Source organism: Tessaracoccus coleopterorum (genome assembly GCF_011174705.1).
In the GTDB taxonomy this organism is placed as follows: Bacteria; Actinomycetota; Actinomycetes; order Propionibacteriales; family Propionibacteriaceae; genus Arachnia; species Arachnia coleopterorum.
Genome location: NZ_JAANIJ010000001.1, coordinates 499,881 through 552,932 on the forward strand (window position 1 = coordinate 499,881; position 53,052 = coordinate 552,932).

At 70.7% G+C, this 53,052-nt stretch carries 65 protein-coding genes and 19 pseudogenes (2 of these 84 running past the window's edge); 43 read left to right on the plus strand and 41 right to left on the minus strand.

Annotated features, from left to right (window positions below; all coding sequences use genetic code 11):
- The 5 genes and pseudogenes from G7085_RS03140 to G7085_RS03160 form a co-directional block, all read left to right on the plus strand.
- Positions 1-212: the 3' portion of a hypothetical protein gene (locus tag G7085_RS03140; RefSeq protein ID WP_197509937.1), read on the plus strand. Its footprint begins 130 nt before the window's first position; the window shows 212 of its 342 coding nt (coding positions 131-342); its start codon lies off the left edge, out of view; the stop codon is at positions 210-212.
- A complete protein-coding gene (locus G7085_RS03145) occupies positions 209-376 on the plus strand; it encodes a hypothetical protein (RefSeq protein WP_197509938.1) in 168 nt (55 codons plus the stop codon). Before G7085_RS03140 ends, G7085_RS03145 begins: the two co-directional genes overlap by 4 nt.
- A 76-nt stretch (positions 377-452) precedes the next feature.
- Positions 453-1,076 (plus strand): annotated as a pseudogene (locus G7085_RS03150) (DUF3488 domain-containing protein); the annotation flags it as partial.
- A 50-nt stretch (positions 1,077-1,126) separates the two neighbouring features.
- Positions 1,127-2,046 (plus strand): annotated as a pseudogene (locus tag G7085_RS03155) (transglutaminase-like domain-containing protein).
- A 43-nt stretch (positions 2,047-2,089) separates the two neighbouring features.
- Positions 2,090-2,482: a DUF3040 domain-containing protein gene (locus G7085_RS03160; RefSeq protein WP_197509941.1), complete on the plus strand. Its 393-nt coding sequence runs from the start codon at positions 2,090-2,092 to the stop codon at positions 2,480-2,482.
- A 669-nt stretch (positions 2,483-3,151) separates the two neighbouring features.
- Here G7085_RS03160 and G7085_RS23685 read toward each other — a convergent pair.
- From G7085_RS23685 to G7085_RS03195, 9 genes and pseudogenes are all read right to left on the minus strand, one after another.
- Complete coding sequence (locus tag G7085_RS23685; RefSeq protein ID WP_408647170.1) at positions 3,152-3,709, minus strand: DNA polymerase Y family protein; 558 nt, start codon at positions 3,707-3,709, stop codon at positions 3,152-3,154.
- Positions 3,601-4,278, minus strand: coding sequence for a Y-family DNA polymerase (locus G7085_RS23690; protein ID WP_231979174.1), 678 nt, complete (start codon positions 4,276-4,278; stop codon positions 3,601-3,603). The genes G7085_RS23685 and G7085_RS23690 overlap by 109 nt, the downstream gene beginning before the upstream one ends.
- A 29-nt stretch (positions 4,279-4,307) precedes the next feature.
- Positions 4,308-4,664 carry a hypothetical protein gene (locus tag G7085_RS03170; RefSeq protein ID WP_197509942.1) on the minus strand — a complete coding sequence of 119 codons (357 nt, stop codon included), beginning with the start codon at positions 4,662-4,664 and terminating at the stop codon, positions 4,308-4,310.
- An 89-nt stretch (positions 4,665-4,753) separates the two neighbouring features.
- Positions 4,754-4,999 (minus strand): annotated as a pseudogene (locus tag G7085_RS33955) (hypothetical protein); the annotation flags it as partial.
- Positions 4,900-5,856: a helix-hairpin-helix domain-containing protein gene (locus G7085_RS03175; protein ID WP_197509943.1), complete on the minus strand. Its 957-nt coding sequence runs from the start codon at positions 5,854-5,856 to the stop codon at positions 4,900-4,902. The gene G7085_RS03175 and the pseudogene G7085_RS33955, both read right to left, overlap by 100 nt.
- Positions 5,763-7,094, minus strand: coding sequence for a DNA polymerase III subunit alpha (locus G7085_RS03180; RefSeq protein WP_197509944.1), 1,332 nt, complete (start codon positions 7,092-7,094; stop codon positions 5,763-5,765). Before G7085_RS03180 ends, G7085_RS03175 begins: the two co-directional genes overlap by 94 nt.
- A complete protein-coding gene (locus tag G7085_RS33960) occupies positions 7,061-8,116 on the minus strand; it encodes a PHP domain-containing protein (protein WP_197509945.1) in 1,056 nt (351 codons plus the stop codon). The genes G7085_RS03180 and G7085_RS33960 overlap by 34 nt, the downstream gene beginning before the upstream one ends.
- Entirely contained in the window at positions 8,116-8,532 is a 417-nt protein-coding gene (locus G7085_RS03190; protein WP_197509946.1) for an SAV_6107 family HEPN domain-containing protein, read from the minus strand. The genes G7085_RS33960 and G7085_RS03190 overlap by 1 nt, the downstream gene beginning before the upstream one ends.
- A complete protein-coding gene (locus G7085_RS03195) occupies positions 8,474-8,773 on the minus strand; it encodes a DUF6504 family protein (RefSeq protein ID WP_197509947.1) in 300 nt (99 codons plus the stop codon). The genes G7085_RS03190 and G7085_RS03195 overlap by 59 nt, the downstream gene beginning before the upstream one ends.
- A 305-nt stretch (positions 8,774-9,078) precedes the next feature.
- On the opposite strand from G7085_RS03195, the gene G7085_RS03200 reads away from it, so the two are divergent.
- Positions 9,079-9,426, plus strand: coding sequence for a hypothetical protein (locus tag G7085_RS03200; RefSeq protein WP_197509948.1), 348 nt, complete (start codon positions 9,079-9,081; stop codon positions 9,424-9,426).
- A 28-nt stretch (positions 9,427-9,454) separates the two neighbouring features.
- On the opposite strand, the gene G7085_RS03205 is transcribed toward G7085_RS03200, so the two are convergent.
- Positions 9,455-9,667 (minus strand): hypothetical protein, encoded by a 213-nt coding sequence (locus G7085_RS03205; protein ID WP_197509949.1) that lies wholly within the window; start codon positions 9,665-9,667, stop codon positions 9,455-9,457.
- A gap of 59 nt (positions 9,668-9,726) precedes the next feature.
- Between G7085_RS03205 and G7085_RS03210 the strand changes: the two genes are divergently transcribed.
- On the plus strand, positions 9,727-10,020 hold the full coding sequence (locus G7085_RS03210; RefSeq protein ID WP_197513028.1) for a hypothetical protein: 294 nt from the start codon (positions 9,727-9,729) through the stop codon (positions 10,018-10,020).
- 2 nt (positions 10,021-10,022) lie between these two features.
- Here G7085_RS03210 and G7085_RS29290 read toward each other — a convergent pair whose 3' ends face one another.
- The 5 genes from G7085_RS29290 to G7085_RS29300 are packed head-to-tail and all read right to left on the minus strand — an operon-like array spanning position 10,023 to position 11,475.
- Positions 10,023-10,487: a hypothetical protein gene (locus G7085_RS29290; protein WP_269452007.1), complete on the minus strand. Its 465-nt coding sequence runs from the start codon at positions 10,485-10,487 to the stop codon at positions 10,023-10,025.
- Positions 10,469-10,711: a hypothetical protein gene (locus G7085_RS29295; protein WP_456300420.1), complete on the minus strand. Its 243-nt coding sequence runs from the start codon at positions 10,709-10,711 to the stop codon at positions 10,469-10,471. Before G7085_RS29295 ends, G7085_RS29290 begins: the two co-directional genes overlap by 19 nt.
- Positions 10,669-10,875 (minus strand): hypothetical protein, encoded by a 207-nt coding sequence (locus G7085_RS36170; protein WP_456300421.1) that lies wholly within the window; start codon positions 10,873-10,875, stop codon positions 10,669-10,671. The genes G7085_RS29295 and G7085_RS36170 overlap by 43 nt, the downstream gene beginning before the upstream one ends.
- Positions 10,875-11,330 carry a DsbA family protein gene (locus G7085_RS03220; RefSeq protein WP_197509951.1) on the minus strand — a complete coding sequence of 152 codons (456 nt, stop codon included), beginning with the start codon at positions 11,328-11,330 and terminating at the stop codon, positions 10,875-10,877. The genes G7085_RS36170 and G7085_RS03220 overlap by 1 nt, the downstream gene beginning before the upstream one ends.
- Positions 11,331-11,352: 22 nt before the next feature.
- Entirely contained in the window at positions 11,353-11,475 is a 123-nt protein-coding gene (locus tag G7085_RS29300) for a hypothetical protein (RefSeq protein ID WP_269451756.1), read from the minus strand.
- 366 nt (positions 11,476-11,841) lie between these two features.
- Here G7085_RS29300 and G7085_RS03225 point away from each other — a divergent pair.
- Positions 11,842-14,082: pseudogene (locus G7085_RS03225) on the plus strand (HelD family protein).
- On the opposite strand, the gene G7085_RS03230 reads toward G7085_RS03225, so the two are convergent.
- Together G7085_RS03230 and G7085_RS33965 are read right to left on the minus strand one after the other, a co-directional pair.
- Entirely contained in the window at positions 14,028-14,468 is a 441-nt protein-coding gene (locus G7085_RS03230; RefSeq protein WP_197509952.1) for a hypothetical protein, read from the minus strand. The pseudogene G7085_RS03225 and the gene G7085_RS03230 sit on opposite strands and share 55 nt — an antisense overlap.
- A gap of 348 nt (positions 14,469-14,816) precedes the next feature.
- Positions 14,817-15,772, minus strand: a pseudogene (locus G7085_RS33965) (methylenetetrahydrofolate reductase).
- Between the two features lie 150 nt (positions 15,773-15,922).
- Here G7085_RS33965 and G7085_RS03240 point away from each other — a divergent pair.
- The 5 genes from G7085_RS03240 to G7085_RS23715 are packed head-to-tail and all read left to right on the plus strand — an operon-like array spanning position 15,923 to position 19,306.
- On the plus strand, positions 15,923-16,900 hold the full coding sequence (locus G7085_RS03240; protein WP_197509953.1) for a polyprenyl synthetase family protein: 978 nt from the start codon (positions 15,923-15,925) through the stop codon (positions 16,898-16,900).
- Complete coding sequence (locus G7085_RS03245; protein WP_197509954.1) at positions 16,890-17,270, plus strand: hypothetical protein; 381 nt, start codon at positions 16,890-16,892, stop codon at positions 17,268-17,270. The genes G7085_RS03240 and G7085_RS03245 overlap by 11 nt, the downstream gene beginning before the upstream one ends.
- 43 nt (positions 17,271-17,313) lie before the next feature.
- Complete coding sequence (locus G7085_RS03250) at positions 17,314-17,814, plus strand: P-type ATPase (protein WP_197509955.1); 501 nt, start codon at positions 17,314-17,316, stop codon at positions 17,812-17,814.
- Positions 17,790-18,482: an HAD family hydrolase gene (locus G7085_RS23710; RefSeq protein WP_231979175.1), complete on the plus strand. Its 693-nt coding sequence runs from the start codon at positions 17,790-17,792 to the stop codon at positions 18,480-18,482. The genes G7085_RS03250 and G7085_RS23710 overlap by 25 nt, the downstream gene beginning before the upstream one ends.
- Positions 18,404-19,306 (plus strand): HAD-IC family P-type ATPase, encoded by a 903-nt coding sequence (locus G7085_RS23715; protein ID WP_331715441.1) that lies wholly within the window; start codon positions 18,404-18,406, stop codon positions 19,304-19,306. Before G7085_RS23710 ends, G7085_RS23715 begins: the two co-directional genes overlap by 79 nt.
- Here the strand turns inward: G7085_RS23715 and G7085_RS03260 are convergent.
- Entirely contained in the window at positions 19,242-19,400 is a 159-nt protein-coding gene (locus G7085_RS03260) for a hypothetical protein (protein WP_197509956.1), read from the minus strand. The genes G7085_RS23715 and G7085_RS03260 overlap by 65 nt on opposite strands.
- Before the next feature lie 775 nt (positions 19,401-20,175).
- On the opposite strand from G7085_RS03260, the gene G7085_RS03265 reads away from it, so the two are divergent.
- The 6 genes from G7085_RS03265 to G7085_RS03290 are packed head-to-tail and all read left to right on the plus strand — an operon-like array spanning position 20,176 to position 23,409.
- Positions 20,176-21,243, plus strand: a complete 1,068-nt coding sequence (locus G7085_RS03265) for a protein kinase domain-containing protein (protein WP_197509957.1) — start codon at positions 20,176-20,178, stop codon at positions 21,241-21,243.
- A 4-nt stretch (positions 21,244-21,247) separates the two neighbouring features.
- The gene (locus G7085_RS03270) at positions 21,248-21,673 is read left to right on the plus strand and encodes a PASTA domain-containing protein (RefSeq protein ID WP_197509958.1); all 426 of its coding nucleotides are present in this window, start codon (positions 21,248-21,250) and stop codon (positions 21,671-21,673) included.
- On the plus strand, positions 21,565-22,137 hold the full coding sequence (locus tag G7085_RS03275) for a PASTA domain-containing protein (RefSeq protein WP_197509959.1): 573 nt from the start codon (positions 21,565-21,567) through the stop codon (positions 22,135-22,137). The genes G7085_RS03270 and G7085_RS03275 overlap by 109 nt, the downstream gene beginning before the upstream one ends.
- Positions 22,138-22,152: 15 nt before the next feature.
- Positions 22,153-22,437, plus strand: a complete 285-nt coding sequence (locus G7085_RS03280) for a hypothetical protein (protein ID WP_197509960.1) — start codon at positions 22,153-22,155, stop codon at positions 22,435-22,437.
- A 58-nt stretch (positions 22,438-22,495) separates the two neighbouring features.
- Positions 22,496-22,714 (plus strand): hypothetical protein, encoded by a 219-nt coding sequence (locus G7085_RS03285; RefSeq protein WP_197509961.1) that lies wholly within the window; start codon positions 22,496-22,498, stop codon positions 22,712-22,714.
- Between the two features lie 47 nt (positions 22,715-22,761).
- Entirely contained in the window at positions 22,762-23,409 is a 648-nt protein-coding gene (locus tag G7085_RS03290; protein ID WP_197509962.1) for a hypothetical protein, read from the plus strand.
- 51 nt (positions 23,410-23,460) lie between these two features.
- On the opposite strand, the pseudogene G7085_RS33970 reads toward G7085_RS03290, so the two are convergent.
- The 4 genes and pseudogenes from G7085_RS33970 to G7085_RS03310 form a co-directional block, all read right to left on the minus strand.
- Positions 23,461-24,212, minus strand: a pseudogene (locus tag G7085_RS33970) (threonine aldolase family protein).
- Positions 24,213-24,341: 129 nt separating this feature from the next.
- Positions 24,342-25,747 (minus strand): annotated as a pseudogene (locus tag G7085_RS03300) (class II 3-deoxy-7-phosphoheptulonate synthase).
- Between the two features lie 38 nt (positions 25,748-25,785).
- On the minus strand, positions 25,786-26,448 hold the full coding sequence (locus tag G7085_RS03305; RefSeq protein ID WP_197509963.1) for a response regulator: 663 nt from the start codon (positions 26,446-26,448) through the stop codon (positions 25,786-25,788).
- A gap of 70 nt (positions 26,449-26,518) precedes the next feature.
- On the minus strand, positions 26,519-26,851 hold the full coding sequence (locus G7085_RS03310; RefSeq protein WP_197509964.1) for an ATP-binding protein: 333 nt from the start codon (positions 26,849-26,851) through the stop codon (positions 26,519-26,521).
- 155 nt (positions 26,852-27,006) lie between these two features.
- Between G7085_RS03310 and G7085_RS03315 the strand changes: the two genes are divergently transcribed.
- Positions 27,007-27,201 (plus strand): hypothetical protein, encoded by a 195-nt coding sequence (locus G7085_RS03315; protein ID WP_197509965.1) that lies wholly within the window; start codon positions 27,007-27,009, stop codon positions 27,199-27,201.
- Here G7085_RS03315 and G7085_RS23730 read toward each other — a convergent pair whose 3' ends face one another.
- From G7085_RS23730 to G7085_RS03330, 4 genes are read right to left on the minus strand one after another with little or no spacing between them, the layout of a single operon-like run.
- Entirely contained in the window at positions 27,202-27,345 is a 144-nt protein-coding gene (locus tag G7085_RS23730; protein WP_231979176.1) for a hypothetical protein, read from the minus strand. It abuts the gene before it with no gap.
- Entirely contained in the window at positions 27,342-27,638 is a 297-nt protein-coding gene (locus G7085_RS03320; RefSeq protein ID WP_197509966.1) for a hypothetical protein, read from the minus strand. Before G7085_RS03320 ends, G7085_RS23730 begins: the two co-directional genes overlap by 4 nt.
- Positions 27,625-27,816: a hypothetical protein gene (locus G7085_RS03325; protein WP_197509967.1), complete on the minus strand. Its 192-nt coding sequence runs from the start codon at positions 27,814-27,816 to the stop codon at positions 27,625-27,627. The genes G7085_RS03320 and G7085_RS03325 overlap by 14 nt, the downstream gene beginning before the upstream one ends.
- Positions 27,817-27,868: 52 nt before the next feature.
- Positions 27,869-28,390 carry a lysophospholipid acyltransferase family protein gene (locus G7085_RS03330; RefSeq protein ID WP_197509968.1) on the minus strand — a complete coding sequence of 174 codons (522 nt, stop codon included), beginning with the start codon at positions 28,388-28,390 and terminating at the stop codon, positions 27,869-27,871.
- Positions 28,391-28,673: 283 nt separating this feature from the next.
- Between G7085_RS03330 and G7085_RS23735 the strand changes: the two genes are divergently transcribed.
- A complete protein-coding gene (locus tag G7085_RS23735) occupies positions 28,674-29,207 on the plus strand; it encodes an alpha/beta hydrolase (protein WP_231979177.1) in 534 nt (177 codons plus the stop codon).
- Positions 29,208-29,219: 12 nt separating this feature from the next.
- On the opposite strand, the pseudogene G7085_RS23740 reads toward G7085_RS23735, so the two are convergent.
- Positions 29,220-30,031, minus strand: a pseudogene (locus tag G7085_RS23740) (C40 family peptidase).
- Positions 30,032-30,397: 366 nt separating this feature from the next.
- Positions 30,398-30,538 carry a hypothetical protein gene (locus G7085_RS03350; RefSeq protein WP_231979178.1) on the minus strand — a complete coding sequence of 47 codons (141 nt, stop codon included), beginning with the start codon at positions 30,536-30,538 and terminating at the stop codon, positions 30,398-30,400.
- 139 nt (positions 30,539-30,677) lie between these two features.
- On the opposite strand from G7085_RS03350, the pseudogene G7085_RS23745 reads away from it, so the two are divergent.
- From G7085_RS23745 to G7085_RS23755, 3 genes and pseudogenes are all read left to right on the plus strand, one after another.
- A pseudogene (locus tag G7085_RS23745) lies at positions 30,678-30,986 on the plus strand (exonuclease domain-containing protein); the annotation flags it as partial.
- Between the two features lie 410 nt (positions 30,987-31,396).
- The gene (locus tag G7085_RS31930; protein ID WP_331715443.1) at positions 31,397-31,624 is read left to right on the plus strand and encodes a GIY-YIG nuclease family protein; all 228 of its coding nucleotides are present in this window, start codon (positions 31,397-31,399) and stop codon (positions 31,622-31,624) included.
- Positions 31,625-32,090: 466 nt separating this feature from the next.
- Positions 32,091-32,285: a hypothetical protein gene (locus G7085_RS23755; protein ID WP_231979179.1), complete on the plus strand. Its 195-nt coding sequence runs from the start codon at positions 32,091-32,093 to the stop codon at positions 32,283-32,285.
- Between the two features lie 87 nt (positions 32,286-32,372).
- On the opposite strand, the pseudogene G7085_RS03360 reads toward G7085_RS23755, so the two are convergent.
- Positions 32,373-32,904: pseudogene (locus G7085_RS03360) on the minus strand (peptidylprolyl isomerase).
- Between the two features lie 107 nt (positions 32,905-33,011).
- Between G7085_RS03360 and G7085_RS03365 the strand changes: the two are divergent.
- From G7085_RS03365 to G7085_RS23760, 3 genes and pseudogenes are all read left to right on the plus strand, one after another.
- Positions 33,012-33,416 carry a hypothetical protein gene (locus G7085_RS03365; RefSeq protein ID WP_197509972.1) on the plus strand — a complete coding sequence of 135 codons (405 nt, stop codon included), beginning with the start codon at positions 33,012-33,014 and terminating at the stop codon, positions 33,414-33,416.
- On the plus strand, positions 33,404-33,748 hold the full coding sequence (locus G7085_RS03370; RefSeq protein WP_197509973.1) for a hypothetical protein: 345 nt from the start codon (positions 33,404-33,406) through the stop codon (positions 33,746-33,748). Before G7085_RS03365 ends, G7085_RS03370 begins: the two co-directional genes overlap by 13 nt.
- 16 nt (positions 33,749-33,764) lie before the next feature.
- Positions 33,765-33,965 (plus strand): annotated as a pseudogene (locus G7085_RS23760) (sunset domain-containing protein); the annotation flags it as partial.
- Between the two features lie 283 nt (positions 33,966-34,248).
- On the opposite strand, the pseudogene G7085_RS03375 reads toward G7085_RS23760, so the two are convergent.
- A pseudogene (locus tag G7085_RS03375) lies at positions 34,249-35,260 on the minus strand (winged helix-turn-helix domain-containing protein); the annotation flags it as partial.
- A gap of 30 nt (positions 35,261-35,290) precedes the next feature.
- Between G7085_RS03375 and G7085_RS03380 the strand changes: the two are divergent.
- Positions 35,291-36,037 carry an A24 family peptidase gene (locus G7085_RS03380; RefSeq protein ID WP_197509975.1) on the plus strand — a complete coding sequence of 249 codons (747 nt, stop codon included), beginning with the start codon at positions 35,291-35,293 and terminating at the stop codon, positions 36,035-36,037.
- Between the two features lie 51 nt (positions 36,038-36,088).
- On the opposite strand, the gene trpD is transcribed toward G7085_RS03380, so the two are convergent.
- A complete protein-coding gene (gene trpD, locus G7085_RS03385; protein ID WP_331715444.1) occupies positions 36,089-36,970 on the minus strand; it encodes an anthranilate phosphoribosyltransferase in 882 nt (293 codons plus the stop codon).
- Positions 36,970-37,377: a response regulator gene (locus G7085_RS03390; RefSeq protein ID WP_197509976.1), complete on the minus strand. Its 408-nt coding sequence runs from the start codon at positions 37,375-37,377 to the stop codon at positions 36,970-36,972. The genes trpD and G7085_RS03390 overlap by 1 nt, the downstream gene beginning before the upstream one ends.
- Positions 37,378-37,675: 298 nt before the next feature.
- Between G7085_RS03390 and G7085_RS36175 the strand changes: the two genes are divergently transcribed.
- From G7085_RS36175 to G7085_RS03440, 12 genes and pseudogenes are all read left to right on the plus strand, one after another.
- On the plus strand, positions 37,676-38,017 hold the full coding sequence (locus G7085_RS36175; RefSeq protein WP_456300388.1) for a hypothetical protein: 342 nt from the start codon (positions 37,676-37,678) through the stop codon (positions 38,015-38,017).
- Positions 37,996-38,199 (plus strand): hypothetical protein, encoded by a 204-nt coding sequence (locus tag G7085_RS36180; RefSeq protein ID WP_456300422.1) that lies wholly within the window; start codon positions 37,996-37,998, stop codon positions 38,197-38,199. The genes G7085_RS36175 and G7085_RS36180 overlap by 22 nt, the downstream gene beginning before the upstream one ends.
- Positions 38,115-38,336, plus strand: coding sequence for a hypothetical protein (locus G7085_RS36185; protein WP_456300409.1), 222 nt, complete (start codon positions 38,115-38,117; stop codon positions 38,334-38,336). The genes G7085_RS36180 and G7085_RS36185 overlap by 85 nt, the downstream gene beginning before the upstream one ends.
- Positions 38,333-38,461, plus strand: a complete 129-nt coding sequence (locus G7085_RS33975; protein WP_408647031.1) for a hypothetical protein — start codon at positions 38,333-38,335, stop codon at positions 38,459-38,461. Before G7085_RS36185 ends, G7085_RS33975 begins: the two co-directional genes overlap by 4 nt.
- Positions 38,458-39,087, plus strand: a complete 630-nt coding sequence (gene qcrC, locus G7085_RS36190) for a cytochrome bc1 complex diheme cytochrome c subunit (protein WP_456300389.1) — start codon at positions 38,458-38,460, stop codon at positions 39,085-39,087. The genes G7085_RS33975 and qcrC overlap by 4 nt, the downstream gene beginning before the upstream one ends.
- Positions 39,088-39,123: 36 nt before the next feature.
- Positions 39,124-40,183, plus strand: a pseudogene (qcrA, locus tag G7085_RS03405) (cytochrome bc1 complex Rieske iron-sulfur subunit).
- Positions 40,183-41,980, plus strand: a pseudogene (gene qcrB, locus G7085_RS03410) (cytochrome bc1 complex cytochrome b subunit). The pseudogenes qcrA and qcrB overlap by 1 nt, the downstream one beginning before the upstream one ends.
- A 60-nt stretch (positions 41,981-42,040) precedes the next feature.
- Positions 42,041-43,442: pseudogene (locus G7085_RS03415) on the plus strand (GuaB1 family IMP dehydrogenase-related protein).
- A gap of 90 nt (positions 43,443-43,532) precedes the next feature.
- Positions 43,533-44,413: pseudogene (locus G7085_RS03425) on the plus strand (ABC transporter ATP-binding protein).
- Positions 44,410-44,658: a hypothetical protein gene (locus G7085_RS03430; protein WP_197509979.1), complete on the plus strand. Its 249-nt coding sequence runs from the start codon at positions 44,410-44,412 to the stop codon at positions 44,656-44,658. The pseudogene G7085_RS03425 and the gene G7085_RS03430 overlap by 4 nt, the downstream one beginning before the upstream one ends.
- Positions 44,655-45,050: a hypothetical protein gene (locus tag G7085_RS03435; protein ID WP_197509980.1), complete on the plus strand. Its 396-nt coding sequence runs from the start codon at positions 44,655-44,657 to the stop codon at positions 45,048-45,050. Before G7085_RS03430 ends, G7085_RS03435 begins: the two co-directional genes overlap by 4 nt.
- Positions 44,939-45,562, plus strand: coding sequence for an ABC transporter permease (locus G7085_RS03440; RefSeq protein ID WP_197509981.1), 624 nt, complete (start codon positions 44,939-44,941; stop codon positions 45,560-45,562). The genes G7085_RS03435 and G7085_RS03440 overlap by 112 nt, the downstream gene beginning before the upstream one ends.
- A 68-nt stretch (positions 45,563-45,630) precedes the next feature.
- On the opposite strand, the pseudogene ctaF reads toward G7085_RS03440, so the two are convergent.
- The 8 genes and pseudogenes from ctaF to G7085_RS03480 form a co-directional block, all read right to left on the minus strand.
- A pseudogene (gene ctaF, locus G7085_RS31935) lies at positions 45,631-46,028 on the minus strand (aa3-type cytochrome oxidase subunit IV).
- Positions 46,025-47,747, minus strand: a pseudogene (gene ctaD / locus G7085_RS03450) (aa3-type cytochrome oxidase subunit I). The pseudogenes ctaF and ctaD overlap by 4 nt, the downstream one beginning before the upstream one ends.
- Entirely contained in the window at positions 47,747-48,412 is a 666-nt protein-coding gene (ctaC, locus tag G7085_RS03455; RefSeq protein WP_331715445.1) for an aa3-type cytochrome oxidase subunit II, read from the minus strand. The pseudogene ctaD and the gene ctaC overlap by 1 nt, the downstream one beginning before the upstream one ends.
- 349 nt (positions 48,413-48,761) lie before the next feature.
- Positions 48,762-49,117 (minus strand): annotated as a pseudogene (locus G7085_RS03460) (HesB/IscA family protein).
- Between the two features lie 171 nt (positions 49,118-49,288).
- Entirely contained in the window at positions 49,289-49,645 is a 357-nt protein-coding gene (locus G7085_RS03465; RefSeq protein WP_197509982.1) for a glycerate kinase, read from the minus strand.
- A 69-nt stretch (positions 49,646-49,714) separates the two neighbouring features.
- Positions 49,715-50,086 (minus strand): hypothetical protein, encoded by a 372-nt coding sequence (locus G7085_RS03470; RefSeq protein WP_197509983.1) that lies wholly within the window; start codon positions 50,084-50,086, stop codon positions 49,715-49,717.
- Positions 50,083-50,364 carry a PspA-associated protein PspAA gene (pspAA, locus tag G7085_RS03475; RefSeq protein ID WP_197509984.1) on the minus strand — a complete coding sequence of 94 codons (282 nt, stop codon included), beginning with the start codon at positions 50,362-50,364 and terminating at the stop codon, positions 50,083-50,085. The genes G7085_RS03470 and pspAA overlap by 4 nt, the downstream gene beginning before the upstream one ends.
- The gene (locus G7085_RS03480) at positions 50,345-51,229 is read right to left on the minus strand and encodes a PspA/IM30 family protein (RefSeq protein WP_197509985.1); all 885 of its coding nucleotides are present in this window, start codon (positions 51,227-51,229) and stop codon (positions 50,345-50,347) included. The genes pspAA and G7085_RS03480 overlap by 20 nt, the downstream gene beginning before the upstream one ends.
- Positions 51,230-51,553: 324 nt before the next feature.
- Here G7085_RS03480 and G7085_RS29305 point away from each other — a divergent pair, with 324 nt between their 5' ends.
- Complete coding sequence (locus G7085_RS29305; protein ID WP_197509986.1) at positions 51,554-51,793, plus strand: DUF3043 domain-containing protein; 240 nt, start codon at positions 51,554-51,556, stop codon at positions 51,791-51,793.
- Entirely contained in the window at positions 51,754-52,248 is a 495-nt protein-coding gene (locus G7085_RS03490; RefSeq protein ID WP_197509987.1) for a DUF3043 domain-containing protein, read from the plus strand. The genes G7085_RS29305 and G7085_RS03490 overlap by 40 nt, the downstream gene beginning before the upstream one ends.
- Here the strand turns inward: G7085_RS03490 and G7085_RS03495 are convergent.
- Positions 52,238-52,468: a hypothetical protein gene (locus tag G7085_RS03495; RefSeq protein ID WP_197509988.1), complete on the minus strand. Its 231-nt coding sequence runs from the start codon at positions 52,466-52,468 to the stop codon at positions 52,238-52,240. The two genes, G7085_RS03490 and G7085_RS03495, sit on opposite strands and share 11 nt — an antisense overlap.
- Positions 52,469-52,767: 299 nt before the next feature.
- Between G7085_RS03495 and G7085_RS23775 the strand changes: the two genes are divergently transcribed.
- A protein-coding gene (locus G7085_RS23775; protein ID WP_231979930.1) for a M17 family peptidase N-terminal domain-containing protein crosses the window boundary here: on the plus strand, positions 52,768-53,052 show its 5' portion. The gene runs 111 nt beyond the window's last position; only the first 285 of its 396 coding nucleotides appear in the window; the start codon lies at positions 52,768-52,770; the stop codon falls past the right edge of the window.

Below are 53,052 nucleotides of genomic sequence, written 5' to 3' on the forward strand. Positions count from 1 at the left end.
CCGCCGTGGTCGGCCTGGGGCTCGCGCTGCTGCGGGCGCCGCGGCCCGCCACGCTGCTCGCGCAACTGGCCGCCGTGCTCGGCGTCCTCGTGTGGCGCGGCCTCGCGCTCGCCGGGCCCGGCGACCCCGTCACCTCCGTGATCGCGCTGACCCGCGACGGCATGGAGATCGTCCGCACCCTACCCCGCCACTCCCGCCCGCCCCCGCGATGATCTGGCTGCTTCTCCTGCTCACCGCCGTCCTGCTACTGGTCCTCGAACTGCTCGTCGACGGGCTCGAGCAGCCCGGCTGGGCCATCGCGCCGCTCTCGCTGGTGTTCGTGATGACGGCGCTCATCGTCACCGAGGACCTGCCCGTAACCGACCTGATCCCGTGATCGGCGGCTACCTGCTCGTACTGCTCAGCGCTTCGGGCCCGGCGCCGTCACGGGCAAGGCGTCGCGGCGCGGACCGTTCCACGCCTCCAGGGCGGGCACCGCGGTCGCCCTGACGTCGGTGGTCCTGATCGGGTCGCTCCTGATCGCCCCGCTGATCCCGATGGGACAGAAGCAGCCGTGGAACACCGGCCAGGACGGCCCCATCCAACTGAGCGACCCCACCGTCCGGCTCACCGAGGACCTGCGCCGCCCGGCCGACCAGCCTGTGCTCACCTACCGCAGCAACGACGACGGCCCCGTCTACCTGCGCACGGTCGCCCTGTCGAGCCTCACCTCCAGCGGAGCGCGGCTCGTGCCGATGCGGCTCAGCCGGTTCGGCCTCGGCGGCGCCTACGACTTCCCCGGCACCCGGATCAGCGTCGGCGTGCAGATGGCCGATATGCCTTCCGAGTACCTGCCCGCACCGTTCGCCGTCGACGGGTTCGACGCGGCGGGCACCTGGTCGTACGACCCGGCCACCCTCACCATCGTCGCCGCTGGCCCGGAGCGGATGGATCAGACGCGCAACCTCGCCTACACCGTCGAGGCCGTGCAACCCGACCCCGGGCGCGAGGACATCCTGACCGCGGCCGCCGGAGGCGGGCTCGACCCGGTGCTCACCGAGATCCCGGAGGGACTCTCCCCGAGGTCGCCGCGCTGACCGACGAGATCGTCTCCGACACCACCACCGCGGGTGCGGCCGCGCTGGCGATCCAGGCGTTTCTGCGCTCCGAGGCGTTCACCTACTCACTGTCCGCGCCGAGCGCGTCGGGAAGCGACGCCATCAGCGCGTTCCTGCTGGAGGACCGCTCCGGCTACTGCATCCACTTCACCGCCGCCATGATCACCATGGCCCGCCTGCAGGGCATCCCGCCCGGATGGCGGTCGGCTTCGCGCCGGGTGAGCAGCAGAGCGACGGCACCTACGAGGTGAGCACCCACGACGCGCACTCGTGGCCCGAACTGTACTTCGACGGCCTCGGCTGGGTGCCGTTCGAGCCGACCCCCGCCTACGCGGGCGACCCGGACAACACCGACCCGGCGCATCAGCCGTCGGCCAACCCCTCGTCCGAGCCGTCGGGCACGCCGTCGGCGACCGGGTCGGCCGAGCCGACGCTCGCCCCGCCCACGCCCACCGCCCCGCCCACCCAGGCACCCGACGCCTCCGGCGGCGGCGGCGTCGGCGCCGGGCTGCTCCTCGGCCTCGGCCTCCTCATCCTGGCGCTGCTGGCGGCGCCCGCGCTGGTGCGGCTCGTGCAGCGTCGGCTCCGGCTCCGCTCCGGGCAGGCCGACGCGGCCCGCGCCGACGGCGCATGGGCCGAGGTGCGCGCCACCATCCGCGACTTCGGCCTCCCGTGGGCCGACGGGTCACCCGGTCCGGTCGCACGCTCGCTCGCGGGCGGCCTGCCCCAACAGGGGGCCGCGGCGCTGCTCGCGATCGCCCGCACCGTCGAGATCAGCAGGTACTCCCGGGAGGGTGCCGCCACGGACGGGCTGCCCGCGCTGGTGAGGTCGCTCCGGACGTCGGTTTCGCGCGCCGCGGAGCCCGGCAGGCGGGTTCGGGCAGCGCTGTTGCCCACTTCGCTGCTGCCATCAGCGCGTCGCCGACCCCGGCCCGACTCCGGCGATTGACTGGGCGCCTAGAATGAAGACAACGAGACCCGAGGGAGATGACATGGCCCTATCCGAGCAGGAGCGGAAGCTGTTGGAACAGCTTGAGGCGTCCTTGATGGCGGAAGACCCCAGGCTCGCCGACAGGCTCAGTGGCACGGCCGAGGTGCGCGTCCATAGGAGGCGCGCGGCATTGGCAGGGCTGGGCCTCGTCCTCGGGATCGTGGTGCTCATCGCTGGCGTGTCGGTGCATCCGGCCGTCAGCGTGGTCGGCTTCGTGATCATGCTGGTCTCCGTGCTGGTGGGCGTGAACTCCTGGCAGCACGTCGGAGACGACGGCCAGCCGAGCAGGCCCAAGCCGGCACCGCCGAAGAACGACCCGCCCACCACATCGGGCAGCGACTTCATGGAGAAGTTGGAGGAGCGCTGGAGGCGTCGCCAGGAGGGCGATTCCTGACGGCGGCTCCCGCGAGACCATGAGAGGCCTTCCGGCCGGGCGGCACGCCCACGGAAGGCCTCTTTCTCATCTGTCCGATGCGTCTCCCAGGGGGCCGTCCGGAAAAATCGGCCAGTAGCCCATTCTGATCGGTCCCGCTGAAAATATGGGCCACCATCCCACCCCGGCGACCCGACCCGGACGGCGCCGTCCAGAAAAATCGGCCAGTAGCCCATTCTGATCGGTCCCGCTGAAGACATGGGCCACCATCCCACCCCGGCCACCCGACCCCGGACGGCGCCGTCCGGAAAAATCGGCCAGTAGCCCATTCTGATCGGTCCCGCTGAAAACATGGGCCACCATCCCACCCCGGCGACCCGACCCCGGTTCCCAGCCACAGCGCCGACGACACCACCGCCGTCGGGCTTCCACCACCGTCCCCGGGCCCGGTCCACCATTTTCCCGCCAAGGGATGGAAGGATCAGTCAGTGGCCGATTCTCGCTGCAGGACCGACCAGAACCGGCTACTGGCCGTTTTTTACGGGGTCGGGTGGGGTCGGACCGGCACCTCCCAGTTCGGTCAGTGGCCGATTCTCACGGCAAGACCGACCAGAACCGGCTACTGGCCGTTTTTTACGGGTCGGGTGGGGCCCCGTCAGCCTGCGGCCCCGAGCGTCTCGGCCCTCCTCGTCAGCCGGGCCCGCTGCACCGCCTTCGGCCCGAACCGGAGCACAGCCGAGTCGATCGCCTCCTCGGCCTCCTCCCATCCCCGGCCGGTTCGTCGAGCGCCGGCTGCTGGTACGTCTCCCCCTTCGGCACCAACGCCTCGACCCTCACCCCGACCCGCCGGATCCTCGCCCGCTGCAGCCCCAACTTCTCGAACAGCCGCAGCGCCTCCGCGTAGATGTCGTTCGTGCGGTCGGTGTAGGCCTTCAGCGTGCCGCTGCGGGTGATGGTGGTGAAGTCGGCGAACCGCACCGACAGCGACACCGTCCGCCCCACCATCTGCTGGGCGCGCATCCGGCCCGCGGTGCGGTCGGCCATCCGCAGGATCTCGGTGACCACCAGCGCCGGGTCGTCGGTGTCGCGGCCGAACGTCTCCTGCGACCCGACGCTGTGCTCGGCCGGCTCCCGCGCGATCACCGACCGGTCGTCACGCCCCCACGCCAGGTCGAACAGCAGCGCGCCCTGCCCGTCGCCGAGCGCCCGCTGCAGGGTGGCCCGCGGCGTGTTGGCCAGGTCGCGCACCGTGTCGAGGCCGAGGCGGTGCAGCTTTCCCGCGGTGGCCTCCCCCACCCCCAGATCGCCTCGACCGGCAGCGGGTGGAGGAACGCGATGGTGTCGGCGGGCAGCACCCTGACGAGGCCGTCGGGTTTTGCCTGCTTGGAGGCGAGCTTCGCGATGAACTTGCTCGGCCCGATCCCCACCGAGCAGGCGATGCCCTGCTCGTCCATCACCTGGGCGCGGAGCCGCTCCCCGATGGCAACCGGGTCGCCGCCGAGGCGCCGCAGCGCGGTGGTGAGGTCGATGAACGCCTCGTCGATGGAGACCATCTCCACCCGGTCGGTGAGCGTGTCGAAGATCTCGGAGACGCCGTCGGAGACGGCCGAGTAGTGGTCGAAGTCGGGATGCACCACCGCCACCTGCGGGCACAACCGCCTGGCCCGGCTCGACGGCATGCCCGCGCCGATGCCGAACCGCCTCGCCGGATAGTTCGCCGACAGCACCACACCCCGGGTGGAGCCACCGACGAACATCGGCACGTCCCGCAGCGCGGGATGCCGCGCCATCTCGACCGACGCATAGAACGCGTCCATGTCCACGTGTGCGACTACCCGCATTCCCCTCACCTTCCTGAACTTCCCGGGCTGGAGTGCCACAGCTTGCGTGGCGCCTCCGCCGCCCCGGTGCCCGCCGGCTTGATGTCCGAGTAGGGCGACTGCTTGAACCCGCTCGCATGCACCAGCACCCTGCGCTGCCCCATGCCACCCGCACGGCCGCGTTGCGGGTCGGGCGGCGGCTCGAAGCCCTCCGGTGCCGGCTCCGCGGGATCGACCCCGGCGTCTGCGGTCGGCGGCCGCGGTGCGGGTCGCTCCTGCCAGGTGCCGACCAGCGAGTACCCCTCGGGCACCTCGTCGAGGATGGCCGTGACGGCGGCGATCGCCTCCTCCTCGGTGGCACCACGGTTGAGGGCCCCCGCCACGCCTCGTCGAGCGTGCCGAGATCCCACGCCCCGGTGGCGCGGATCGAGATGCCGCGCGGGCCGGTGCGCCGGATCCGCCCGCGCACCAGCAGCATCCAGGACGAGAACACGGTCGACGCGTACGGGCCCTGCACGTCCTCGAAGAACGTGGTGTCGACGGGCCCCGTCGAGTCGTCGAGGGTGAGGAAGATGACGCGCCGCCCCGAGCGCACCGGCGGCGTCTGCGTCGCCACCTTCACCCCGGCCACCAGCACCTCGTCGCGGTTGCGGTGCCCAAGCAGAACGCGCGAACTGGACGCCCCGATCGCCCGCAGCAGCGGCAGGTAGCGCCCCATGATGTGCCGGCTGGCGTCCAGCCCGAGGATCTCGAGTTCGGCCTTGAGTCGTTCCTCGTCGTCCATCTCGGGCAGCCCGGTGGCGACGACGTCGCCGGTGGGGTCATCGCCGCCCTCGCCGAAGTCGAGGGCCCCTGCACCGCCTGCCCTGCCCGGTCGGACTGCACCCGCTGCAGCCGCGCCAGCTCGGCCGGGTCGTCGGTCAGTGCCTGCCGCCGCCTGCCCTTCGACCTGGCCGCCGTCCGCTCGTCGGCCCTACGGGAGCGGTGCAGGTCGGCGAGCGCGAGCAGCAGGTCGCGGCGGGTCACGCGGCCGTGCCGGGCCACCGCGGCGCTGCGGCCGATGTCGTAGATCCGGTCGAACGCGCCCGCGAGGATGAGCCGCTCGACGACGGGTTCGCTGGCCCGTGCCCTCGCCCAGAAGTCACTGAGCGACACGAACGGCGCGCCCGCGACGATGCGGGCGATCTCGTCCTCGGAGATCCCCTTGACGTCGGCGAGCGAGAGCCGGATCCCCCAGCCGGTGACCTGCGGCAGCCCGTCCTCGGTGCGGGGCGCGCCCATCGCGAAGTGCTCAGGCAGCTCGAGGGCCTCCTCGCCGGCCTCCAGCCGCTCGGCGCGGTAGGCGCCTGTGCTGCGGTTCACGTCGAGCCCGAGGATGGCGATGTTCATCCGCCGCGCCTCCTCCAGCAGCAGCCGCTTGGGATACATGCCGGGGTCGTGGGTGAGGACGCCGGAGAGGAAGTGCGCCGGGTAGTGCCGCTTCAGCCAGGCCGACTGGTAGGTGGGCAGCGCGAACGCCGCCGCGTGGGCCTTGCAGAACCCGAACGACGCGAACGACGCCAGGATGAACCACACCTGCTCGATGACGGGCCCTCGTAGCCGCGCTCCACCGCCTTGCGGGTGAACCACTCACGCACCCGCTCCTGCCCCTCCCTGTCGCCCAGCGCGCGGCGGATCTCGTCGCCCTGCGCGAGGCTGCAGCCGGTGACCGCCGCGATGATCTCGATGAGTTGCTCGTGGAAGACGACGACGCCGTAGGTCTGCTCCAGCGCGGGGATGAGGCTCTCGTGCAGGTACTCCGGCTCGGTCCATCCCTGCCTGGCCTCCAGGAACGGCGTGACCATGTCGGATTTCACCGGCCCCGGCCGGAAGAGGGAGATGTCGACGATCAGGTCGTGGAACGTCTCGGGCCCGAACTTGCCCACCAGTTCCCGCTGCCCGGGCGACTCGATCTGGAAACAGCCGAGTGTGGCCCGGTGGGCGATCATGTCGTAGACGTCGGCGTCGTCGAACGGGGCGAGGCCGTCGAGGTCGGGCGTCGGGCCGTCGGCGCCGGTGCGGCCGATCTCCACCAGCGCGTGCGCCATCGCCGACTGCATCCGGATGCCGAGCACGTCCAGCTTGAGCAGCCCCAGATCCTCGACGTCGTCCTTGTCGAACTGGCTCATCGGGTACCCGCCGTAGCTCGCCTCCATGGGCGTGCGCTGCCCGAGCGACGAGTCGCTCAGGATGACGCCGCACGGGTGCAGCGCGATGTGACGGGGTAGCCCGTCGAGCGACTCGACGAGCCCGAACAGCAGGTCGAGGCGCTGCTCCCCCAGCCCGGCGGCGCGCAGTTCGGGCAGGTCGCGCAGTGCCGCGCGGGCGTCGCGCGCCCTGACATGCGGGAACGCCTTCGCGATGGCGTCGATCTCGACGGGCGGCAGACTGAGCGCCGCCCCGACGTCGCGCACCGCGTGCCGGACCCGGTAGGTCTCGATCATGGCGACGCACGCCACCCGGCGCCCGCCGAAGGCGGCGAGGATCGCGTCGTAGATCTCGGTGCGGCGGGCCGACTCGACATCGAGGTCAATGTCGGGCAGCGCCTGCCTGAGCGGTGAGAGGAACCGCTCCATCAGCAGCCCGTACCGGATGGGATCGACCCCGGAGACGCCGAGCGCGTAATTGACGAGGCTGCCCGCCCCGGAGCCGCGGGCCGCGCAGCGGATCCCCAGCCCGCGGACCAGGTCGACGACGTCGGCGACGGTGAGGAAGTACGACTCGAACCCGAGCTTCCCGATCACCGCGAGCTCGTCGTCGAGGCGGTCGAACACCTCCCTGCCGGGGTCGGCGTAGCGCCCGACGAGGCCCGCCTCGCAGCGCGCCCGCAGCGCCGAAGGCGCCTCCTCCCGCGTGGTGCCGAGCGTCTCGAACTCGGGCAGCCGGATCTCCCGAGCCCGACGTCGCCGATCGGGTCGAGGCGGCAGACCTCGCCGAGGAGCCGGGTGTCCCGCAGGAGCGACCCGGGGTCGGCACGTCCCCGATCCGGGCCGCCTCCGCGGCGGCGGACGCCATGGCGTCGGTGGGCTTGAGGTAGCCCTCGGCGTTGCGCCTGTCGATGTTGCGCACGTCGAGCGGCACGAGTCGCCGGGCCGCGTCGAGCACGTCGACGGTGGCGGCCTGGTGGCGGCGCGCCATCCGCACCATGTTGGTCAGCACCACGGGCACCCGCTGCTCGTCGGCGAGGTGGATGATCCCGCCCGCCTGGTGCGCGGAGCCGACGCCGCGGCCGCCGGTCTGGTGGTTGGTGGCCGCCAGCACGAGGCCGTCGCCCAGCTCGGTGCGCCACCGGGCGATGGCGTGGCGCGCGTCGTCGGGTCTGCCCGCGGAGAGGAGGGCCCCGACCTCGGAGTCGGCCCCGAGCAGCACGAACGCGTCGCGACCCGCGCAGTGCTGCGCGATCGTCTCGCGCGAGACGACGGGGTCGGAGCGGTCGCCGGTGAGCTGCGCTGCGGTGATCAGGGAGCAGAGGGCGGCCCAGCCCGCCCGCGAGGAGGCCAGCACGACGGCGCGCGGCAGCCGTTCGTCGCGCAGCTGCCCGCCGCGGGCCGCGGTGGGACGGTGGGCGGCGCTCCAGCCGTCGGGTCGCACCGCGAGGTCGACGCCGACGATGGGGCGACCCCGCCTGCAGACAGGCCTTCGCGAACCGGACGGCGCCGTACAGGCCGCCGCGGTCGGTGACGGCCAGCGCGTCCATGCCGTGCCGGACGGCCTCGGCCACCAGCTCACCCGGGTGGGAGGCGCCGTACTGGAAGGAATAGCCGGAGGCCACCCGCAGGTGCGTGAAGCTCTCCATCACCCGGCCTCCGCGACGACCCGTTCCCGCCTGCGCAGCCAGCGAGCGGCGTCGCCGAGGAACCGCTGCGCGTCGCGCACCAGGTCGGCCGAGGTGCGCTCGCTGACGGCGGCGCCGTCGCGCGCGGCCGCGGCGAGCGGCGCGAGCGAGGAGAAGAACCCGGCCCACTCGGCCAGCTCGGGGCCGCGGCGGCGAGCAGGGCCACACCCCGGAGCGACCCCGGATGCGGCCGGGGCGGCGGCCACCACCGCGGCCGCGACCTGCTCGGCGCCGTGGTAGGCGCCGGCGAAGCGCTGGCCATGGGAGGGGCGAGGTCGGCCAGGGCGATCAGGCGCTGGGCGTTGCCGAGATCGATCATCAGTCGAGCACCGCCTGCAGCACCCAGTCCTCGGCGTCGACGGTGCGGGCCAGCTCATACACCCCGCGGTGCCTGCCGTTGCCCGCCTCGACGCGCCACACCTCCCGCTCGGCCATCGGGTCGGCCGCGCCGTCGACCGACTCGCCACGCAGAGCCCGGGCCTGTCGCCCTGACCACCACGGGGTGGCGCGGCTCCACCGGCCCTGCACCTCCTTCACCAGCAGCAGCCGGTCGCGCCAGATGAACTGGCGGGGCTCCTCCGCGAAGAGCACGTGGATGGGTTCGTCGTAGGTGCGCATGGCCTTTCCTCCCGGGATCGTTGAATGGTGACGATGTGATTCGACCCGGGAACCCCGGACCGGCGCGGGGGTCGAATCCACGCCGGGCCGGGGCGGCCCATGTCCTTTCACGCCTGTCCACACCAGAGCTTCCCCGAACTAATTAGAACAGGCGTTCGGACAGTTCCCACTATAGGCTCCCCTCCGACAAGACGTCAACCCCGGCGGGTCGGGGTGATCGACGGCCCGGCCGCGTGTCGTGGCCGGGCATGGAAGGGGCGGTCGGCGCCCTCGGACACCGCGGCCGGGCCGCTAGGGTTGGCGCCATGCTGATCATCCGGGGCGCCACCCTCGCGGGCCTTGCGGCGGCCGCGCGGCTCGCCCGGCTCGGCCATGAGGTGACCGTCGTCACCGACGGTGGGCCCCTCGGCGGCGCCACCGCGCCGCCCGACGTCGTCACCGTCCCGGCCGCCTGGCGCGACCTGTTCAAGAAGTCGGGCGGGCACCTGCTCGCCGAGCTCAACCGGGCCCGCGTCGAACTGGTCGAGGCCCCACCCCGGCAACACCCGCTCCCCGACGGGTCGACGCTCACGCTGCCCGACGAACGGGGCCCGCAGTACCGCGCCGTCGTCGCCCGCTTCGGCGAGGCCGAGGCGGAAGGTGGCGCGGCCTGATCGACGACCTCGACGACCTCTGGCAGGCCTACCGCCGGCACGCGCTGGAGGGCGTCACGCCGGTGACGACAGCGACGGAGCGCTCCGCGCTGTGGCTCGATGTCACCGTCGGCGACCTGGCCTCACGCGTCTCGGACGACCTCGCGGGCATCGTGCTCGAGGCGGGCGGCGGCTCGCCCGACGCGCCCGCCGTCGAGGCACTGTCGCTCAGCGCGGAACGCCAGTTCGGGCGCTGGATCATCGTCGGGAGGACGGCTCACGCCGCCCCGGGCGCTCCTCGGCGACCTGCTCGTCGAGCGGGTGGCCGAACGCGGCGTCACGTTCGTCGAGCGGAGCGATCTGGCCGTCGACCTCGACGCCACGCCCCGCCGGGTCGCCCCTGCGCGCGACCAGCGCCGACGACTGGCTGGCCCGGCCCGCCGTGATCGCCCCGGACGGGTCGCTCCGGGCGTCGACGGCGTCGCCCGCGGGCCGGAGCCGTGGGCCGAACTCGGCAGCGCGGCGCTCGCGGTCTACGCGCTGCACGAGCGGTTGACCGGCGAGGACTGCCGCCCCACCAACCGCGCCTTCACGCTGCCGCGGCTGCGCCCCTGACCTCAGCCCTCGTCGTCGGCGACGGCGTCGGCGACCGCGTCAGGATCCGTCTGCCTCGCCGGGCCGCGGGACGCCCAGCGCCAGGAGGCGAGGCCCACCAGGACGGCGACCACCGCGAGCACCGCACTGTCGGGCACGGCGGCGCCGATCTCCCGGAGCCGGGTCTCGAGCTCGAACTGCCGGGTCGCGTCGAGGATCCCGCCCAGCGACGACGTCGCGTCGGTGAACAGGAACAGCAGGCCGACGGCGACGAAGAGGGCGCCGGAGACGATGCCGACCACCGACGTGGTGAACGGGCCGACCTCCAACGGCCGCGGCCGCAGCCGCTCCCCCAGCGAGAAGCGGTCCCACAGCAGGGCGAGCACCACGAGCGGGACGACCATCCCGGCCGCGAATGCCGCGAGCAGCAGGCCGCCGTAGAGCGCGCTGCCCCCGGTGGCCGCCACCGTCAGGACGGCGCCCAGCAGCGGGCCGGTGCAGGCACCCGCGAGGCCGTAGGTCGCTCCGAGGAGGACGGCCCCAGCGCGGAGCGCGGGTCGCCGCGCTGCTTCAGGCCGGGAATCGGGATCCTGATGCCGAGCGCCGTGATCAGGCCGAAGACGATCAGGACGATGCCGCCGACGATGGAGAGCGTGTCCCGGTGCACCGTCAGGAGCGACCCGAGCGCGCCCGCGCCGAGGCCGAGCGGCACCAGGGTGAGCAGCAGGCCCAGGTAGAACAGGGCGGTGCGGCCGAGCAGCCGGGCCCGGTCGCCGCCGAACGCGTAGGCGAAGAACGCAGGCAGCAGCAGCGCCGCGCACGGGCTGAGGATCGCAGCGACGCCGCCGAGGAAGGCCCCGCGTAACCGATCAGCATCAGCCGAGCTGGGCTGCCTGCTGCTCGATGAGCTGCTGGAAGACCTCGAGCGGCTGCGCGCCGGAGACGAACTGCGAGCCGACCACGAAGGCGGGCGTCCCGCTGACCCCGAGGCTCTGCGCCTCCTGCGAGTCGCGGGCGACGGCCTCAGCGTGCGCCGGGTTCGCCCAGTCGGCCTTGAACCGTTCGAGGTCGAGGCCGAGGTCGGTGACGATGCCGAACACCAGCTCGTCGGGGATGTCGGGGTGCCCCTCGTTGGGCAGCGCCGCGAACAGTTCGTGGGCGAACTCGAAGTAGGCGCCCTGCCCGCCCGCGGCGCGGGCGGCGGTGGCCGCCTTGACCGACTCGTCACCGAACAGCGCCAGGTCGCGGAACTCGATGCGCAGCGTGCCGTCGTCGAGGTAGCGCTGCAGCTGCGGGAGGGTCTGCTCGGCGAACACGGAGCAGAAGGGCACCGGTAGTCGGCCCACTCGGTCATCACGACCGCGGCGTCGACCCGGCCCATCGCGAGGGGTCGCCCTCCTGACGGCGCGGCAGGTCCTCCAGCAGGAACCGCTCCAGCTCGATCTGCTCGGCCGTCCTGCCCGCGGACGTCTCCACGGTCACGGGGCGCTCTCCCCGCGGACGGCTGCGCGCCAACCGGTGCGCTGGGCTGCGGGGCGGCGACCGAGCTGCCGCGCTGCATCTGGGCGATGATCCCGACCAGCGCCACGATCACCACCAGGAGGGCGGCGATGATGTACCTGTTGCGGTTGGATGCGGTGCTCTCCGGCGCGGAGGTCATGGAGGATCAGCTCATTTACTGCTAGACGGTAATCCCGATCTACTGTGCCCTATCGCTCAGGCCGACCGCCAACCGGGGTGCCCGCCGGGGCGTCGCGATGCGGAAGACAAGGCCGGACGGTAGTAAGGTTGACTGTCTGTCCCAACCGAGGATGAGTGGTTTTGAGTACTTCGCGCGCCGACCTGAATCGCGAGATCGCCCTGGAGCAGGCCCACGTCGACCGGGTCTACGAGAATCTCACCGCCGCCACGGCAAGCGCAAAGTCGCTCGCCGAGGCCGGCCGAGACATCTACACCTCCGACCGCACCGGCTGGACCCGGGAGGAGGACGGCACCGCCCTCTTCGAGCGCGACGCCTTCGCCTATCAGGCGGCGCGCCGCCTCGCCGTCCTCGACGCGGAGCACGAGGGCCTCGTGTTCGGCCGCGTCGACCTGACCACGGAGGAGGCCCGCTACATCGGCCGCATCGGCGTGCGCGACGAGGAGTACGAGCCGCTGGTGATCGACTGGCGGGCGCCGGCCGCCGAGCCGTTCTACCGCGCCACCCCCGCCGCGCCGATGGGCGTGATCCGGCGCCGCGTGCTGCGCTGCCGCGACGACAAGGTGATCGGTCTGGAGGACGACCTGCTCGACTCGTCTGTCGCCTCGAGCCTCCCGATCATCGGCGAGGGCGCCCTGATGGCCGCCCTCAGCCGCGCCCGCGGCCGCACGATGCGCGACATCGTCTCCACCATCCAGGCCGAGCAGGACGAGGCGATCCGCGCCCCCTACCAGGGCGTCACGATCATCGCCGGCGGCCCGGGCACCGGCAAGACGGTGGTGGCGCTGCACCGCGCCGCCTACCTGCTGTACACCAACCGCGCGCGCCTCGAGCGTGGCGGCGTCCTCGTCGTCGGGCCTTCCTCGGTGTTCATGAACTACATCGAGCGGGTACTGCCGAGCCTGGGCGAGGACTCCGTCACGTTGAAGGCCATCGGAAGCGTCGCGAGCGACGTGCTCGGCATGTCGAGCGAGCGGGTCGACGGCGCGGAGGCCGCCACCGTCAAGGGCAGCCTCGCGATGGTCGCGCTGCTCAACCGCCTGGTGCGCACCCCGCTGGACCGCGACGCGGGTGAGCAGCGCGTCCGGGTCACCGTCAAGGGCGAGGTCCTCGGCCTCGATGCGGCGGCCCTCGACCGGATCCGCGACCAGGTGCTGCGCCAGACGAAGCTGAACCGCGGCCGCGACCTCGCGTTCAACCTGGTCGTCGCTGCTTTGAAGGCGAAGCTGCCCTCCGAGATCGACATCTCCCCGCAGGAGTTGGACGAGCAGGTGCGCGACCACCCGAGCCTCACCCGCTTCATGGGCACCTGGTGGCCACCGCTCAGCGCGACCCGTGTGCTGGCCCGGCTGGCCGACCCGGAGCTGACCGACCGGCTCGCCGTCCACCTCCGTCCGACAGAGCGCCGGATCCTCTCCGACTCGTACGCCTGGCTGCGGGGCTCGGAGTCCAACGCCGACGCGGGCAACGGCTGGTCGATCGCCGACATGGCCCTGCTCGACGAGCTGGTCGCGGTGCTGGGCCCGGTGCCCGAGGACCGAGACGCCGAGTTCGATCTGTTCGCGGAGGCGGGCGTCGAGGTGGCCGAGGTGCTCACCACCGCCGACCTGCTGCGCCGCGAGCGCACCGAGGATCCGGACGACGACCCCCAGTCCACCTACGCGCACATCCTGGTCGACGAGGGCCAGGACGTCACGCCCATGCAGTGGCGGATGCTGCGCCGCCGCGGCCCGCAGTCGTCGTGGACAATCGTCGGCGACCCGGCGCAGAGCTCGTACCCCTATCCGGACGAGACGGCGCGGGCGTTGGACGACCTGGTGGGCCGGGCCCGGCGCCGCACGTTCACCCTCTCGACGAACTACCGCTCCCCAGTGAGGTGTTCGATCTGGCGGCGCGCGTGATCACGAAGGTGGTACCCGACGCGGAGTTGCCGCGGGCGGTGCGCTCCACCGGCATCGAGCCGCTGCTCGCCTCGACCGGCCCTGACGGCCTCGCAGACGGCCTGCGCGACGTGCTGCTCAACCTGGCGGGCCAGGTGGGCGGCACCATCGGCATCGTCTGTCCGCCGTCGCGGCTGCGCGACGTGCAGCTGCTGGTGATGGGCGACGAGCGGCTCGCCCCGTTCGAGGACAGGCTGATCGTGGTGACGGCACTGCAGGCGAAGGGCCTCGAGTACGACGGCGTCGTGGTGGTCTCGCCCGACGAGATCGTGGCCGAGGCGCCCGGCGGTGTCCGCGTGCTGTACGTGGCGCTCACCAGGGCGACCCAGCGGATGGTGACCCTCGACGTCGGCTCCGCCGACTGGAGGGCCCTGCTGGCCTGAGGCCGGTCAGCCGCCCGTGCGGTGGTGCGGCGTGTCCGGGTGGAGCGCGTGCTCCGAGTGATGGACGATGTTGCGCACGGGCGCGGCCACATGCTCATCGGGCTGGCTGTATGAACACGGTCGTGCCCTCACGGCGGGCCACCACGAGCCCTCCCGCGCCCGCAGCTTCGCGAGATGCTGCGAGACGACGGGCAGGTCGCTGCGCTCCGTGTTCCTCCGAGTGATCCTTCCCACGGGCGCCTCGACCGCCGACCAGCCGATCCAGACCAGCAGCCACAGGACGAGGATGGAGGCGATCCCGACCACGGACGCTCCGGCGCCGGTCGCCACCGGCACCGGCGCGAGGGCGGCCGGGAGCACCGATGCACGGGCGACGACCCGTACCTCGCTGCCGCCCGGCTCAGCCGACTGCCACTGGCCGACCTCGACGAGACCCGGCGCAAGCATCCCCACCACAGCCTGGGGTAGGAGCGATGGTTGAGATCCTGCCCATCGTCCGGAGTGGCTTCGACACGGGCGACGACTCGTTCCTCGCCGCCGGCCCGGCTCAACCGACTACTACTGGCCGACCCCGACGATCACCGTGGCCCGGTGCAGGAACCCCACCACAGCCTGGGGTAGGAGCGATGGTCGAGTACCAGCCCATCGACCGGAGTGGCTTCGACACGGGCGACGACCCGTACCCGGCTCAACCGACTGCCACCGGCCGACCCCGACGAACAACCCCGACCCAGCGCGGAGACCCCACCACAGCCTGGGTAGAAGCGATGGATATCGGTCGTCCACGACGGGCGGTCAGGGTGCCGGCGCGACCTCCGCGAACCGATCCAGCCGACCCGCCTCACGCGCGGCGTCCATCTCGTCCTTCAGCCGCGCGAGCACCTCGCGGGTTGCCTTCGACCGGTTCTGCGTGAAGAACTGCAGCCCTGGCGCGCCCGCGGCCAGCAGGTCGCGGCACAGCTGCAGCGCCGCGCCCAGCCCGACCTCGCGGACCTCCTCCTTCGAGCCCGCGGCCCGCAGCCGCCCGACGAGGGCCTCAGGGAGCGGACGCCCCGACAGGTCGGCGAACCGTTCGATCTGCGTGATGACGGTCAGCGGCATGATGCCCGGGATGATCGGCACCGCACAGCCGAGCGCCCGCATCCGGGCCACCAGTTCGATGTAGCGGTCGGCGTCGAAGAACAGCTGCGTGATGGCGAACTCGGCCCCGGCCTCCACCTTCTCCTGCAGGATCCTTGCGTCAAGGTCAGCGTCGTTGCTCGTCTCGTGGGGTTGGGGAACGCGGCGACGCCGACGCAGAAGTCGCCCTGCTCACGGATGAACCGCACGAGTTCGGTGGCGTTGGTGAGGCCGTCGGGGTGTGCGCTCCACTCGCCGCCGCCGGGCATGTCGCCGCGGATGGCCAGGATGTTCGTGACACCCGCCTCGCGGTAGGCGGCGAGCGCCTCGGCGATGTCGGCCTTCGACTGGTCGACGCACGTCAGATGCCCCACCGTCAGCGGTCCACCCGAGCCGGCGATGCGCCGGGTGGCGCGGATTGTGCGGTCACGTCGGGACCCGTTCGCCCCGTAGGTCACAGACACGAAATCGGGACTGAGCGGTGACAGGGCATCGACCGCCCGCCAGAGGATCGGCTCCTCTTCCTCGGACCTGGGTGGGAAGAACTCGAACGAGAACAGGGGCCGCGGGCGGAGGCGAGCAGGGCGCCGACCGTCCCCGGTCGTGACGTGGTCAGAGGCATGCCCCCACAATAGGAGAGCCTTGCGGCCACTCGACTAAGCTGCCCACGTGAGACGCACGCTTGTTCCCGCCTCCCCGCTCAACGAGGGTTCCTGTCCGCGGTCGGCGAAACCATCGACCGGTTCCTCGCCTCCCAGCGCCCCCTCATCGACGAGGTCGGGGTGCCGGAGCTCCTGCGGGTGGCCCACCTCGCCACGGACGGAGGCAAGCGGCTGCGGCCCGCCTTCTGCTACTGGAGCCATGTCGCGGCGGCCGGCTTCCCCGAGGACGACGCGCCGCTGCTCGCGGTGGCCTCCTCCCTGGACCTGCTGCACGTCAGCGCCCTTGTCCACGACGACCTGATCGACGACGCCGACACCCGCCGCGGCCAGCCCGCCGCGCACAAGCGGTTCGAGGCATTCCACGCCGCGGAGGGTGGCGTCGGCGACGCGTCCGCCTTCGGCGTGTCCACCGCGATCCTGCTCGGCGACCTGCTGCTGATGTGGAGCCTCGAGCTGGCCGATTCGTCGCTCGCGCCGGGCCTCGAGCGCACCCGGCCGCTGCTCTCCGCGATGCGCAGCGAGGTGACGGCAGGGCAGTTCCTCGACGTCAGCGCACAGTACCGGGTGACCGGGGCGGCGACCTTCGCCGACGAGCTCGCCGTGGCGCGGCGCGTCCTCGAGTTCAAGTCGGCCCGCTACTCCATCCGCCGGCCCGCGCAGATCGGCGCGTCGCTCGGAGGCGCCGACGACGTCCTGCTGGGCGCGCTCGGCGAGTTCGGCTCCGTGATCGGGCGCGCCTTCCAGCTGCGCGACGACGTGCTCGGCGTCTACGGCGACCCGGCGGTCACCGGGAAGCCCTACGGCGGCGACATCCACGAGGGCAAGCGCACCGTGCTCGTGCTGACGGCGCTCGCCGACGGTTCGCCCGCCGCGGCCGCCGAGCTGACCGATCTGCTCGGGGCGGAGCGCCTGACTGACGGCGACATCGACCGCGCCGCCACCCTCATCGAGGCCACCGGCGCGAAGGCGGGCGTCGAGCGCATCATCGAGGAGAACCTGCGCCACGCCGAGCGGATCCTCTCCACCACCCCGATGACCGAGGAGGGTCGGACCGCGCTGGCAGCACTGGCGGACAAGAGCGTCAACCGTGCCAGCTGACCCTGCCACCACGCTCGGCACCACCGGGCTCAGCGCCGCCGAGGTCGCCGGGCGGATCGCCGCCGGGCAGGTCAACACGCTGCCGTCGCGCTCGGGTCGCTCCACGCTCGACATCGTGCGGGCCAATGTCCTGACCCGCGTCAACGCCATCCTCTTCGCCCTGTTCGTGTGCGTCGCCATCACCGGCCACCTCATCCAGGGCCTGTTCGGCATGCTGATCATCGCCAACTCGGTCATCGGCATCATCCAGGAGCTGCGCGCCAAGCACACCCTCGACAAGCTCGCGGTCGTCGGGAGGCCCACCCCACCGTCATCCGCGACGGGCGGCCGCGACAGATCGTGCGCGACGGCGTCGTGCTGGACGACCTGATCGCGGTGGCCCCGGCGAGCAGATCGTCGTCGACGGCAGCGTCGTGGGCTCCGACTACCTGGAGATCGACGAGTCGCTGCTCACCGGCGAGGCCGACCCGCTGCCGAAGAGCCCGGGCGACCCGGTGCTGTCGGGCTCGTTCGTGGTGTCGGGCACCGGCACCTACCGCGCCGAGAAGGTGGGCGCCGACGCCTACGCCGCCCAACTGACCGCGCAGGCCGCGAAGTTCACCCTCGTATCCTCCGAGCTGCGGCAGGGCATCAACAAGATCCTGAAGTACGTCACCTGGCTGCTGATCCCGGTGGGCATCCTCAACATCGCCGTCCAGTTCTCACAGCCGGACACCACGTGGCAGGAGGCAGTCCTGCGGATGACGGCGGCGCTGGTGCCGATGGTGCCCGAGGGCCTCGTGCTGCTGACGTCGATGGCCTTCGCGATCGGCGTGATCCGGCTGGGCCGCCGCAACGCACTGGTGCAGGAACTGCCCGCCATCGAGGGCCTCGCCCGGGTGAGCGTGGTGTGCGTCGACAAGACGGGACGCTGACCGAGCACGCCCTGACGCTCGGCGAGATCATCCCGCTGACCGACCGCGACGTGACCGCCGCGCTGACCCAACTGGTGGCCTCGGACCCCACCCCCAACGCATCCATGCAGGCGATCGACGCGGTGGTGCCCTCCGCCGCGGAGCCGTGGCCACTGCTGGTGCGGGCCCCGTTCTCCTCGGCGAAGAAGTGGTCGGGGGCGACCTTCGACGGCCACGGCAGCTGGCTGCTCGGCGCCGCCGACGTGCTGGCCGACGGCGAGGTCGCGGCCCGGGCGGAGGCCATCGGCGCCTCCGGCAGGCGCGTCCTGCTGCTCGCCACCTCCGATGTCGCGGTGGACTCCCCCGCCGCGCCCGGCACCGTCACCCCGCAGGCCCTGCTGGTGCTCGACCAGGTGACCCGCGCCGACGCGGCGGACACGCTGCGCTACTTCCGGGAGCAGGACGTCGCCGTGAAGGTGATCTCGGGCGACAACGCGGCCTCGGTCGGCGCGGTCACCCGCTCGCTCGGCGTCGCCATCGGCGAGGTCGTCGACGCCCGCACCCTCCCGCACCCGGCCCCGGGTTCATCGACGCCGTCAACGACGGCGACGTGTTCGGCCGCGTCACGCCCGAACAGAAGCGCCAGATGGTCGACGCGCTGCAGGCCCGCGGCCACTCCGTCGCCATGACCGGCGACGGCGTCAACGACGTGCTGGCCCTGAAGGACGCCGACCTCGGCGTCGCGATGGGCTCCGGGTCGTCGGCCACCCGTGCCGTCGCCCAGGTCGTGCTGCTGGACGACCGGTTCGAGTCGCTCCCGCACGTGGTGGCCGAGGGCCGGCGCGTCATCGGCAACATCGAGCGGGTCGCGAAACTGTTCCTCACCAAGACCATCTACTCGGTACTGCTCGCGCTCACCGTCGGCATCCTCGGGCTGCCCAACCCGTTCCTGCCGCTGCAGATCACGGTGGTGGGCTGGTTCACGATCGGCATCCCCGCCTTCCTGCTCAGCCTCGCCCCGAACCGGGAGCGCGCGCGGCCGGGCTTCGTGCGCCGCACCCTGGCCGTTGCCATCCCCGGCGGGGCGATCGTGGCAGCGGCGACGCTGACCACCTACCTCGTCACCCGCGGCCTCGGTGAGGTCAGCGACGCGGTGCAGGCGCAGGCCTCCACCGCCACGCTGATCACGCTCATCATGACCGCCACCTGGGTGCTGAGCATCGTGGCCCGCCCCTACGTGTGGTGGCGCGCGACGCTCGTGCTGTTCGCCTACGGCTTCTACTTCACCATGTTCGTGCTGCCGTTCGCCCAGCACTGGCTCGGCCTCGACGTGACGAGCCTGCCCGCCGTCACGTTCGGCGTGCTCGCCGGCCTCTTCGGCATGGTGGGCGTCGAGGTGCTGTGGTGGGTCACCGTCATCGTCCGCGGCGAGACGCCCCGGCTGTGGGTCAGGTCGCGAACGAGTCCGTCACGTAGGCCTCGGAGTCGGCGTCGGCCCGCCAGGCCGCCTTGACCGCCTCCGCGATGACGCGGACCTCGGCGAACGGGTCCTCCGCACGGAATACGGAGTTCGACACCGTCACCCTCCTGGCCCCCGCGTGCAGCACCGCCGTCACGTTGTGGCTGCCGATGCCGCCCGCGGCGAACCAGACAGGTCGCGCGGGAGGGCGAGGGTGGAAGGGCGGCCGCCATCTCCGCGATCACCGGGGAGACGTCGTCCCCGACGACCGCGGGCCCGAGGAAGCCGAACGCGAACGGGTCGCCGTCGATCTTGTCCGCGTCACCCGCATCGTCGATCGAGCGGCCGAAGAGGGTGAAGTCGTGCGGCCTCGGGAAGCCGAACGGCCGCCAGCCTGGGCGCTTGAGGAACACGACGTCGGCGCCGATCTCCATCGCCACGGCAAGGTCGTCGACCGCGACGAGGGCGGGGAGCCCGAACAGGCGGTTCCTGGCCACCTTGATCGCCCCGGCCGCCTCCTCGGTGCTGCGGTTTCCCTTCGAAAACACCAGCAGATCGGCACCGTGCGCGGCGAAGTCGGCGGCCTCGGGTCCGGACACCTCCGGTGGCAGGACGAGCGCCACCTGCGAGGTGCGGAGACGGGTTGTCAGCGGCACGAGAGCAGTCACGGTGCCCCTTTCCTGCGTTGGGTCTCGGCCACACTCTATTGGGTCCGACCCCTAGTCCGCAGGCAGGTCGGTGAGACCCGTCCGGCGCGGCGTCGGGCACCCCGCTGGGAGGGTGCATACAATCGAGGGCGGTCGGTGATACCGGCACGCTTTCCCCTAGCGTTCCTGGAGTGGCATGAGCAGCACTTTCGACCCGTTGGTCGGCCAGGTGCTCGACGGGCGCTACGAGATCGTGGCCAGGGTGGCCCGTGGGGCATGGCCACCGTCTACCGGGCCCGCGACCAGCGACTGTCGCGCGTGGTGGCGGTCAAGGTGATGCGCAGCGACCTCGGTGAGGACGACGAGTTCGCGGCCAAGTTCGACCGCGAGGCCCGCTCCGCCGCCGTGCTGAGCCACCCCAACGTCGTCAGCATCTTCGACCAGGGCAGCTCGCACGGCCAGCCCTACATCGTGATGGAGTTCATCGACGGCGAAACCCTCCGCCGGCTGATCTCCCGGGAGGCGCCGCTGCCCCCGGCGCTGGCGCTCGAGCTGTTCGAGCAGGTGGCGGCCGCGCTCGCGGCAGCCCACGAGGCGGGCGTCGTGCACCGCGACATCAAGCCGGAAAACGTGATGCTCACCGACCGCGGTCGGGTGAAGGTGGCCGACTTCGGGCTGGCCCGCCAGGTGGGCTCCCCGCAGATGACCGCCACCGGTGTGCTGCTCGGCACCGCGAGCTACCTCCCGCCCGAACTGGTTACCCACGCGCGCCCCGATCACCGCAGCGACATCTATTCGGCGGGCGTCGTGCTGTTCGAGATGCTGACCGGCGCAAAGCCGCACACGGGCGAGAACAACTACCAGATCGCCTACCGGCACGTCAATGTCGACATCGAGAAGCCGTCGGAGCGACTCGCCGAGCTCGGAATGGGCGGGCAGCATCCGCTGCCCGACTACCTCGACACGCTCGTGCTCGCCGCCACCAGGCGCGACCCGAGGGCCCGGATCCCCGACGGTCAGGAGCTGCTGGCCGCGGTGCGGAAGGTGCGCCAGGAGATGGCCCGCGACGGCTCCGACAACCCCGAACTCGCGGCCTCCCTGCTGCCCGAGAGCCCCGACGAGGGCGTCACCGAGCGACTCCGGCCCGCCAACGGCCGAGGCCGTCGTCCGCGCCGACCCCGGACACCGTCGTGGTGGGTCGCTCCGAGTGGAGGGCCGCCGAATCCGCGGCATCGACCCCGATCCCGCCGCCCGACCGGCAGCCGGTCGTTCCCGAATCCTCGCTGGCCCATTCCCGCGCAGCCAGCGCACGCCGGTCTTCCCGCCGCTGCACATCTCGCATGACCCGGTGCACAAGCGCAGGCGCGGGGTCATCGCGCTGCTGCTCGTGCTGCTGCTCACGGCCGGCGCGGGCGTCGGTTCGTGGTGGGCCATGTCGGGCCGCTTCACCACCGTCCCCGCCGTGGCGGGCATGAACCAGACCACGGCGACCGAGGCGGCCAAGGCCAACGACCTGGGCGTCACCGTCACCGAGGAGCACTCGGAGACCGTGCCCGTCGGAATGGTGATCCGCACGGATCCCACCTCCGGGGAGCGGCTGGTCCGCGGCTCCGAGTTCACGCTCGTCATGTCGCTCGGGCCCGAGCGCTACCCCGCCCCAGGCTGGTGGGGCTCACCCGCGAGGAGGCCGAGAAGGCGCTCACCGACGGCAGGCTTGCCGTCGGGAAGGTCACCGAGGCCTGGTCGGAGGACAAGGCCGCGGGCACCGTGCTGAAGGCATCCGTCGAGGAGGGCGCTGAGCTCAAGCGCGACACGCCTGTCGACCTGACCGTCTCCAAGGGCCGCGAACCCATCCGGGTGCCCGACCTGGTCGGTTCGTCCGCCGCGAACGCTGAGAAGGAACTGGACGACCTCGGCTTCAGGGTGAGCGTCAAGGAGGAGAACTCCGCGACGGTCGAGAAGGGCAACGTGATCCGGCAGGACCCCCGCAGCGGCAACCTGTACCGCGGCGACACCGTGACGATCGTCAGGTCGCTCGGGCCGCAGATGGTCACCATCCCCGGCGTGTGGGGCAAGAACGCGGACGACGCGAAGAAGATCCTCGAGGATCTCGACCTGAAGGTGGAGATCCAGAACGACTCGGGATTCGGGCTGCCCCTGAACCTGGCAAAGTCGACCGACCCGGCCGAGGGCAGCAAGGTGCCGGTAGGCAGTACCGTGAAGCTGATCATCGTCTGATCGGAGGCTGACACCATGGATCTCGGTCCCCTGCTGATCGTGCTCGTCGTCGCCGTGGCCATCGGCCTCGGCCTCTGGGCATGGCTGCACCACCGCTACGTGAAGTCGTTCGAGTCGCGTGGCTGGACGTACCTCGGGTCGCCGTCCATCGCGATCGCGCACGGCCTGAACGTGCCGCCCTTCGGCGAGGGCTTCGAACGCAGCGTGAAGAAGCAGGTGACCGGCGCCGCCCCGACGGCACGCCGTTTTCCGCCTTCCACTACGACTCGACCAGCTACGGCAGGGCGGGTTTCGTCCTGACGATGCCGCTGCCCCACTCCATGCCGCTGGCGATCGTGCCGCGGGGCAGGCCGCAGTGGTGACCGGCGACCCCCGGTACGCCTCCGAGCTCGCCTCGGCGCTCGCTCCCGCCCGCGCCAACGACCTGACCGTCGACCACGACCGGCTGGTGCTGCTCGGTGTTGAGGACGACGCGGCCGCGCTCGGCGTCGCCGTCGAGGCGCTGGCCGCCGCCCGCTCGGCGCTGCTCACCGGCCCCGCCGCCGACCTGGTCGGCCCCACACCGCCGCAGGGCTGAGCTTCAGCAACCACCCCGACTGGACCTACCGCGACCGCGACGACTCCATGCTCGACATGGTCGACGTCACCCGGGTCGGCTCCCGCCACGAGGCCCACGACGTCATCGTGGCAGGCAACGCGAACCTGCCGTTCATCCGGCTGCGGCACACCTGGCAGACGACGAGCACCAGCACCGACTCCGAGGGTCGCACCCACACCACTACCCACAACCACACGGAGACGGTGTGCGAGTTCCGCACCGCGTTCCCGTTCATCGACCTCGGCGTCAACTGGGGCCTGATGGGGCGGAGCCAGCGCTTCGAGTGGGAGGCGTTCAACAAGGCGTTCCGGATCGAGAGCGACTCCGAGCGGATCGCCCACGCCGTGATCCACCAGCGTCAGATGGAGTACCTGATGGCGACGCGGCCGCCGAAGTTCCGGATCGGGCACCGGGCCGGATCCGGCTCGCGGTCGACTCCGACTGGCTGCCTGAGGACATCGAGGGGCCGACGCGTTCCTGCGCGGCTTCTTCGCACGCGTGCCAGACCACGTGTGGCAGGAGCTCGGCGCGTGGCCGCGGCCGATCCCCGAACTGGAGGTCGGCCCGTCGACCGAACGCGAGGGCGCGCTCGACTGACGCCCGTCAGCCCAGGAGCGACCCGATCGTCGCCCCGGCCGAGGCGCAGGCGTCCGCGGTCACGTCCAGGTGCGTGACGGCCCGCAGCGCGTCGGGGCCGAGCACGCTGATCAGCACGCCCCGCTCCCTCAGCCGTGCGGCCACCGCGGGTGCGTCCGGGTGGGGATCAGCACGATGTTCGTCGACGGATCGTCGACGGCGCCGGGCCGCACCGCGTTGATGGCGTCGGCCAGCGTCCGTGCGGAGGCGTGGTCCTCGGAGACCCGGGCCAGGTTGTGGCGCAGCGCATACGAGCCGGCCGCGGCGAGCATGCCCGCCTGCCGCCAGCCGGCACCGAGCCGCTTGCGCTGCACCCGGGCGCGGGCGATGTCGTCGGCCGTGCCGACCAGCACGGAACCGACGGGCGCGCCGAGGCCCTTGGACAGGCACAGGCTGACGGTGTCGAACAGGGCCCGTATGCGCTGAGCGGGCGGCCGGTGACGGCCACCGCGTTGGCCAGCCGTGCGCCGTCGAGGTGGGTCTTCACACCTGCCGCGTGCGCGCCCGCGGTGACGGCCACCAGTTCAGCGTGATCCTGCACCGTGCCGCCGCCGAAGTTGTGGGTGTCCTCCACTGCGAGGCAGGCGGTCTCGACGAGGTAGGGTCCGCAGTCGACGGCGAGCATCTTCAGCGCATCGGCGGCCACGAGAGCGCCCCGTTCGGAGGTCCAGGTGCGCATGGTGACGCCGTGCAGCGCCCCGTGGGCACCCATCTCGGCGCGCGCGATGTGGGCGTACCCGTCGCACAGCACCTCGGAGCCCACCGGGGTGTGGAGCCAGACGCCGAGCAGGTTCGACAGTGAACCGGTCGCGCAGAACAGGCCCGCCTCCTTGCCGAACAGTGCCGCGGTCTCCGCCTCGAGCGCGGCGACGCTGGGTCCTCCGCGTAGACGTCGTCACCGACGGGGCCGCGAGCATCGCCTCGACCATCCCGGCGGACGGCCGGGTGACGGTGTCGCTGCGGAGGTCGATCACAGTTCCTTGGCCTTGAACCGCTGCACCGGGTTGTCGTGGTTCATGCGGCCGTTGCGCAGCCTGCGGGCCACGGTGAACGCCAGTTCCAGCGACTGGTTGCGGTTCAGCCGCGGGTCGCACACCGTCTCGTAGCGGCTCTCCAGATCGGATTCGCTGAGGTTGGCGACGCCGCCGACGCACTCGGTGACGTCGTCACCCGTGAGCTCGACGTGCAGGCCGCCCGGCCAGGTGCCGAGCTGCTCGTGGACGTCGAAGAAGCCGTTGACCTCGTCGGCGACGTCGGCGAACGAGCGCGTCTTGTAGCCGTTGGCCGCCTCGAACGTGTTGCCGTGCATCGGGTCGCACACCCAGGCGACCTTGCGGCCGGTGGCCTCGACGCCCGCGATGACGGAGGGGAGCACCTCGCGCACCTTGCCCGCACCCATCCGGGTGATGAACGTGAGCCGGCCGGGGATCCGGTCGGGGTCGAGGGCGTCGGCGAGCGCGATGGCCTGTTCGGCCGTCGTGGTGGGGCCCAGCTTCACGCCGAGCGGGTTGCGCACGCGGCTCAGCAGTTCGACGTGCGCGCCGTCGAGCTGACGGGTGCGCTCGCCGATCCACAGCATGTGGCCGGAGCAGCCGTACAGGTCCTCGGAGCGGGAGTCGACGCGGGTGAGGGCCCGCTCGTACTCGAGGAGCAGCGCCTCATGCGAGGCGTAGAAGTCGACGGTGCTGAGCGACTCGTCGTGGACGCCGCAGGCGACCATGAAGGCCAGCGCGCGGTCGATCTCGGAGGCGAGCTCCTCGTACTCCTGCTCCACCTCGGAGTCGGCGACGAACTGGGCGTTCCAGCTGTGCACGCCGCGGAGGTTGGCGAAGCCGCCCTTCACGAACGCGCGCACCAGGTTCAGCGTCGCCGCCGAGGAGTTGTAGACGTCCAGCAGCCGCTGGGGGTCGTGGGCGCGGGATGCGGGGTCGAACTCGAAGCCGTTGATGGCGTCACCGCGGTAGGCGGGCAGCGTCACGTCGCCGCGCGTCTCGGTGTCCTTGGAGCGGGGCTTGGCATACTGGCCGGCGATCCGGCCCACCTTCACGACGGGCACCTGCGCGGCGTAGGTCATCACGACGGCCATCGACAGCTGCACGAGCAGCTTGCGCTTGATGTTGTCGGCCGTGACGGCATCGAAGGTCTCGGCGCAGTCACCGCCCTGCAGCAGGAACGCGCGACCCTCGGCCACGTCGGCGAGCTTGGCGCGCAGATCGTCGCACTCGCCGGCGAACACGAGGGTGGGAGCCGCTCCAACTGGTCGATGGTGCGGTCAAGGGCCGCCTGGTCCGGGTAGCTGGGCTGCTGGACGAAGGGCAGCGCGCGCAGTTCTTCCCGGGAGATGATGCTCGACATGGGCGTCAGATTACCCACCACCCCACGGCGACCCTCCGCGTCGGACGCCCGTGGACGGCTCAGGAATCGGGGTCGTGGAGGCCGTTGTCGATGGCGTAGAGGGTCAGCTCGACGCGGTTGTGCAACTGCAGTTTCCGCAGCACGTTCTGCACGTGGTTCTGCACGGTGCGGTGCGAGACGAACAACTCGTCCGCGATCTCCCGGTAGGCCATCCCCTTCGCCACGCGGCGCAGCACCTCGATCTCACGCGTGGTCAGAACGGGTCCCTCCTCGTTGTGCGACCGGGCCACGTTGACCATCCTGCGGAACTCGCCGAGCACGAGGCCCGCCAGGCCGGGCGTGAAGACGGCGTCGCCGACGGCCGTGCGCTGCACGCCCTCGATCAGCTCCTCCTTGGACGCCGACTTCACCAGGTAGCCCTTCGCACCCGCCTTCATCGCCCGCAGCACGTCGTCGCGTTCGCCGCTGGCTGACATCACCAGCACGTGCATGTCGGGGAACTCGCCGAGCAGGATCTCGATGCAGGTCGCCCCGTCCGGTTCGGGGATCTGCAGGTCCATCACGACGATCTCGGGCCTCGTGGCCCGTGCCCTGGCAAGGCACTCGGTGCCGTTCTTGGCCACCGCCACGATCTCGAACCCCACCTCGGTCAGGTCCTCGCTCAGGGCATCGATCCACATCGGGTGGTCGTCGACAAGCATCACGCGCCTGCGTCCGGTCATCAGTCCTCCATGTCATCCGACTCGATCGGGAACCGCAGCTCCCATTCCGTACCCGCACCGGGCGACGACTTCAGGATCGCGGATCCCCCAGGTCGTCCATCCGCCCGACGATCGAGTCCCGGATCCCGAGGCGGCCCTTGTCGGTCGCCTCCTGAAGCTGCGCGGCGCTCATGCCGTGCCCATTGTCGCGGACCCACAGGATCACCTCGTCGTCGAGTTCCTGGTCGAGCAGGATCCAGACCTTCGCGTCGGGCCCGGCGTGCTTCTCGACATTCATCAGGATCTCCGCGAGGGTGCGTTCCACCTCGTCGACCAGGCGGCGGGGCGCCATGACCAGGCTCGCCATCGTCGAGACGGTGACGCGCGCCGAGGCGTACTTGTCCAGTGCGGCCGCGAGGTCCACCGTCCCGCCGTGCTCGATGTCGCGGATCTCCCTGTCCTGCAGCAGGATCCGCAGTTGCGCCTCCGATTCGCGTGCCAGGGCCGCCAGCCGGATGCCACGGGGCCGAGCGACGGGCCCTCGCGCTCCACCAGCGCGAGCACCTGCAGGGCGCCGTCGTGGACGATCCGCGAGAGTCGCTCCCGCTCGGCGAGCGCCGCGCTGCGGAGCCGTTCCTGCTCCTGCTCCCCAGCGTCGCCCGGAACTGCGTCACCAGGCTGCCGAGGCAGGCGGTCAGCAGGATGGTCATGAAGGCGGCGCCGACCCGCTCCATGGCGAAGTGGCCGGGTGGGCGAGCAGCGCGGCCGACGTGATCAGCGCGAACGCGGTGCCCCAGCGGTAACTGAGGAAGATCGCGGCGTAGGCGGCGCAACCGCCGGCCCAGTAGCCGGCCAGCGACAGCGGCGCCCGCCGGGCGGCACAGTCACGATGGTGGTCAGGATGATGACCACGGTCACCGCAAGGTCGGCGACGAACGCCCGCCTGGTGCGCCTGCCGGGTCTGCGCATCCGCAGGGAGATGAACACCTGCCAGAACGCGAGCGCGAGCGACGCTGCGAGCACCCCACCGGGGAGGTGGCGCGGGGCGCCACGATCAACAGGTTCACCGTGATGGCGTGGACCGCGAGGATGCTGCGCGCCACCTCGCACACCGCGTAGACGCGGCCGAGGGTGTCTGTCGGGTCACGGAACCAGAGGACGTGGCGCCGGAGCCAGCCCAGCAGCCGCGTCGTCGGGTCAGGCTTCGGCACGCGGCGCCCGTGGTTCGATGACGGGGGCTCGCCGCCCCGGGCCGCTCGAGGACGAACCCGTCCGCCTGCTCGGGGTGAGATCGCCCGACTTCACCCGCAACGCGTAGACGTCGACGTACTCCTGGCCCGTCAGGCTCTGGATGGCGGCCATCGCCTCGTCCGTGACGTAGCGCAGCACCTTGCTGTTGCCGGGCGTGTCGTAGAACTCGGAGAAGTCGAGGGCCTGCCGATCACCACCACGGGCGGCGCGCCCACGGGAGCCCGAACGGGCCCTTGACCGACTTGGTGCCCGCGACGCCGACGGGGATCACGGGGACGCGGTTGTTGAGCGCCATCCGGGCCATCCCCGTCTTTCCCTTGTAGAGGCGCCCATCGGGTGAGCGGGTGCCCTCCGGATAGATGGCGACGACCTGGCCCTCGGCGAGCACCGCAGAGATCGCCTCGAGCGCGTTGGCCGACGCCCGGCCCCCGCTGCGGTCCATCGGCACCATCTTGATGATCTTCAGGAACCACGCGACGATCCTGTTACCGACGCCACCCTTGCCGCTGAACAGCTCCGCCTTCGCCGGGAAGGTGATGGGCCGCGGCATCATCGCGGGCACCACCAGCGAGTCGAGCGCCCCGATGTGATTGGAGGCCAGGATCGCGCCGCCCTCCTTGGGGAAGTGCTCCTCCCCGTAGACAAGGGTTCCGTAGCTGTACTTCACCATCGGCCTGACGATCGTGAACTTGAAGAAGCGGTACCAGAACATGGGCGGCATTCTATCCCGACCCGCGCCGACGCCCTTATCCTGCAGCCATGGCATCCATGCACCGCAGGCCACCGGAGATCTGGCCCGAGGCACGCACCCTGAGGGTCGGGGAGGGACGGATCGGTGTCGTGATGAGCCACGGCTTCACCGGATCGGTCCAGTCGATCGCGCCGTGGGCCCGCGCGCTCGCCACCCCGTCGGAGGGTTGGGAGGGCGCCCGCGTCATCGCGCCACGGCTGCCCGGCCACGGCACCACCTGGCGCGACCTGGCCCGGACCCGCTGGTGGGACTGGTACGCCGCCGTCGAGGAGGCATACCTCGAGCTGGCCGGGCCGACCGGACCCGTCTTCGTGGCCGGCCTGTCGATGGGAGGGCCCTCGCCCTGCGGCTCGCGGAGCAGCGGAAGGTGGCGGGCATCCTGCTCGTCAATCCCGCCATCGCGACCCGCGACAGGCGCATCCCGCCCGCGGCCCTCCTGCACCGGGTGCTCCCCTCCCAGAAGGGCATCGCCTCCGACATCGCGAAGCCGGGCATCGAGGAGCGCGGCTACCCGAGGTTCTCCGTGACGAGCCTGTCGACCATGACGGGGCTGTGGAGCGACGCGCGGCGCGGGTTGGGCGACATCACCGCCCCGGTGCTGCTGATGCGTTCGGCCGAGGACCACGTGGTCGACGACCTGAGCGGGGAGCTGATCGGCAGGCGGGTCGCCGACGTGACGTCGGTGACGCTGCAGCGCAGCTTCCATGTGGCAACGCTCGACCACGACGCCGACGTGATCGTCGAAGAGTCGCGGCGGTTCATCACCCGCCACGCCTGAGGGCGGCGGGCGTCAGCCGAGAACGCGGCGGGCGCCGGTGAACGGCATCGAGTTCAGGCTGGTCACGCGGACACCGGAGCGCGGGTTGGCCGCGTCGACGATCTTGCCGTTGCCGATGTAGAGGCCCACGTGGCTGACGGGGCTGTAGTAGAACACGAGGTCGCCGGGCGGAGCTGCGACTTCGAGACCTTGGTACCCACCGAGCTGTACTGGCCGCGCGACGATCGGGTGATGTTGATGCCCACCTGCCGGTACGCCCAGCTGGTGAGACCGGAGCAGTCGAACGTGTTCTCGCCGGAGGTACCCCAGACGTAGCGGCTGCCGACCTTGCTGAGGGCGGCGTCGACGACGCGCTGGGCGCGGTCGGAGCCACCGGTCGACGGCGCGGGTTCCGAGGCCGACTCCTTGTCGGAGGAAGCCTGCGGGGCGGGCGACGCGATGCTGCCCGCGGCCTGGGTGCGGCTCGCGGCCTCCGCGGCGGCCTGCTCGGCCTCCGCGGCACGGATCCGCTCGGCCTCGATCGCGGCCAGGCGCTGCCGCTCCTGCTCGGAGAGGCGGTCGTAGACGGCCTGCGCCTCGGACTCCAACGCGTCGTAGTCGGAGGCGAGCGCGACCTTCGCTGCGGCGTCGGTCTCGAGCTGCCCCTGCGTGACGGCGACGTCCTCCTCGAGGGCGGTGAGCCGGGCCTGGTCGACCTGGAGCTGCTGGATGCCCGCGTTGGACCGGTCGACCTCGACCTGCAGCACGCCGAGGCCGCTCAGGAAGTTGCCCGCGTCGCTGCTCGTGAGGAGCTGGGCGGCGAGCGAGACCGAGTCGGTGTGCATCTGGACGGCGCCGACGTCACCCAGCTGGGCCGCGAGCCGGTCGACGGAGGCGCGCTGCGTGGCGACGTCCTCCCCGAGCCGCTTCAGCTTCACCTGGTTCTCGTCGACCCGCTCGTGGGCCTCGATGATCTGCTGATCGATCGCAGACGCCTCCTGGTGGATGCGCGCGAGGTCGGCGCGCGCCCGCTCGACCGCATCGGGATCGGCGTGGGCAACAAGCGACCCACCGACGACCGATGAGATGGCCACGACAGCGGCCAGGACGATTCGGGCACGGTTCACAGAAAACTCCAGGGGCGACGGACAAGTCTGAGAGAAAGCTTAAGGGTCGGCCACGCCTTTCTCAAACGGTTCACCCCAGATGGATCATCCGACCCGCCGTGCCCCGTCGCCGGGCCCCAGCAACCGCAGCGGCGGGAGGAGTCCGCCGTCCGAGAGCACCTCGAGGGCGCGGCGCTCCGGGGCGGCGAGGTCCACCAGTTGCGGCCCGAGCAGGGCGGAGATCACACAGTCCCGCAGGCGGGCCCGCGGGCCCGGCAGGAGTGGCAGTCGACATGGATCGTGGTCATGTTCCCGATCCAAGCCGGCGCCTCCGACACTTCCGCCGATGTCGGAACTGTCGGGGCGCTGGCGTAGCGTCACGCCCATGTCGACCGCCTCCGCCCTCCAGCCGAGCTTCGACGACCTCGGGGTACCGCTGCCCGACGTCGTCTTCGTGGTCGTCGACCTCGAGACCACCGGAGGAGCGGCCGACGCCGAGATCACCGAGGTGGGCGCCGTGAAGGTCCGGGGTGGCCGGGTGCTCGGCGAGTTCCAGACCCTGGTGCGACCCTCGGCCCCGATCCCGCCGATGATCCAGGTGCTCACCGGCATCACCAACCAGATGGTCGCCTCGGCACCGCCGGTCGACGAGGTGCTCCCCGCGTTCGCCGAGTTCGCCGCCGGTGCCGTGCTGGTCGCGCACAACGCCCGGTTCGACGCGGGCTTCCTGCGCCGCGGTTACGAGGCGATCGGGCTCACCTGGCCGCGCCCACGGTTGTCGACACCGTCGCGCTGGCCCGCTGCGCCCTGCTGCGCGACGAGGTGCCCAACTGCAAGCTCGCCACCCTGGCCCGCCACTTCCGGGCGGGCACCGAGCCCAACCACCGCGCCCTCAGCGACGCGCGGGCCACCGTCGACGTCCTGCACGCGCTGCTGGAGCGGGTCGGCAACCTCGGCGTGCACACGTTGGAGGACCTCGCCGAGTTCACCCTGCAGGTCTCCCCGACCGGCGCGCCAAGCGGGTCTGGGCCGCGGCCGCTCCGAGGCTGCGGGCGTCTACTACTTCGTCTCCGACACCGACGGCCCGACGGGCCCCGGAGGGAGGTGCTCTACGTCGGCAAGTCGAACAACCTGCGGCGCCGGGTTCGCTCCTACTTCTCCGCCGCGGAGAAGCGGGGCCGGATCCATGAGATGGTCCGGGTCGCGACGGGTGTGGAGTTCATCGAATGCGCCACCGACCTGGAGGCGGAGGTGCGCGAGTTGCGGATGATCGAATCCCTCTCCCCAGGTACAACCGGCGCTCGAAGAACCAGCGCAGACTGTGGTGGCTGAAGCTCACCGACGAGGCCTTCCCACGCCTGTCTGTGGTATCGAAGGTGGGCGACGCCCCTGCTTCTTCGGGCCGTTCCGCAACCGCGACGAGGCTGCCGAGGCGGCGCTGACGCTGTACGACGCCTTCCGGGTGCGGCGCTGCACCACCCGTCTGTCCCACGGAAGGCCAGCGCACCGTGCGCGCTCGGGAGATGGGCGCTGCCCGCCCCGTGCCAACTGGGCGCGGGTGCCGAGGCGTACCCCGCGATCGCGCAGGAGGTCTCAGACAGCTGGGCCGGCGACGTGCGCCCTGTGCTGCGCAGCGTGCGGGCAGGATGCGCAAGCTGATCGGGCAGGAGCGGTTCGAGGAGGCGGGCGAGTTGTCCGGGCGGCTGTCGGCCTACTACTCGACCTCGCTGCGGTTCCACCGGATCACCTCGCTCGCGGCCTGCCGCCAGCTGGTGGCCGCGGTCCCGTCGTCGCGCGGGTGGACATCCACGTCATCCGGCACGGCCGGCTCGCCGCGTCGACCGCGGCCCCCAGCCACCGGGCCAGGGCCGCCTCGGAGGAGGCGACGGCGCGCGCCGAGACCGTCCTGGCGGAACCCAACGGCCTGCCCGCGGCGAGCATCGAGGAGACGGAACGGATCGCCGCCTGGCTCGAACAGCCGGGGTGCGGCTGATCGAGACAGACGGCGACTGGGCATGGCCCATGCATGTGGGCCTTCCCGAAGGGGCGCTCCCCTCAGAGGTGCTCGGTCCGGAGCCGCTCAGGCAAGCGTGACGGACTCGATGACGACCGGGTCCTTGGGCGGTCCCGGTTGTCGGTCGGGGTGGTGGCGATGGCGTCCACGACGGCCTTGCTCGCGGGGTCCTTGACCTCACCGAAGATGGTGTGGCGACGGTTCAGGTGCGGCGTCGGGCCGACGGTGATGAAGAACTGCGAGCCGTTGGTGGCGGGCCCGCGGTTGGCCATCGCCAGCAGGTAGGGGCGGTCGAACGACAGCTCGGGGTGGAACTCGTCGGCGAAGGTGTAGCCCGGCTCGCCGGTGCCGTCGCCGCGCTTGTCGCCGCCCTGGATCATGAAGCCGTCGATGACGCGGTGGAACACCACGCCGTCATAGAACTTGCCGGTGGTCTGTTCGCCGGAGACCGGGTCGCGGTACTCCTTGGTGCCGCCGGCGAGGCCGACGAAGTTCTCCACGGTCTTGGGGCGTGGTCGGCGAACAGCTCGATGACGATGTCGCCACGGTTGGTGTGCAGGGTCGCAGTGCTCACTGCTGGTCCTTTCCTCAGGTTCATCCCAAGTGTGGCAGACGCGGCCACGGAACCCATCGCACCGGGAGGGCACCAGGGGTCAATCCTCGCGATGTCGCTTGATGGGAGCCCACAAACCGGTAGCTTGGAAGGTGCTCGATTACGAGCCACGACCACGGGAGGAACTTGTGAAGAAGTCACAAGAGCTGAAGAAGGCCGCCGCGGAGACCGCATCCGCCGCCGCCGAGTACTCGACAACCGCGCTGAAGGACGGCCTCGACAAGGCCCAGGAACTGCTGGCGGAGGCCTCGAAGACGGCCGCCCCCATCATCCGCGACGCGAAGGTCCGCACCGCCGACCTCGCTTCCCGCACGCTCGACGACCTCGAGCCCCACATCAAGGACGCACTCGACAAGGTGTCGCCGGCCGTTGACGCCGCCCGCGACAAGGTCACTGACGACCTCCTGCCCAAGCTGCAGGACGCGCTGCACCAGGCCGCGAGCATCCCGCCGTCGCCGAGGCGACCAGGCGCGGCACCGCGGCCGTGCAGGCACTGAAGGGCGAAGTGGAGCCGGTGAAGAAGAAGAGCAGGCTCAGGAAGGTCGGCAAGTTCCTCGCCATCGGAGCCGTCGTCGCCGGCGCGGTCGCCGCCGTGCGCCACTTCCTGGCCCCGAAGGACGATGGCTGGACCGCGCACGAGCCCTCCAAGGCCTACGTGAACAACAACGACACGTTCTCCAACGCCGCCAAGTTCGCCTCGGACATGGACGCCGCCACCGACGACGAAGTGGTCGCTCCCGATGACGAGGTCGTCGCCCCCGAGGACGAGATCGAGGAGCAGGTTGACATGACGTCCGAGGGCGCCCGGCACCCCACGTCACCTACGTGACCGAGGCCGAGAGCCACCACAAGGCCCCGAGGCCCCCTACGGAGAGGGCGCATACATCGGCACCGAGCCGCCGGAGGGCTTCACGATCAAGGGCAACGAGCGATCGAAGAAGTTCCACCTGCCCGGCACCGGTGGCTACGAGCGCACGATCGCCGAGGTGTGGTTCTCCTCCGAGGCGGCCGCCGAGGCGGCTGGCTTCACGAAGGCGCAGCGCTGAGCACCTGATCAGCACCGGAGACGACGCGAGGAGGAGGGCGGTCCCATGGGGGCCGCCCTCCTTGTGCGATGTCGGGGACGCGGTTGCCGGTCAGAGGACGCGCGCCAGGTCGGGCGCCCACGTCCCGGGGCCGGTGAGCGCCACCTCGCGGAGCCCCTGCCAGGCGGCAGCCTCGTACAGCAACGGGCGACCCTGGCAGCCAGTTCGGCCCGGCGCGGCTCCTCCCCGGCTCGAGGTGCGCATGCTGGACGCGCAACACCCCCGCCACGCGGTCGCTCTTGAGGTCGACCCTGCCGACGAGCGCGTCGTCAACCAGCACCGGGAGCACGTAGTAGCCGTGCGTCCGCTGCGCGGCCGGCGTGTAGATCGAGATGCGGTAGTGGAACCCGAACAGCCGCTCGGCCCGCGGCCGGTACCAGACGAGCGGATCGAACGGCGACAGCAGCGCCGCCCGTGCACCGCGCGGGGCACACGGTGCCCGCGGCCAGGTAGGCCGGGGCCGACCAGCCGTCGACGGTGACGGGCTCGAGTTCCCCTGCCGCCACCAGGTCGTCGACCGCCGGCCGCGCCAGGGCGGGGCGCAACCGTGGGTAGTCGGCCAGATCGTCGAGGGTCGCGACGCCGTAGGCGCGGGCGGCCCGTCGGATCACCTCGCGCACGGCATCGTCGCGCGGCACCTCGACCATCGCCCCGGGAGGCAGCACATGGTCGGCGAGCGCGAACCTCCGCTCGAACCGCTGCCTGCCGACCACCACGAGTTCACCCCGCCGGAACAACCAGTTCGCCGCCCAGTGCACGTCGTTGCGGTTCCACCAGCCCCCGCCGAGGCTCACGTTGGACGGATGCTCGAGGTCGCGCACCCGCAGCGGCCCGCGATCGGCGAACTCGGCGCGCACCTCCGAGAGGAGGCCCTGATGTCCGGCCGCCCAGGTGGCGGCGTGGTCGGAGCGGGGCGCCTGCCTGTGCCATGCCCACAGCGGCCAGTCGGCCACGGGCAGCACCGTCGCCTCGTGCGCGACGTACTCGGTGTAGCCGCCGAGACCCCGACCGGTGTCGTGGTGCAGCAGCCTGTCGAGCCGCGACCGGTCGTACGGCCCCAACCTGGCGAGCAGGGGCAGGTAGTGGCTGCGTTCGAAGACGTTGACGGAGTCGATCTGCAGCACCCCGAGCGAGGCGATGGCACGGCGGAGCGCCGCGTCACCCACCCGTGCCGGACGCGACCCGGCAAGGCCCTGCGCGGAGATGGCCACCCTGCGGGCGGCCGCGATGCTCAGACGTCGTGTCACGAACCACACGATAGGCCAGAGGGCCCTATCGTTCGGGGCATGGTCCTCGCGCTCACGGTTGCCGTCGCCGTGGCGGCCGCATGCGTCTGGGCCCTCGTGGTGCCGCGGCTGCGGATCGACGACGAGGACGCCCCTGACCTCGCGGCCCTCGTCACGCCACGGTCGACCGCGGTCGTCGCGGTCACCGCCCTGGCGGCAGCCCTCATCCTCCTGGTGGTGCCCGCCGGGCACCGCTGGGTGTGGGTCGGCTACCTCGCCGTCGGCGTGCCGCTGGTGGGGGTCGACCTGCGCACCACATTCCTGCCCGCCCGCCTGAACTGGGCGGCGGCCGCGGCGATGGCCGTCGGGCTGCTCGTCGTCGGCGTGCGGAGCCCCATGACGGCGGTGTCGTCGCTGCTCGGTGCCCTTGCGGTGGCGGCCTTCCTCTACGTCGTGTGGCGGTTCAGCTCGGGCCTCGGGTTCGGAGATGTGCGGCTCGGGCTGCTGATCGGCGCCGTCGCCGGCCTCTCGGGCGCCTCCGCGGTGGGTGTCGCGCTCTTCGCGGGCACGCTGCTCGGAGCCCTCCACGGCGTGGGGCACCTGCTCTGGGCCGGGCGCGACCCGGCGCGGCCGCGCGAATTCCCCTACGGGCCTGCGCTGTACGCCGGGGCCTTCGTCGCGGCCCTGCTCCCTTCCAGGCCCTCTAGGCCCTGGTCGCCTCGACCCAGTCCTCGAGGGTGCGGGCGGCACGGCCGGAGTCGATCGCATCCTGCACGATGCGCAGCGGCCCACGCATCTGCTCGGTGAGATCCTCGACGGTCGAGATGCCGTGGTAGGCCACCAGCGCGGCCGCGGCGTTCAGCACGACGATGTCGCGCACCGGCCCTCCCGCCCCGTCATCACCTCGCGCACGACCCGGGCGTTGTGGGCCGCGTCGCCTCCGGTGAGGTCATGGAAGGCGGCGGGTTGGAGGCCGAGCGCCGTCGGGTCCAGCACGGTGCGGTGCACGCGCCCCTCGGCGATCATCCAGACGTCAGAGGAGGAGGTGGTGGTCAACTCGTCGAGGCCGTCGAAGCCCCGGAAGACCATCCCGCGGGTGCCGCGAGCGGCGAGCACACGGGCGATCACCGGCGCCATGTCGTCGTTGGCCACACCCAGCGCCATCGCCCTCGGGCGGGCCGGGTTGGCGAGCGGGCCGAGGAAGTTGAAGGTGGTCTGGATGCCGAGCGCGCCGCGCACGTTGGAGACCATCTTCATCGCCGGGTGGTACATCTGCGCGAAGAGGAAGACGATGCCGACCTTGTCGAGCACAGCGGCCTGCTTCTCCGGCTCCACATCCAGCCGGAGGCCGAGCGCCTCGAGCGTGTCGGCGGTACCTGCCATGGACGACGCGGCGCGCGAGCCGTGCTTGACGACCTTCGCCCCGGCCGCGGCGGCCACGATGGCCGCCATGGTGGACACGTTGACGGTGTTGGCGCGGTCGCCTCCGGTGCCGACGATGTCGACGGCGTCGGGATCGAGAGTGATGGGCAGCGCCTTGGCGAGCATCGCCGCGGCGAGACCCGCGATCTCGTCCTCGCTCTCACCCTTGGCGCGCAGCGCGGTGAGCATGGCGGAGATCTGCACGTCGGAGGCGCGCCCCGAAAGGATCTCGGTGAGGGCCCAGTTCGCCGCGGTCTCCTCGAGACCCTCGCGACGGATCAGCCCCGTCAGGATGTCAGGCCATGAATAGCCCGACATCAGCCCACCTGGGCGAGCCGGGCGCGGATGAGGTTCGCGGCCTGCTGCGGGAGGGTGACGGGATCGACCGGGAACGGCGCGACCGCCTCGGCGCGCGACCACGAGGCGAGCCAGGCGTCGGCCTCGCGGGTGATCAGCAGCATCACGGGCGGGCACTCGGTGTACTCGTCCTTGACCTGGTAGGCGAGCCCGAAACCGCCGGAGGGCTGGGCGTTGCCGTCGAAGATCATCAGCGCGTAGTCGGTGCCTGCGTCCAGCGTCCGCAGCAGCGCGCCCTGGGTTGCGACCTCGAAGACCTCGATCTCCGGCAGGTCGGAGGCCACCTTGCGTCCGAGCGACAGGCGCACGGACTCGCGGACGGTCCGGTCATCGGAGAACAGCAGGACCTTGACGGGTGCTTCAGACATCAGTGGTCATTCCTTTGCTTTTCGCTGTCGACCTGGGTCGAGGTTGCTTGCGTGGCCCATCGTAGCCCGCCGACTCCGAGGGCAGCCACGCCCGGCTACGGGCCGCTTCGACGGCGCCCGCTTCCGACCGGTTCCCGGGCGCATTATCGCACCGCCCATTCCCGGATCTGCAGGGGGTGTCTCCAAGTTTCGCCTCCGGCGTGACCAACCACCGTTTTGCGGCAATAATGACCCCGTGGCCACGAATCATGAAACCCTCATCGCGCCAGCGGAGTTGCCGAGCGGCGCTCTGCACAAGGTGCCCTCCGCACGCCTGAACAAGCCCATCGGACGCCCCGACACGCTGTCGGTCGGCGTGATCGTCTGGCTCGCGAGCGAACTGATGTTCTTCGCGGCGGTGTTCGCGGCGTACTTCTGGACGCGCAGCATCACCAACGAGGCTGCTGCGGCGGCAGGGACCGCATCGCTGTGGGAGACCCAGAGCATGCATCTCGACGTCACCTTCGCCGCCATCAACACGGCGATCCTGGTGCTGAGCTCGGTGACCTGCCAGCTCGCCGTCAACGCGGGAGAGGCGCGCCGCGTGAGCGGATCGTGGTTCAACCCCTCAAGTGGGGCATGCGCGAGGGCTTCATCGTGACGATCATCCTCGGCTCGGTGTTCGTGTCCGGCCAGATCTGGGAGTACTTCACCCTCTTCAACGAGGGTACACGATCCAGACCGACCAGTACTGGTCGCTGTTCTTCCTCGCCACCGGCTTCCACGGCCTGCACGTGGTCGGTGGCGTCATCGCCATGTGGTTCGTCCTCGCCCGGTCGCTGATGACCCGCACCCACACCACGAGCAGACGGTGGCCGCCCACGTCGTGTCCTACTACTGGCACTTCGTCGACGTCATCTGGATCCTGCTGTTCGGCGTCCTCTACTTCCTCCGCTAAGACCCTGGAGTCAGACCAGTGAAATTCCTCACACAGTTCCGGCGACACGCGCTCGCCCGGCCTGCCCTCCTGATCCTCGCGCTGGTGATCGTCGGGCTCGGCTACGCAGGGGTGAACCCCAGCGCTCGTCGGCCGAGACGGACATGACGCAGCAGATCGAGCAGGGCAAGGCGCTCTTCGACCTCACGTGCTCCTCCTGCCACGGCCTCGGCGGTGAGGGCACCTCCCAGGGTCCGACGCTCATCGGCGTAGGCGCCGCGTCCGTGGACTTCCAGATGGGCACCGGGCGCATGCCCGCCACCCGCCGGGAGGCGCAGCTGCCTGCCCGCACCGTCAACTACTCCCAGGAGCAGATCGACGCGGTGGCCGCATACGTCGCCACCTTCGGCCCGGCCCCGCCGTCGCCGAGGACAGCGCGGTCAACCCGAGGGTCTCTCCGCGGAGGAACTCGCCCGCGGTGGCGAACTGTTCCGCTCCAACTGCTCCGCCTGCCACGGCATCGTGGGCGGCGGGGCGCCATGCCCAACGGGGAGTTCGCCCCGTCGATCGCCGACACGCAGCCGCGCCACATCTACGCGGCGATGCGCTCCGGGCCCCAGCAGATGCCCACCTTCTCCAAGGCCGTCATCACCGACGAGGATGCCCGCGAGATCATCGGCTACGTGAAGGCCGCCAACGGCCAGCCCAACCACGGTGGCCTGTCCATGGGTGACGCCGGCCCGTCTCCGAGGGCTTCTGGGTCTTCGTCATCGGCATCGGCGGCCTCTCGCTGATCGCCACCTGGATCGCCAAGAAGGGGCGCGCGCCCGATGAGCCACAACCTTCCCGTCAAGGACCCGGACTTCGGCCACGTCGTCCCCAACCCGGGCGTCGAGGAGCACATCGAGCGCTTCACCGACGCCGACCAGCGAGCGGGCAACCGCACCTACCGGTCGGTGCTCGCGATGCTCGGCGCCGTGCCCGTGCTCGCGGTCATCTTCGTCGTGATCTACTTCGCGGTGCCCCGCGACGCCTACATCGACTTCGGGTGGCTGCACGCCAACGCCCACAATGTCGGTCTCGGTGCCACGTCCGGGTTGGCGGTGCTGCTGATCGGCCTCGCCTGCATCCAGTGGGCCCGCGCCCTGATGGGCGACCATGAGAGCGTCGAGGAGCGCCACACCGTCGCCTCCTCCGAGGACGACCTCGCGGCCTTCGCCGAGCAGTTCGAGGACGGCACCGTGCAGTCCGCGGTCCGTCGGCGTCCGCTTCTCCTCGGGGCCCTGGGCGGGCCGTCGGCTTCGTCGCGATCCCCGCGGTCGTGCTGTTCGCCGACATGGGCCCGCACCCCGTCAAGGCGGTGCGCAAGAAGACCATCGAGCGCACCATCTGGGCCGCCGAGGTCCGCCTGGTCAACGACGTGAACTGGGAGCCGCTGCGCCCCGAGATGCTCGAGGTCGGCCAGCTGGTCAACGCCGAGCCCGAGAACCTGCGCGACCTGCACGGCACCGAACTGATGATCGAGAAGGCCAAGGCCCCGCTCGTCGTGGTCCGGATGGACCCCGACTCGATCAGGGTCCCGAGTCCCGCAAGGACTGGCAGGTCTCCGGCATCCTCGCCTACTCCAAGATCTGCACGCACGTCGGCTGCCCCATCTCGCTGTGGGAGCGCCAGACCCACCACCTCCTCTGCCCGTGCCACCAGTCGACCTTCGACCTCGGCAACAGCGGCGTCGTGGTGTTCGGTCCCGCCGCGAGGGCGCTGCCGCAGCTCCCCATCAAGGTCAACGAGGAGGGGTTCCTGGTCGCCCAGAGCGACTTCACCCTCCCCGTCGGCCCCAGCTTTTTCGAGCGCGATTCGCGCAACGACTTCGTGGAAGGTGACAACTGATGGCCAAGCCCACCGGCGTCGTCGACGCGTCACCGGACCTCACCCCGCGCGAGGCCACGCACACCACCCCCATGCCTGCCGAAGGCGCCCGCCACTGGGTCGACCAGCGGCTCGGCATCGCGAAGATCGGCCGGGCCGGGCTCCGCAAGGTGTTCCCGGACCACTGGTCGTTCCTGCTGGGCGAGATCGCCCTGTACTCCTTCATCGTGCTGCTCATCACCGGCGTGTTCCTCACGATCTGGTTCAAGCCCTCGATGGCGGAGATCGAGTATGACGGTTCCTACCAGCTCCTCAAGGGCGTCGCCGTCTCCGAGGCCTTCGCCTCGACGCTCGACATCAGCTTCGACGTGCGCGGCGGCCTGCTCGTGCGCCAGATCCACCACTGGGCTGCGCTGCTGTTCGTGGCGGCCGCGATGGTGCACTCGCTGCGCGTGTTCTTCACCGGCGCGTACCGCAAGCCCGCGAGGTCAACTGGCTGATCGGCGTGAGCCTCATGTCGCTCGCCCCCATCGCAGGCTTCGCTGGCTACTCGCTGCCCGACGACCTGCTCTCGGGCACCGGGCTCCGGTTCGTGGACGGCCTGATCAGGTCGATCCCGATCATCGGCACCTGGGCCGAGTTCTTCGTCTTCGGTGGCCAGTTCCCCGGCGACATCCTGATCCCGCGCCTCTACATGGTGCACATCCTGCTGGTGCCCGGCATCCTGCTCGGCCTGGTGTCTGCGCACCTCGCGCTGGTGTTCTACCACAAGCACACGCAGTACCCCGGCCCCGGCCGCACCGACAACAACGTGGTCGGCTACCCGCTCTTCCCCGTCTACATGGCGAAGGCCGGCGGCTTCTTCTTCATCGTGTTCGGCGTGCTGATCCTCATGGGCGGCCTGTTCCAGATCAACCCGGTGTGGAAGTACGGCCCGTACGACCCGACCAAGGTGACGGCGGGCTCGCAGCCCGACTGGTACATGGGCTGGGTCGAGGGCGCCATCCGCATCATGCCCAACATCGAGTCGCACTGGGGATCGACCACCTGGTCGTGGGCGATCTTCCTGCCCGGCGTCGGACTGATGGGTCTGCTGTTCCTCCTGCCCGCGGCGTGGCCGTTCGTCGAGGCCTGGCTGACCGGCGACAAGCGCGAGCACCACGTGCTCCAGCGTCCCCGCAACGCCCCGACCCGCACCGCGCTCGGCGTCGCCGCGATGACCTGCTACGCCATGTTCTGGCTCGCAGGCGGCAATGACATCATCGCCACGCGCTTCCATCTGAGCCTGAACGCCATCACGGTGTTCATGCGTGTGGCGGTGTTCGTGGCCCCGGTGGTCGCCTTCATCGTGACGAAGCGGATCTGCCTCAGCCTGCAGCGGGCCGACCTGGAGCGGACGCTGCACGGCTCCGAGGACGGCGTCATCGTGCGCTCCCCGAGGGCGGCTACTCCGAGGCGCACGTCCCGCTGTCGCAGGACGAGCAGTTCACGCTCACCCAGCACCACCAGTACCGACCGTTGGAGCTCACACCCGACATGGACGCCGCGGGGGTGGCGAAGAAGCGCAAGGTCGGCCGCGTGCGCGCAGCCGTCTCGCGGTGGTATCTGGGTGCCGACATCCAGAAGCCCACCGTGCACGAGATCGAGGCGGCCGCCACGCACGGCGACCACCACGAGGAGATCGACGGCGCCGGGGACACCCTGCGCTGGGCGGACACGACGACGACCTCGAGGGCGCCTCGACGCACTGATTCAGACGTTCATCCGCAGGTGGGGCGTGGCCGGTCGGCCACGCCCCACCTGTGCGTTGTGCCGTAAGGTTGAGGCGTGCATTTTCTGGACAAGCCCACGTACGACCTGACGTACAACGACGTCTTCATGGTCCCCAGCCGTTCGAGCGTGACCTCGCGCCTCGATGTGGACCTCACCTCAACCGACGGCCTCGCCACCCCCACGCCCTCGTGGCGGCCAACATGACGGCCGTCTCCGGCCGCAGGATGGCCGAGACGATGGCACGCCGCGGAGGGCTGGCCGTGTTCCCGCAGGACATCCCCTCCGACGTGGTGGCCGCGTCGATCGCCAAGGTGAAGGCCGCCAGCCCGGTGTTCGACACCGCGGTGACCGTGTCCCCACCACCACCGTCGGGGAGACGCTCTCTCTGATCGCGAAGCGCTCCCACGGGGTGGCAGTGGTCATCGACGCCGACCACACCGTGCTCGGCCTCGTCACGCCCCAGGACGCCGCCAGCGCCGACCGCTTCGCCCAGGCCCACGACGTGATGATCAACGACGTCACCCGCGTTTCCGACGGCACCTCGCCGGCCGACGTGTTCGCGCTGCTCGCCGAGCAGCACCAGAAGATCGCCGTCGCGGTGGACGCCGAGGGCCGCCTCGTCGGAGTGATGACCCCGAAGGGCGCGCTCCGCAGCGGCATCTACTCCCCGCGCTGGACGCGCAGGGCAGGCTCCGCGCGGGAGTGGCCGTCGGCATCAACGGCGACATTCCCGCCAAGGTGCGCTCAGCGCTCCTGGGCGAGGCCGACGTGATCGTGATGGACACCGCCCACGGTCACCAGGAGAAGATGATCGCCGCGCTCTCTGAGGCTCGCGAGGTGCGCGACGCGTTCGCGGCCGAGACGGGGCGCTCCGTGCTGATCGTCGCGGGCAACGTGGTGACGGCCACCGGCTGCACCGACCTGATCGACGCGGGCGCCGACATCCTGAAGGTGGGTGTCGGCCCCGGTGCCATGTGCACCACCCGGATGCAGACCGGTGTCGGCCGGCCGCAGTTCTCCGCCGTTCTCGAGTGTGCCGCGGCCGCCCGTGAGCGCGGCAAGTCGGTGTGGGCCGACGGTGGCGTGCGGCACCCCCGCGACGTCGCCCTCGCTCTCGCCGCCGGCGCCGGGTCGGTCATGATCGGCTCCTGGTTCGCGGGAACCCACGAGTCGACCGGCGACCAGCTGACCGACCACCAGGGTCGCCCTACAAGGAGTCGTTCGGCATGGCCTCGGCCCGCGCCGTGCGGCAGCGCACCCGCGAGCAGTCCGCCTACCAGCGCGCCCGCGCCGCCATGTTCGAGGAGGGCATCTCCTCCTCCCGGATGTACCTCGATCCGAGACGCCCGGGAGTCGAGGACCTGGTCGACTGGATCACCTCAGGAGTTCGTTCCTCGTGCACCTACGCGGGTGCGAGGAGCCTCCCGAGTTCACCGACAACGCCGTCGTCGGCATCCAGTCGGGCTCCGGCTTCGAGGAGGGCCGCCCGGTCGACCAGAGCTGGTGATCGGGGCGCCGGGATCACCGGCCGGTCCGCCAGGTCCCCGGATCCGGGTTTCGACCGAGCCGACCGGCCCGATCCGGCAGGCTGGGTCCCATGCTGGAGATCGACGCCGTCACCCGGAGGTTCGGAGACCTCACCGCACTGGATGACGTGTCGTTCACCGTCCCCGACGGGGCCTTCACCGGCTTCGTCGGTGGGAACGGGGCGGGCAAGACGACCACGATGCGCATCATCATGGGGGTGCTGGCCCTACCTCCGGGGAGGTCCGCTGGGACGGGGTCCCGGTCGGGCGCCGCGATCGGGCGGAGTTCGGCTACATGCCCGAGGAACGGGGCCTGTACCCCAAACAGAAGGTGCTGCCCCAGCTGACCTACCTCGGTGAGTTGCACGGCATGACGGCCCGGGACGCCCGCGCCGCCGCCACCGCCATCCTCACCCGGTTCAATCTCGGCGGCCGCACCCGCGACAAGCTCGAGAAGCTGTCGCTCGGCAACCAGCAGCGGGTGCAGATCGCCGGGGCGGTGCTGGCCGATCCGAAGGCGCTGATCCTCGACGAGCCGTTCAGCGGCCTCGACCCGGACGCGGTCGACGAGATGTTCGCGCTGTTGACGGAGTTCACGACCCGCGGCGTGCCCGTGCTCTTCTCCTCCCACCAACTGGAGCTGGTGGAGCGGCTGTGCGACAGGATCACGATTCTGCGGTCCGGCCGGGTGGTGGCGTCGGGGTCGGTCGACGAGCTCCGCGGGGCGGGGCCGACGCGCCACCGGATCGCGGCGGCGGGCGACCTCGGCTGGTTGCGTGGCCGCGAGGGGGTCACCGTCGTCGAGCTCGACGGGCCGCGGGCCGAAGTGGAGTTCGTCGATGAGACGGCCGCCCAGGCGACCCTCGCGGAGGCCGTCGCCCGCGGCCCGGTGCACGCCTTCGGCCCAGTGCTCCGGCCGTTGAGCGACTACTACCGGGAGGTCACGCGATGAGCCGGCGCCGCGTGCGGGCGGCGTGGACCATCGTGGCCCGCCGGGAGATCGTCGCGCAACTGACGGACAAGGCTTTCTGGATCGGGACCATCACCACGCTCGGCATCGTCGTGGCCACCTTCCTGATCAGCGCGCTCGTCTCCGGTGGGGTCACCCCGACACGGGTGGCCGTCGCCTCCGACGAGGCGGCCGCCGTGATCGCGCAGGCGGTCGCCACGGGGGCGCGGTGGAGGCTGTGCGGGTGAGCGACGACGGGCTCGAGGCGGCCGTCGCCTCCGGTGACGCGGCCGCCGCACTCGCCTGGACGGAAGCGGGTGGTTGGGTCCTCACGATCGGCTCCCCGACGGATGTGCCCGACCTCGGCGCCGCGGTGCGGACCTATCAGATCGGCCGGAACGCCGCAGAGGCAGGCGTCGATCCGGTATCCATCCTGGCGGGGAGCGACCTGACCGTCGCCTTCGCAGGGGGCGACGGGTCGGGGCGCTGGCCATCACCGTGGCGTCGTTCGCGTTCGCCGTGTTGTTCATGCTGTCGGCCGTCACCTACGGCATGCAGATCGCCCAGTCCGTGGTCACCGAGAAGGAGTCCCGGATCGTCGAGATCCTGGCGGCGGCGGTGCCCATCCGCTCGCTGCTGATCGGCAAGGTGGTCGGCAACACTCTGATGGCGCTCAGTCAGGTGGTGCTGCTGGTTGCCGTGTCGCTGACGGGCATGGGCCTGACCGACTACCGTCCCATGCTGAGCCTCATCGCCCCTGTGGCAGGCTGGTTCATCCTGTTCTTCCTCGTCGGTTTCGCTTCGCTGGCCTGCCTGTGGGCCGCGGCGGGGGCGATGGCCACCCGCGTGCAGGACCTCACTCAGACGACGACGCCCCTCACCATGCTGGTGATGCTCGCCTACGTGGCGGGCTTTCTGGCCAAGGGTTCCGCCGCCGAGGTCCTCAGCTACCTGCCGATCGTATCGACCGTGCTGATGCCCGGTCGGCTCCTCGGCGGTGAGGCGACCGGGGTCAACGCGCTGATCTCGCTGCTCGTCTCCGTGGCCTTCATGGTCCTGGCGGTCCGCTCCGGCGCCGCCATCTACCGGCGGGGTCTGCTGCAGACCAACTCCGTCGTCACCTACCGCCAGTTGCTGAGCCGGGACCGGTGACCCGGCCCACCACAGAAGGAAGGAGGCCCACCCGGGTGGGGTGGGCCTCCTGTCGTGAGCGGTTCGGGTCAGTGCCGGTACTCGCCGCGGTAGAACTGGAGCAGCCAGCCGGAGAGGGCCCAGATGCCGATGCCGATGCCGATGAAGGTGAGCCACGCCTGGTGCAGCGCAGGGCCGAGCGCGATGACGCTGACGGTCACCGCGCACCAGAAGGGCCACATGCTCTGCGGGGCGAAGAACCCGATCGGGCCGGCACCCTCGACGACGTCCGCGTCGGGGCGGTCCTCGGCCGCGGATCGAAGGTCCTCGCGGTGAGCGCGAGATAGCCCGCGATCATGCCACCCATCAGGCCGGTGAAACCGAGCGCGAACGTGCCCGCGATCTCATGGGACATGATCCAGTAGGCGGGGGTGACGATCAGGAAGAAGATGAAGATGAACCCGAAGACCCACTTTTCTGCCTTCACTTGGCGCTTCCTTCCAGTTGGGAGGGGTCGCGATCGAGCAACTCGCCCGGATCGGCCACATGGTCGAGGTCGGCGAGCTCAGGCCGCGCGAGATCCAGCGCGGGGCTGTTCGAGCGGACGCGGGCAGGCTCGTGAAGTTGTGCCGCGGCGGCGGGCAGGAGGTCGCCCACTCGAGCGACCGGCCCCAGCCCCACGGGTCGTTGACGGTGACCTTCGGCGACTTCCGCGTGATCCAGACGTTCCACAGGAACGGGAGCATGCTGACACCGAGCAGGAACGCACCGAACGTCGACACCTGGTTGAGGAAGGTGAAGCCCTCCCAGGCACCGTAGTCGGCGATGCGCCGCTGCATGCCCTCGACACCCAGCCAGTGCTGCACGAGGAACGTGGTGTGGAACCCGAAGAAGAGGAGCCAGAAGTGCACCTTGCCCACGTCTCGTTGAGCATCCGGCCGGTGAGCTTGGGCCACCAGTAGTAGAAGCCGGCGAACATCGCGAACACGACGGTTCCGAACAGCACGTAGTGGAAGTGGGCGACGACGAAGTAGGTGTCGGAGACCGGGAAGTCCAGCGCGGGCGAGGCGAGGATGATGCCGGTCAGGCCGCCGAAGAGGAACGTGGTGAGGAAGCCGATGGCGAACGTCATCGACGTGTTCAACGTCAATGACCCTCTCCAGATCGTGCCGATCCAGTTGAAGAACTTCACGCCGGTGGGCACCGCGATCATGAACGTCATGAACGAGAAGAACGGAAGGTTCACCGCGCCGGTCACGAACATGTGGTGCGCCCACACGGAGATCGACAGCGCGCCGATCGCGAGGGTGGCGAACACGAGGCCGTAGTAGCCGAACACCGGCTTGCGGCTGAACGCGCTCAGCACCTCGGTGATGATGCCGAAGAACGGCAGCGCGACGACATAGACCTCCGGGTGCCCGAAGAACCAGAAGAGGTGCTGCCACAAGATGGCGCCGCCCGTCGCCGGGTCGAGCACGTGGCTGCCCAGGACACGGTCGGCCGACAGCACGAGGAGGCCGGCGGCGAGAACCGGGAAGCAGATCAGGACCATCATCGAGGTGACGAGGATGTTCCACGAGAAGATCGGCATCCGGAACATGGTGAGGCCCGGGGCGCGCATCGTGATGACGGTGGTGACGAAGTTCACCGAGCCGAGGATCGACGACAGGCCGAGCAGGTAGAGGCCCATGATCCACAGGTCGTGGCCGATTCCGGGCGAGTGGATCGAGTTCGAGAGAGGCGCGTAGGCGAACCAGCCGAAGCTGGCGGCGCCGCCCGGGCTCGCGAAGCCGGAGCAGGCCATGATCGAGCCGAAGAGGTAGAGCCAGAAGGAGAAGGCGTTCAGGCGCGGGAAGGCCACGTCGGGGGCGCCGAGCTGCAGCGGCAGGATCGCGTTGGCGAACCCCGCGAACATCGGCGTCGCGAACATCAGCAGCATGATCGTGCCGTGCATGGTGAAGAACTGGTTGAACGTCTCGAAGTTCATGAAGTCCATGCCGGGGTTGGCCAGCTCGGCACGGATCCCCAGCGCCAGCAGACCGCCGATGCCGAAGAAGATGAACGCGGTGACGAAGTACATGTTGCCGATGACCTTGTGGTCGGTCGTCGTCAGGTACTTCATGACGGTTTCGCCGAAGGTGGTGCGCGGCCTGGTGCCGGCCTCCTCGACGAGCTGGGTGCGGCCCGCGATGCTTGCGCTGCTCATCACTTGTGCTCCTCAGATGCTGCTGCCGGCATGACCGCCTCGAGGGCCTTCTCGAGGCTGATCTCGCCGGAGAACCCGTTGTCCGCGAGTTCGTTGATCTTGGCGTTGTACTCCTCCTCGGTCACAATGTGCACCTTGAAGAGCATCATGGCGTGCTTCTCGCCGCACAGCTCGGCGCACTTGCCGTCGAAGGTGCCGAGTTTGTTGGGGGTGACGTCGAAGGAGTTGGGGTGACCCGGGATCACGTCCCGCTTGAAGTAGAAGTTGGGTACCCAGAACGAGTGGATGACGTCGGCCGACTCGAGGTTGAACCTGACGCGCTTGTTGATGGGCAGGTAGAGGTCGGGCAGGGACTCGACGGTGCCGATCGTGTGCGCGACCGTGCCGATCTCCGGGTTGTCCTCCTCCATGTAGTTGAAGGTCCAGGACCACTTCTGACCGATCACGTTGATGACGGTGTCGGGATCCTGCTCCTGCTCGACCATCGCGTCGGATGCCTTGATCGTGTAGACGAACAAAACGCCGATGATCAGGAAGGGAACGAGCGTGTACAGCAGCTCGAGCGGCAGGTGGTAGGCGGTCTGCCGGGGTGCGGGGGCGTCACCGTCCTTGCGGCGGTAGCGGATCACCGCCCAGCCGATCAGGCCCCAGACGAGGGCACCCACTGCGAGCGACGCGATCCACGCACCGACCCAGAGGTTCCCGACGTGGGGGCCTGCTCGCTAGCCGCCTCAGGCAGACCGAACCTGGCCGCCTGGCCGGAACAGGCCGTGAGGCCGAGAAGCATCAGGGGGCGACGGCCAGCAGGCCCGCACGGGTCTTGCGCCGACGCGATGGCACCGTTTCGCGACTCACAGGTGGCCCTTCCAATCTGGGTCGTTTCCAGGCCAGAACCGGTTCCCAGGAGTCGGTCGGGCGCACTACTGGAGCCACCTTAACGCAAAAAGGCCACCCCGGCGGACAGTCTCCAACCGGGGTGGCGTATGATCCCGCGCTGCAGATCAGCGCCGCGGATCAGTGGAAGGAATCTCCGCAGGCACAGGAGCCCTGCGCGTTGGGGTTGTCGATCGTGAAGCCCTGCTTCTCGATGCTGTCCATGAAGTCGATGCTCGCGCCGCTGAGGTAGGGGCGCTCATCTTGTCGGTCACGACGACGACGCCCTCGTAGTCGGTGGCGACGTCGCCGTCGAGCGTGCGGTCGTCGAAGTACAGCTGGTAGCGCAGGCCGGAGCAGCCGCCCGGCTGCACGGCGATGCGCAGCGACAGGTCGTCTCGGCCCTCGGCCTCGAGCAGGGCGCGCACCTTCTGCACTGCGACATCGGTGAGAACGACGCCGGTGGCGGTCTGGGTATCGGTCACGTGTGGCTCCAAGTTTCAAGCAGTTCGGATAAAAAGCTGTCGAGGCCAGAGTCTACGCCGGGATCGGGAGTTTCCCCAGCCGCTCCCGTCACCCCTGGGCGAACTACCACCGCCAGGTGCGGGCCACCTGCGCCGCGACCTCGGAGAGCCGCTCCGGGGTGGCGACGTCGTCGCCGGCACCGGTCAGCAGCGCGTGGGCCGTCTCGAAGCCCCGAGGCGCAGTTCGCGGGATGAGACGAAGTTGCGTCCCACCACGGCGATGACCGGGCGGAGCGCCTCGCCCGCGAGCGCGGCCACCCGCTTCACGACAGGCCCGCCCAGGGCGTGGAAGTCCAACTCCTCGGCGCCGGTGACCACGAGGTCGGCCGACGCGATGGTGGCCGCGAGGCCGAAGCGCTCCGTGAGGAAGGTGAGCGGGTCGGTGACGGTGGCCCCGATCCCCTGCAGCAGGAGGCCGAGGCCCTGGCCGCGCCGGACCCTTCGTCGGGGTGAGCCCCAGCTCGGCGGCCCACCGCTCGGCGATCCCTCCGCGACCAGCACCTCGCTGAGGTCGGCCCCTCGTCCCGCAGGTCGGTGGAGGCGTACCCGGAGAGCCCGGTCAGGTCGCGGTCAACCTGCTGGTCGGGCACCAGCGCGACGAGGTCGCGGTCGCGCCACGCCTCCCGCAGCGCAGCCAGCGTCTCCACCGGGGAGCCGCCGAGGGCGGCGCGGCCCAGGTCGTCGACGCGGGTCGCGGTGAGGTCGAGCACCAGCTGCGGTGCCTGGCTCCGCAGCGCCTCCCCAGCCCGGCCGAGCTGGTGGGGCGGCGATGGCGGCACCCGGGGCGCACTCGGCGATCCCCTCCCGCAGTGCCGCGCCGGTTCCCGCGAGTGGGACCACCGCGACGGTGGCGCCCTCCGCGGCGAAGGCGCGCGCGATCAGGTCCGAGGCGTCGACCGGCGCGAGGCCGGCGATGCCGTCGGTGGCGACGACGACCCTCACAGGCCCGCCGACTCCTCGTCGCCCTCCGCCAGGTCGCTCTCGGAGTCCGGGATCAGGCCGTAGTACTCGCTCGTCGACCTGAGCAGTTGACGCACCTCTTCGAGGGAGACGTCCGTGTCGGGGAGCACCAGATCGGACTCGACCGCCACATCCTCGGGCACCTCGACGCCGAGGCGACGGACACCCTCACCCAGCGCGATCAGGGCCTCGACCATGCCCGGCTCGTCGTCGGCCGCGACGCGCTCCTCGAGGGCGCGGTCAAGCTCGTTCAGCTCCATCAGGTGTTCGGGCTCCAGGATCCACTGTCCCTGACCCATGATGCGCACGATCATGCCTGGGACCCTGGGCCGGCCACTCATCGGCGCTCTGGGTCGGCTCGGCCGCCGGAGCCTGCTGCGGGGTGGCACCCGCCTGCAGCTCAGGCCGTGCCGCGGCACTGCCGCCGGTGAGCTGCGCCTTCATGGCCGCAAGCTCGTTCTCCACCGTGTTGTCCGAGGCGAGCATGTCGAGTTCGCGGGTGATGTCGTCCTTGACGGTGCCGGTCGGGTCCTCGAGGGCGCCGGAGGCGAGCAGCTCGTCGACGGCGGAGGCACGGGCCTGCAGCTGGAGGGTCTTGTCCTCGGCGCGCTGGATCGCGAGGCCGACATCGCTCATCTCCTCGGAGATACCGGTGAAGGCCTCGTTGATGCGGGTCTGCGCCTCGGCGGCGGAGTAGGTCGCCTTGATGGTCTCCTTGCGGGTGCGGAACGCGTCGACCTTCGCCTGGAGCCGTGAGCTGGCACGCACCAGCTTCTCCTCCTCCGCCTGCAGCTGCGCGTGCTGGGCCTGGAGGTCGTCGAGCTGGGTCTGGAGGCCGGCCTTGCGGGTCAGCGCCTCGCGGGCCAGGTCCTCACGGTTCGACTCGAGGGCACGCTGCGCCGCGTTCTGCAGCCGCTCCACCTCGGAGTTGAGCTTGGTGGCCTGGAGCTCGACCCGCTTGCGGCTGGTGGCGACGTCCGCCACACCACGACGCACGTTCTGGAGCAGTTCGAGCTGCTTCTGGTACGAGTAGTCGAGCGTCTCACGGGGATCTTCGTACTTGTCGAGGGCCTTGTTCGCCTTCGAACGGAAGACTAGAGCGATGCGCTCAAAGATGCTTGCCACGGGGTTTCCTTCCAGCAACGTGCGGTGTCCGGACCAACGGTAGCGCGGCGGGGTGGCAACGGGGTCGCAATCACCCCCGATCTGCCCTGAGAGCAGCCCCGGTACCGCAGGGTAGGATGAGGCACACAGACCTCCGCCGCAAAGGAACCAGACTACCGTGGGACTTTTCCGTCCGTACGAGCGCAAAGAAGCCGCGCCGTCGAGCGACCAGATCGCAACCCTGACCCCGAAGGGCAGAAGGCCACCGCCAAGGCGGCGGCGAAGGAGGCCGCGAAGTCGGCCCCGGCGCCGGAGACCACGGTCGGCGAGACCCCGAAGATCGAGGTGACCCGGGCGAAGGCCGAGCCGACCCGCAGCCGCAGGCAGGCCGAGGCCGAGCGGATGGAGAAGCTGCACCCGACGCTCACGCCGAAGGAACAGAAGAAGGCGGCCCGCAAGGCCAGGGAGACGGCCCGCGTCGAGGCGTTCGAGAAGCAGGAGAACCAGCCCGAGCGCCTGTTCGCCCGCGACTACGTCGACACCCGGTGGACCTTCAACGAGTTCATGATGCCCTGTTCATCCTGATCATGGCGGCCACCATGGCCACCATGACCAACGTGGTTGTCTCCAGCTACATCCTGATCTCGATGTGGGTGGTGATCGGGATGGTCGTCATCAACACGTTCTTCATCTGGCGCGGTTTCAAGAAGGAGTTCGCCGGGCGCTTCCCGAGCTCGTCGCACAAGGGCCTGATGTTCTACCTGTTCAACCGCTCCATCATGCTTCGCCGCTTCCGTCAGCCGTCGCCGCGGATCAAGCGCGGGACAAGATCTGATGAGCTACCGCTGGCGCCCGGAGGCGGGGTGTTCTCCGCCTCCGCCCTCGAGGAGGCGCGTCTGCTGAAGGACTTCGAGTCGCAGGAGGCCGCCGAGGAGTGGCTGGGCCTGTTCTTCGACGAGCTGCTCGAGCAGGGCGTCACGGAGGTGGGTCTCTACGAGGAGGACCGCCTCGTCTACGGCCCGATGGCGCTCACGCCCTAGTTGTCACCCTGCGGTCCTGGACGATCAGCACCGCACCGAACGCGACGATCGCAAGGCCCGCCGCGACGGCGAACGGCGCCTGTTCCTTCGCAACCGCGATCCGGTCCTCGTAGCGTTGGACCTTCCCGCCCTCCTCGTTGGTGAGGCTCGAGTACTGACACGTGTCGCCCGGCCCCATCTCGACGCCGCGGCACGACGTTGAGGGCGCCACGAACGACACCACACCCAGGCCGCGACGACGAGCCCGGCGACCACGAAGCCCCACAGGCCGATGCGCTTGATCATGGGCGCCAACGTAGCGCGACTCGGCCGTCGGTCCAATCGTCGCTGCGATGTGGATAGGCTGACGGGGTGAGTCGAAACATTGCGAACCTGACCATTGCCAAGTCCCTGCCGAAGTCCGCGGACGTCGTCGTCGTGGGGCTCGCCACCATCAACACGGATGACATCGCCGTCGTCGGCGTGTCCCCCGAACTCGACAAGGCCTACGGAGCCGCCTACGGCACCTCCGTGATGGCCATGGCCAGCGCGCTGGGCGCGGCCGCAAGCGCGGAGACGGTGACCATGCTCCCCTCCGTGGACGGGACCCGCGTCGTCGTCGTCGGCCTCGACGACGCCGACGTGACGCCCGAGCGGGTCCGCCGCGCCGCGGGCTCCGCCTCCGCAGCGTCGCAGGGCTCGAAGGGCCGACGGCTGGAACGTCGCCCTCTCCCTCGAACTGGGCGACCCCGAACTGCTCCAGGCGGCGGGCGAGGGCGCGCTGCTCGGCGCCTACCAGGTGCCGAAGCTGTCCGCGACCACGGA

What these genes read in the sequence shown, in the direction of transcription:
- G7085_RS23690 (WP_231979174.1), bottom strand. Translation starts at nt 4,278, where the DNA reads ATGGACGCGTTCTATGCGTCGGTCGAGATGGCGCGGCATCCCGCGCTG.
- G7085_RS03145 (WP_197509938.1), top strand. Translation starts at nt 209, where the DNA reads ATGATCTGGCTGCTTCTCCTGCTCACCGCCGTCCTGCTACTGGTCCTC.
- G7085_RS03190 (WP_197509946.1), bottom strand. Translation starts at nt 8,532, where the DNA reads ATGAGCTGGCCCGCACCGTCGACGCCGAGGACTGGGTGCTGCAGGCGG.
- G7085_RS03430 (WP_197509979.1), top strand. Translation starts at nt 44,410, where the DNA reads ATGAGCCGGCGCCGCGTGCGGGCGGCGTGGACCATCGTGGCCCGCCGG.
- G7085_RS03160 (WP_197509941.1), top strand. Translation starts at nt 2,090, where the DNA reads ATGGCCCTATCCGAGCAGGAGCGGAAGCTGTTGGAACAGCTTGAGGCG.
- G7085_RS03290 (WP_197509962.1), top strand. Translation starts at nt 22,762, where the DNA reads ATGCTCGACATGGTCGACGTCACCCGGGTCGGCTCCCGCCACGAGGCC.
- G7085_RS03195 (WP_197509947.1), bottom strand. Translation starts at nt 8,773, where the DNA reads ATGCGCACCTACGACGAACCCATCCACGTGCTCTTCGCGGAGGAGCCC.
- trpD (WP_331715444.1), bottom strand. Translation starts at nt 36,970, where the DNA reads ATGTCGGGCTATTCATGGCCTGACATCCTGACGGGGCTGATCCGTCGC.
- G7085_RS03305 (WP_197509963.1), bottom strand. Translation starts at nt 26,448, where the DNA reads ATGACCGGACGCAGGCGCGTGATGCTTGTCGACGACCACCCGATGTGG.
- qcrC (WP_456300389.1), top strand. Translation starts at nt 38,458, where the DNA reads ATGACGCAGCAGATCGAGCAGGGCAAGGCGCTCTTCGACCTCACGTGC.
- G7085_RS03265 (WP_197509957.1), top strand. Translation starts at nt 20,176, where the DNA reads ATGGCCACCGTCTACCGGGCCCGCGACCAGCGACTGTCGCGCGTGGTG.
- G7085_RS03390 (WP_197509976.1), bottom strand. Translation starts at nt 37,377, where the DNA reads ATGTCTGAAGCACCCGTCAAGGTCCTGCTGTTCTCCGATGACCGGACC.
- G7085_RS36180 (WP_456300422.1), top strand. Translation starts at nt 37,996, where the DNA reads ATGCGCGAGGGCTTCATCGTGACGATCATCCTCGGCTCGGTGTTCGTG.
- G7085_RS03280 (WP_197509960.1), top strand. Translation starts at nt 22,153, where the DNA reads ATGGATCTCGGTCCCCTGCTGATCGTGCTCGTCGTCGCCGTGGCCATC.
- G7085_RS03330 (WP_197509968.1), bottom strand. Translation starts at nt 28,390, where the DNA reads ATGTTCTGGTACCGCTTCTTCAAGTTCACGATCGTCAGGCCGATGGTG.
- G7085_RS03205 (WP_197509949.1), bottom strand. Translation starts at nt 9,667, where the DNA reads ATGATCCAGCGCCCGAACTGGCGTTCCGCGCTGAGCGACAGTGCCTCG.
- G7085_RS33960 (WP_197509945.1), bottom strand. Translation starts at nt 8,116, where the DNA reads ATGGAGAGCTTCACGCACCTGCGGGTGGCCTCCGGCTATTCCTTCCAG.
- G7085_RS36170 (WP_456300421.1), bottom strand. Translation starts at nt 10,875, where the DNA reads ATGCTGATCGGTTACGCGGGGCCTTCCTCGGCGGCGTCGCTGCGATCC.
- G7085_RS03230 (WP_197509952.1), bottom strand. Translation starts at nt 14,468, where the DNA reads ATGCTTGCGCCGGGTCTCGTCGAGGTCGGCCAGTGGCAGTCGGCTGAG.
- pspAA (WP_197509984.1), bottom strand. Translation starts at nt 50,364, where the DNA reads ATGGAGCTGAACGAGCTTGACCGCGCCCTCGAGGAGCGCGTCGCGGCC.
- G7085_RS03200 (WP_197509948.1), top strand. Translation starts at nt 9,079, where the DNA reads ATGCTGATCATCCGGGGCGCCACCCTCGCGGGCCTTGCGGCGGCCGCG.
- G7085_RS03380 (WP_197509975.1), top strand. Translation starts at nt 35,291, where the DNA reads ATGGTCCTCGCGCTCACGGTTGCCGTCGCCGTGGCGGCCGCATGCGTC.
- G7085_RS03440 (WP_197509981.1), top strand. Translation starts at nt 44,939, where the DNA reads ATGCTGTCGGCCGTCACCTACGGCATGCAGATCGCCCAGTCCGTGGTC.